This is a genomic window from Streptomyces sp. NPDC104831 (genome assembly GCF_055583025.1).
Map to the genome: position 1 here is coordinate 1 of NZ_JBVJOT010000058.1, position 47,343 is coordinate 47,343.

Annotated in this window: 45 protein-coding genes and 1 pseudogene; 19 read left to right on the forward strand and 27 right to left on the reverse strand. The window is 73.4% G+C overall.

Features of this window, described 5'->3' with window-relative positions:
- Positions 1-734: 734 nt before the first annotated feature.
- Entirely contained in the window at positions 735-1,766 is a 1,032-nt protein-coding gene (locus ACZ63H_RS31090) for a medium chain dehydrogenase/reductase family protein (RefSeq protein ID WP_469870789.1), read from the forward strand.
- A gap of 311 nt (positions 1,767-2,077) precedes the next feature.
- Here ACZ63H_RS31090 and ACZ63H_RS31095 read toward each other — a convergent pair whose 3' ends face one another.
- Positions 2,078-2,575 (reverse strand): tautomerase family protein, encoded by a 498-nt coding sequence (locus ACZ63H_RS31095; RefSeq protein WP_469870791.1) that lies wholly within the window; start codon positions 2,573-2,575, stop codon positions 2,078-2,080.
- A gap of 93 nt (positions 2,576-2,668) precedes the next feature.
- On the opposite strand from ACZ63H_RS31095, the gene ACZ63H_RS31100 reads away from it, so the two are divergent.
- The 3 genes from ACZ63H_RS31100 to ACZ63H_RS31110 all read left to right on the forward strand — a co-directional run bounded on the left by ACZ63H_RS31100 (position 2,669) and on the right by ACZ63H_RS31110 (position 4,648).
- Positions 2,669-3,160 carry a winged helix-turn-helix transcriptional regulator gene (locus ACZ63H_RS31100; protein WP_469870793.1) on the forward strand — a complete coding sequence of 164 codons (492 nt, stop codon included), beginning with the start codon at positions 2,669-2,671 and terminating at the stop codon, positions 3,158-3,160.
- Positions 3,161-3,299: 139 nt separating this feature from the next.
- The gene (locus ACZ63H_RS31105; RefSeq protein WP_469870795.1) at positions 3,300-3,953 is read left to right on the forward strand and encodes a TetR/AcrR family transcriptional regulator; all 654 of its coding nucleotides are present in this window, start codon (positions 3,300-3,302) and stop codon (positions 3,951-3,953) included.
- A 41-nt stretch (positions 3,954-3,994) separates the two neighbouring features.
- Positions 3,995-4,648 (forward strand): HD domain-containing protein, encoded by a 654-nt coding sequence (locus ACZ63H_RS31110; protein ID WP_469870797.1) that lies wholly within the window; start codon positions 3,995-3,997, stop codon positions 4,646-4,648.
- A 46-nt stretch (positions 4,649-4,694) separates the two neighbouring features.
- On the opposite strand, the gene ACZ63H_RS31115 is transcribed toward ACZ63H_RS31110, so the two are convergent.
- Positions 4,695-5,285: a TetR/AcrR family transcriptional regulator gene (locus ACZ63H_RS31115; RefSeq protein WP_469870799.1), complete on the reverse strand. Its 591-nt coding sequence runs from the start codon at positions 5,283-5,285 to the stop codon at positions 4,695-4,697.
- A 197-nt stretch (positions 5,286-5,482) separates the two neighbouring features.
- Here ACZ63H_RS31115 and ACZ63H_RS31120 point away from each other — a divergent pair, with 197 nt between their 5' ends.
- Complete coding sequence (locus ACZ63H_RS31120; RefSeq protein ID WP_469870801.1) at positions 5,483-6,505, forward strand: aldo/keto reductase; 1,023 nt, start codon at positions 5,483-5,485, stop codon at positions 6,503-6,505.
- Between the two features lie 136 nt (positions 6,506-6,641).
- Here the strand turns inward: ACZ63H_RS31120 and ACZ63H_RS31125 are convergent, their stop codons facing one another.
- Entirely contained in the window at positions 6,642-6,893 is a 252-nt protein-coding gene (locus tag ACZ63H_RS31125) for a hypothetical protein (RefSeq protein ID WP_469870803.1), read from the reverse strand.
- A gap of 86 nt (positions 6,894-6,979) precedes the next feature.
- Between ACZ63H_RS31125 and ACZ63H_RS31130 the strand changes: the two are divergent.
- Both ACZ63H_RS31130 and ACZ63H_RS31135 read left to right on the forward strand, forming a co-directional pair.
- Positions 6,980-7,174: pseudogene (locus tag ACZ63H_RS31130) on the forward strand (NUDIX domain-containing protein); the annotation flags it as partial.
- A 127-nt stretch (positions 7,175-7,301) separates the two neighbouring features.
- Positions 7,302-8,108, forward strand: a complete 807-nt coding sequence (locus ACZ63H_RS31135) for a nucleotidyltransferase domain-containing protein (RefSeq protein ID WP_469870869.1) — start codon at positions 7,302-7,304, stop codon at positions 8,106-8,108.
- 35 nt (positions 8,109-8,143) lie between these two features.
- Here ACZ63H_RS31135 and ACZ63H_RS31140 read toward each other — a convergent pair whose 3' ends face one another.
- Together ACZ63H_RS31140 and ACZ63H_RS31145 are read right to left on the reverse strand one after the other, a co-directional pair.
- The gene (locus ACZ63H_RS31140) at positions 8,144-8,773 is read right to left on the reverse strand and encodes an antibiotic biosynthesis monooxygenase family protein (RefSeq protein ID WP_469870805.1); all 630 of its coding nucleotides are present in this window, start codon (positions 8,771-8,773) and stop codon (positions 8,144-8,146) included.
- A gap of 61 nt (positions 8,774-8,834) precedes the next feature.
- Positions 8,835-10,784: a BTAD domain-containing putative transcriptional regulator gene (locus ACZ63H_RS31145; protein WP_469870807.1), complete on the reverse strand. Its 1,950-nt coding sequence runs from the start codon at positions 10,782-10,784 to the stop codon at positions 8,835-8,837.
- A 111-nt stretch (positions 10,785-10,895) separates the two neighbouring features.
- Here ACZ63H_RS31145 and ACZ63H_RS31150 point away from each other — a divergent pair, with 111 nt between their 5' ends.
- Positions 10,896-11,774 (forward strand): alpha/beta fold hydrolase, encoded by an 879-nt coding sequence (locus ACZ63H_RS31150; RefSeq protein ID WP_469870809.1) that lies wholly within the window; start codon positions 10,896-10,898, stop codon positions 11,772-11,774.
- 81 nt (positions 11,775-11,855) lie between these two features.
- Here the strand turns inward: ACZ63H_RS31150 and ACZ63H_RS31155 are convergent, their stop codons facing one another.
- The 4 genes from ACZ63H_RS31155 to ACZ63H_RS31170 form a co-directional block, all read right to left on the reverse strand.
- Positions 11,856-12,683 (reverse strand): DUF1963 domain-containing protein, encoded by an 828-nt coding sequence (locus tag ACZ63H_RS31155; RefSeq protein WP_469870811.1) that lies wholly within the window; start codon positions 12,681-12,683, stop codon positions 11,856-11,858.
- Positions 12,684-12,826: 143 nt separating this feature from the next.
- On the reverse strand, positions 12,827-13,000 hold the full coding sequence (locus ACZ63H_RS31160; protein WP_469870813.1) for a hypothetical protein: 174 nt from the start codon (positions 12,998-13,000) through the stop codon (positions 12,827-12,829).
- A 90-nt stretch (positions 13,001-13,090) separates the two neighbouring features.
- Positions 13,091-13,786 carry a hypothetical protein gene (locus ACZ63H_RS31165; protein ID WP_469870815.1) on the reverse strand — a complete coding sequence of 232 codons (696 nt, stop codon included), beginning with the start codon at positions 13,784-13,786 and terminating at the stop codon, positions 13,091-13,093.
- Positions 13,783-14,307 carry an RNA polymerase sigma factor gene (locus ACZ63H_RS31170; protein ID WP_469870817.1) on the reverse strand — a complete coding sequence of 175 codons (525 nt, stop codon included), beginning with the start codon at positions 14,305-14,307 and terminating at the stop codon, positions 13,783-13,785. Before ACZ63H_RS31170 ends, ACZ63H_RS31165 begins: the two co-directional genes overlap by 4 nt.
- 679 nt (positions 14,308-14,986) lie before the next feature.
- On the opposite strand from ACZ63H_RS31170, the gene ACZ63H_RS31175 reads away from it, so the two are divergent.
- Positions 14,987-17,116 carry a cellulose binding domain-containing protein gene (locus ACZ63H_RS31175; protein ID WP_469870818.1) on the forward strand — a complete coding sequence of 710 codons (2,130 nt, stop codon included), beginning with the start codon at positions 14,987-14,989 and terminating at the stop codon, positions 17,114-17,116.
- A gap of 470 nt (positions 17,117-17,586) precedes the next feature.
- On the opposite strand, the gene ACZ63H_RS31180 is transcribed toward ACZ63H_RS31175, so the two are convergent.
- From ACZ63H_RS31180 to ACZ63H_RS31210, 7 genes are all read right to left on the reverse strand, one after another.
- Positions 17,587-18,861 (reverse strand): NAD(P)/FAD-dependent oxidoreductase, encoded by a 1,275-nt coding sequence (locus ACZ63H_RS31180; protein ID WP_469870820.1) that lies wholly within the window; start codon positions 18,859-18,861, stop codon positions 17,587-17,589.
- A complete protein-coding gene (locus ACZ63H_RS31185; protein WP_469870822.1) occupies positions 18,858-19,052 on the reverse strand; it encodes a ferredoxin in 195 nt (64 codons plus the stop codon). The genes ACZ63H_RS31180 and ACZ63H_RS31185 overlap by 4 nt, the downstream gene beginning before the upstream one ends.
- Before the next feature lie 41 nt (positions 19,053-19,093).
- A complete protein-coding gene (locus ACZ63H_RS31190; RefSeq protein ID WP_469870824.1) occupies positions 19,094-20,317 on the reverse strand; it encodes a cytochrome P450 in 1,224 nt (407 codons plus the stop codon).
- Positions 20,318-20,513: 196 nt separating this feature from the next.
- Positions 20,514-21,173, reverse strand: coding sequence for a TetR/AcrR family transcriptional regulator (locus tag ACZ63H_RS31195; RefSeq protein ID WP_469870826.1), 660 nt, complete (start codon positions 21,171-21,173; stop codon positions 20,514-20,516).
- Between the two features lie 295 nt (positions 21,174-21,468).
- Positions 21,469-22,596 carry a hypothetical protein gene (locus tag ACZ63H_RS31200; RefSeq protein ID WP_469870827.1) on the reverse strand — a complete coding sequence of 376 codons (1,128 nt, stop codon included), beginning with the start codon at positions 22,594-22,596 and terminating at the stop codon, positions 21,469-21,471.
- A gap of 232 nt (positions 22,597-22,828) precedes the next feature.
- Positions 22,829-23,554: a cysteine hydrolase family protein gene (locus tag ACZ63H_RS31205; protein WP_469870829.1), complete on the reverse strand. Its 726-nt coding sequence runs from the start codon at positions 23,552-23,554 to the stop codon at positions 22,829-22,831.
- The gene (locus ACZ63H_RS31210) at positions 23,554-24,144 is read right to left on the reverse strand and encodes a cysteine hydrolase family protein (protein WP_469870830.1); all 591 of its coding nucleotides are present in this window, start codon (positions 24,142-24,144) and stop codon (positions 23,554-23,556) included. The genes ACZ63H_RS31205 and ACZ63H_RS31210 overlap by 1 nt, the downstream gene beginning before the upstream one ends.
- Before the next feature lie 147 nt (positions 24,145-24,291).
- Between ACZ63H_RS31210 and ACZ63H_RS31215 the strand changes: the two genes are divergently transcribed.
- Positions 24,292-25,284 carry a GlxA family transcriptional regulator gene (locus ACZ63H_RS31215; protein WP_469870832.1) on the forward strand — a complete coding sequence of 331 codons (993 nt, stop codon included), beginning with the start codon at positions 24,292-24,294 and terminating at the stop codon, positions 25,282-25,284.
- A gap of 40 nt (positions 25,285-25,324) precedes the next feature.
- On the opposite strand, the gene ACZ63H_RS31220 is transcribed toward ACZ63H_RS31215, so the two are convergent.
- The 3 genes from ACZ63H_RS31220 to ACZ63H_RS31230 form a co-directional block, all read right to left on the reverse strand.
- Positions 25,325-26,941 (reverse strand): MDR family MFS transporter, encoded by a 1,617-nt coding sequence (locus ACZ63H_RS31220; protein WP_469870834.1) that lies wholly within the window; start codon positions 26,939-26,941, stop codon positions 25,325-25,327.
- A gap of 85 nt (positions 26,942-27,026) precedes the next feature.
- The gene (locus ACZ63H_RS31225) at positions 27,027-28,241 is read right to left on the reverse strand and encodes a glycosyltransferase (protein ID WP_469870836.1); all 1,215 of its coding nucleotides are present in this window, start codon (positions 28,239-28,241) and stop codon (positions 27,027-27,029) included.
- A gap of 318 nt (positions 28,242-28,559) precedes the next feature.
- Entirely contained in the window at positions 28,560-29,882 is a 1,323-nt protein-coding gene (locus ACZ63H_RS31230) for a UDP-glucose dehydrogenase family protein (RefSeq protein WP_469870838.1), read from the reverse strand.
- 284 nt (positions 29,883-30,166) lie between these two features.
- Here ACZ63H_RS31230 and ACZ63H_RS31235 point away from each other — a divergent pair, with 284 nt between their 5' ends.
- Positions 30,167-30,859, forward strand: coding sequence for a TetR/AcrR family transcriptional regulator (locus ACZ63H_RS31235; RefSeq protein WP_469870840.1), 693 nt, complete (start codon positions 30,167-30,169; stop codon positions 30,857-30,859).
- A gap of 243 nt (positions 30,860-31,102) precedes the next feature.
- Here ACZ63H_RS31235 and ACZ63H_RS31240 read toward each other — a convergent pair whose 3' ends face one another.
- Positions 31,103-31,261 (reverse strand): hypothetical protein, encoded by a 159-nt coding sequence (locus tag ACZ63H_RS31240; protein WP_469870842.1) that lies wholly within the window; start codon positions 31,259-31,261, stop codon positions 31,103-31,105.
- A gap of 268 nt (positions 31,262-31,529) precedes the next feature.
- Positions 31,530-31,826 carry an ArsR/SmtB family transcription factor gene (locus ACZ63H_RS31245; RefSeq protein ID WP_469870844.1) on the reverse strand — a complete coding sequence of 99 codons (297 nt, stop codon included), beginning with the start codon at positions 31,824-31,826 and terminating at the stop codon, positions 31,530-31,532.
- An 83-nt stretch (positions 31,827-31,909) separates the two neighbouring features.
- On the opposite strand from ACZ63H_RS31245, the gene ACZ63H_RS31250 reads away from it, so the two are divergent.
- Complete coding sequence (locus tag ACZ63H_RS31250) at positions 31,910-32,287, forward strand: VOC family protein (protein ID WP_469870846.1); 378 nt, start codon at positions 31,910-31,912, stop codon at positions 32,285-32,287.
- 67 nt (positions 32,288-32,354) lie between these two features.
- Here the strand turns inward: ACZ63H_RS31250 and ACZ63H_RS31255 are convergent, their stop codons facing one another.
- The 4 genes from ACZ63H_RS31255 to ACZ63H_RS31270 all read right to left on the reverse strand — a co-directional run bounded on the left by ACZ63H_RS31255 (position 32,355) and on the right by ACZ63H_RS31270 (position 35,930).
- Positions 32,355-33,257: an EamA family transporter gene (locus tag ACZ63H_RS31255; RefSeq protein ID WP_469870871.1), complete on the reverse strand. Its 903-nt coding sequence runs from the start codon at positions 33,255-33,257 to the stop codon at positions 32,355-32,357.
- A gap of 127 nt (positions 33,258-33,384) precedes the next feature.
- The gene (locus tag ACZ63H_RS31260; RefSeq protein WP_469870848.1) at positions 33,385-33,750 is read right to left on the reverse strand and encodes a MazG-like family protein; all 366 of its coding nucleotides are present in this window, start codon (positions 33,748-33,750) and stop codon (positions 33,385-33,387) included.
- A 157-nt stretch (positions 33,751-33,907) separates the two neighbouring features.
- Positions 33,908-34,471: a CGNR zinc finger domain-containing protein gene (locus ACZ63H_RS31265; protein ID WP_469870850.1), complete on the reverse strand. Its 564-nt coding sequence runs from the start codon at positions 34,469-34,471 to the stop codon at positions 33,908-33,910.
- Between the two features lie 298 nt (positions 34,472-34,769).
- Entirely contained in the window at positions 34,770-35,930 is a 1,161-nt protein-coding gene (locus ACZ63H_RS31270) for an alpha-hydroxy-acid oxidizing protein (RefSeq protein ID WP_469870852.1), read from the reverse strand.
- Positions 35,931-36,048: 118 nt separating this feature from the next.
- On the opposite strand from ACZ63H_RS31270, the gene ACZ63H_RS31275 reads away from it, so the two are divergent.
- Positions 36,049-37,092: an Lrp/AsnC family transcriptional regulator gene (locus tag ACZ63H_RS31275; protein WP_469870854.1), complete on the forward strand. Its 1,044-nt coding sequence runs from the start codon at positions 36,049-36,051 to the stop codon at positions 37,090-37,092.
- A gap of 120 nt (positions 37,093-37,212) precedes the next feature.
- On the opposite strand, the gene ACZ63H_RS31280 is transcribed toward ACZ63H_RS31275, so the two are convergent.
- Positions 37,213-37,686, reverse strand: a complete 474-nt coding sequence (locus tag ACZ63H_RS31280; RefSeq protein ID WP_469870856.1) for a MarR family winged helix-turn-helix transcriptional regulator — start codon at positions 37,684-37,686, stop codon at positions 37,213-37,215.
- Positions 37,687-37,802: 116 nt separating this feature from the next.
- On the opposite strand from ACZ63H_RS31280, the gene ACZ63H_RS31285 reads away from it, so the two are divergent.
- Complete coding sequence (locus ACZ63H_RS31285; RefSeq protein ID WP_469870857.1) at positions 37,803-38,168, forward strand: HGxxPAAW family protein; 366 nt, start codon at positions 37,803-37,805, stop codon at positions 38,166-38,168.
- 212 nt (positions 38,169-38,380) lie between these two features.
- Here ACZ63H_RS31285 and ACZ63H_RS31290 read toward each other — a convergent pair whose 3' ends face one another.
- Entirely contained in the window at positions 38,381-38,995 is a 615-nt protein-coding gene (locus ACZ63H_RS31290; protein ID WP_469870859.1) for an acyl-CoA-like ligand-binding transcription factor, read from the reverse strand.
- An 82-nt stretch (positions 38,996-39,077) separates the two neighbouring features.
- Here ACZ63H_RS31290 and ACZ63H_RS31295 point away from each other — a divergent pair, with 82 nt between their 5' ends.
- The 5 genes from ACZ63H_RS31295 to ACZ63H_RS31315 all read left to right on the forward strand — a co-directional run.
- Positions 39,078-40,013, forward strand: a complete 936-nt coding sequence (locus ACZ63H_RS31295) for an oxidoreductase (protein ID WP_469870860.1) — start codon at positions 39,078-39,080, stop codon at positions 40,011-40,013.
- A gap of 437 nt (positions 40,014-40,450) precedes the next feature.
- A complete protein-coding gene (locus tag ACZ63H_RS31300) occupies positions 40,451-41,593 on the forward strand; it encodes a cytochrome P450 (RefSeq protein ID WP_469870861.1) in 1,143 nt (380 codons plus the stop codon).
- Between the two features lie 5 nt (positions 41,594-41,598).
- Positions 41,599-41,808, forward strand: a complete 210-nt coding sequence (locus tag ACZ63H_RS31305) for a ferredoxin (RefSeq protein ID WP_469870863.1) — start codon at positions 41,599-41,601, stop codon at positions 41,806-41,808.
- 350 nt (positions 41,809-42,158) lie between these two features.
- Entirely contained in the window at positions 42,159-42,734 is a 576-nt protein-coding gene (locus ACZ63H_RS31310) for a response regulator transcription factor (RefSeq protein WP_469870865.1), read from the forward strand.
- A gap of 215 nt (positions 42,735-42,949) precedes the next feature.
- Positions 42,950-47,343 (forward strand): beta-ketoacyl synthase N-terminal-like domain-containing protein (locus ACZ63H_RS31315; protein ID WP_469870867.1); only part of this gene is annotated, 4,394 nt, incomplete at its 3' end.

Consider the following 47,343-nt stretch of genomic DNA (forward strand, 5'->3'; position numbering starts at 1 on the left):
CTCTTCGCCGCGGCCGACTCTTACGGCCAGCTCGGCTCGCCCCCCCCCCCCCCCCCCCCCCCCCCCCCCCCCCCCCCCCGCTTCGTTTTCCTGCGGGCGGCACGCATCCCGGTGCCGGGGCGGGCGCCGGTGGCCGGCGACGGCGCCACCCCCGTGAGCCGCCGCCGAGGTCTGCCCGGCGTCCGTGACGCCAGGCGGTCCTGCCGCCTGTTCCGGGACGCCCGGCGGCACCCCCCCGCCCCTGCCGGAACCTGCCGACGTCTGTGCGGCCTGCCCTTGGCCCCGGCGCTCGGAGTGCGGGCGCGCTCGCCTCCTCGCTGCCGGAGACGTCCCAGCTCACGTAACTCATCCAGTTCCGGAGCCAGTTGGACGACGCGTCGCCCCGGTACCGGACCACGTCTGCCGGCCGGCCCCGGGGTGCGCAGGCTCCCTGCGCGGGGCTGTGGGGACGGCTTCGGCGCCGGCCCGGCAGGGTGCGGAATCGACTACGTGCCGGCCGTCCGCGCGGACGTCATTCGCCCCCACCTCCTCCACGTGAAGCCCGTGACCCCCGACCGCAGGGGCCCGCCTGCCGCGGAAGCAGCGCCGGGGACCGCCGGCGCCCGGGCGCGCCCTCGGCACAGGCTCGTGGTTAGTCCCTATTACGAACGTTCTTGACTGTCGCTCGCGATGAGCGTTATAACTTCTAACGAAAGCGGCAGCCGCTAACGGAGCTGCTCGTCGAGGGAGGTCTCATGAACGCCGAAACGATGGTCGAGGTCGTGCTGCCGGGCAGGGTCGAGCCGGAGGGGCTCGAAGTGCGGCACGGGGCCGTTCCGACCGCCGGTCCGGGCCAGGTCGTGGTCCGCATGGAAGCCACCGGGGTCTCCTTCGCGGAGCAGCAGATGCGCCGCGGTCGCTATTACGACCAGCCGCCCTTCCCGTTCGTCCCCGGCTACGACCTGGTCGGCACCGTGGCGGCGACCGGTGAGGGCGTCGACGCCGGCCTGGTCGGCACACGGGTGGCCGCGCTCCTGAAGGTCGGCGGATGGGCCAGCCACGTGGTCCTCGACGCCGCCGATCTCGTGCCCGTCCCGGACGGGATAGGCGCCGCGGAGGCGGAGACCCTGGTGATCAACGGCATCACGGCCTGGCAGATGCTCCACCGCAAGGCCCGGGTGCGCGCCGGCCAGACCGTTGTGGTGCACGGCGCCAACGGGGGCGTGGGGTCCGTCCTGGTCCAGCTCGCCCGGGCCGCGGGCGCGCAGGTGATCGGGACCGCCTCCGCACGGCACCACGCCGCCCTGCGGGAACAGGGGGTGACCCCGATCGACTACCGCACCGAGGACATCCCCACCCGTGTCCGGGAACTCGCCCCACGCGGCGTGGACGCCGTCTTCGACCACGTCGGCGGCCGCGGCGTCATCGACTCCTGGAGACTGCTCGCCCCCGGCGGGACGCTCGTCTCCTACGGCAGCGCCTCCACCCGCGACGACGAGGGCTCCAAGCAGTGGCCCGTTCTCAAGCTGCTGGCCCGGGTCTGGGTGTGGAACGCGCTGCCCAACCGCCGCCACGCCTACTTCTTCAACGTCTGGGCAGGCCGCGCCCTGAATCGCGACCGCTTCCGGGCCCGGCTGCGCAACGACCTCACCGAGGTCTTCGAAGCCCTGCGCCGGGGTGAGATCACGGCCCGGATCGCCGCCGAGCTGCCCCTCACCGAGGTGGCCGAAGCGATGCGGCTGGCCGAGTCCGGTACCGTCGCCGGAAAGGTCGTCCTGCACGCCTGACGCATCAAGCCCTGCACGCCTGACGCATCAAGCGCCGGCGCACACGCAGCGCCCCTGACGGGATTGCACACCCCCCTTTGCGCCCGCCGCGTCGTTCCCGCGTATCCGCGCTTCGTCGCGGCGCGAACACCTCGGGCGAGCCCCGCCCCAGAGCGGGGCGGCATGATCCGCCGTCGCGTCGTCCGGCGGAACCGGCACGCCGCCGGGGAGCGCCTCCGCGAGGTCGTGGCCGAGGCCGACGGCGCCCGGATCGGGCCGGCCCCGACGACTGTGTCACCGGTCGCGTCGATCCCCGGTCCGTTCGCCGCTCATCAGGGCAGGCGGGCGTGTTCGGCCCGGCTGGCGGCGATCCGCTCACGCGCGAGCGTACGGGCCCGCTTGGTGTCGTCGCCGGTGAGTCGGGCGAGGATCGCGGCGAGCGGCCTGATCCGGCCCGAGCCTCCCCAGTGGCCCTCGGGGATCTCGGTGGGGAACACCCAGACCCGGCCGGCGTCACGCGGCCAGGCGCCGTTCTCCGCGTCGAGGATCGCCTCGGTGACCTCGGCGATGACGCTCGCACGCTTCTGCTCGTCGAGCTGGCCCTCGGGGACGGACGGGACGACCTTGTAGCGAGGTGCGTCCGCGGGTGCTCCGCCGACGTAGATGCCGGCCGGCCGGTGCAGCCAGAGCCAGGAGACGGAACGGCTCACCGGGTCGGCGGGGTCGAATCCCTCGTTGCGGACGAGGATCTCGGTGATGCGGTTCAGCAGTACCGCCTCGGCGTCCGGCTGGAGCGCGCCTTCGGGAATGTACACGTCGAGCATGGGCATGGTCGGCCTCCTCGTGAGTTTATTTTTTCAACTCAGCCCGGAGCCTACGGGGGCTAAGTCCAACTTGTAAACCCAGAGGGGTACACTCGTCCCATGGAGACGCGGCGGATCGACCCGGTGAACTGCTCGGTGGCGCGTGCCCTCTCGGTGGTGGGGGAGCGCTGGTCGCTGCTGATCGTCCGCGAGGCGCTGGACGGCGCCCGCCGGTTCGGGGAGTTCCACTCCCGCCTCGGGATCGCCAGGAACCTCCTGGCGACCCGGCTCGAGACCTTGGTGACCGCGGGAGTGATGCGCCGCGTGCCCTATCAGGAGCCCGGGGACCGGCAGCGCTTCGCCTACGAACTCACCGAGCAGGGCCGGGCGTTGCGGCCCACGCTCGTGGCGCTGCTGGAATGGGGTGACACGTATCTCGCCGACCCGCAGGGCCCGTCGGTCATCGTCCGGCACCGGCCCGTCGGCGACGCGGTCTCCTGCGACGAGCCGGTCAAGGTCGTCCTCGAATGCGCTGCGGGGCACAGCCACCTCGCCCCGGAGGACGTCTGCCGCACACCCGGGCCGGGCGCGCGCTTCGTGGAAAGCTCCTGAGGCCAGGACGTACCCGGCACCTCGCACCGCGAGAAGCATGATCCAAGCACTGCGGCCGGCGCCCGGGCGTAAGTGATGGCCAATAGCTCTCGTGATAGCTTCTAACCATCGATCGCCGGGACAGGGAGAGAGGCGGACCGTGGGCAAGCCGGATGCGAGCACCACTCCCAGGGAGCGCTACCGCGCCCAGGTGCGGGAGGAGATCAAGAAGCACGCCTGGGAGCAGATCGCGACCGCCGGCGCGTCCGCGCTCTCCCTCAACGCCATCGCCAAGCGGATGGGCATGAGCGGACCGGCCCTGTACCGCTACTTCGCCGGCCGCGACGAGCTGATCACCGCGCTCATCACGGACGCCTACCGCAGCCTGGCCGACACCTTCCGCGCCCGCGCCGAGGCCGGCACCGACCTGCGCGACCTCGCGCACGCCCTGCGCGAGTGGGCCCTGGCCGACCCCCAGCGCTACTTCCTCGTCTTCGGCACCCCCGTGCCCGGCTACCGCGCCCCCGACGACACCACCCGGATCGTCTCGGAGGTCATGGCCGTCATCCTCGACGCCTGCACCGCCGAGGACCTCCCCGACGTGCCGTCGTCACCGCTGGAGACGCATCTGGACGAACACCGTGCCTGGGCCGGAGAACACCCGGCCCAGCCCCGGGCCCTGCGCCGCGCCCTCGCCTTCTGGACCCGTCTGCACGGCGCCCTGTCCCTCGAACTCGCGGGCCACTTCACCGGCATGCGCTTCGACCCGGCCCGGCTGTACGACGCCGAGGCGGACTCCGTCGCGGACCACTGACGGGAGCGGCGCGGCCGTGTCCCGCGTGCCACGATGGGCCCATGAGTGATGAACGCCGCTTGCTCGCGGAGAAGACCCCCTTCCCCGACGGCCTCGACGAACGACTGCGCGCCCAACTCACCTTCCTCGTGGAGGTGGACCAGCTCAAGACCATCCTGCGACAGTCGCCTCTGGCCGCCGCGGACCGCCGTGAGAACGACGCGGAGCACTCGTGGCACCTGGCGATGATGGTGGTGATCCTCGCCGAACACTCCGACGAGCCCATCGACGTCGGGCACACGGTTCAGCTCGTGCTGCTGCACGACCTGGTGGAGATCTACGCCGGGGACACTCCGCTCTACGACAGTGCCGCGGGTGTCGATCAGCACGAGCGGGAAGTCGCCGCGGCCGAGAGGCTGTTCGGCCTGCTTCCGGACGACCAGGCGCGGCGGATGCGCTCCCTGTGGGACGAGTTCGAGGAACGCCGCACCCCCGAGGCCAGGTTCGCCAAGGCGATGGACCGGCTGCAGCCGCTGCTGCTCAACTGGATGGCGCGTGGCGGCACTTGGCGTACCCCGGGGATCACCGCGGACGATGTCCGCGCCCGCAAGGCCGTGATCGGGGAGGCGTCCTCCTCGCTGTGGAAGGCCGGGCGGCACCTCATCGACGAGGGCGAGGCGCGCGGCTGGTCGAGGAGTGCCCCGCCCCGCCCCTGACCGTGTCCGTGGCCGGGGCGGCGGGGCCGGCCGCCCCGGCCGGTGGTCAGCGGGTCGGGGCCAGGCCGGCGACGAGGAGATCGACCAGGCGTCGTGCGTCGTAGCGGTCGTCGCTCTCCGCCCCGACGCAGAGGTTCCCGACGCCGCGCATGAGCGTGTACGCCTCGATGCCGGAGCGGATCTCGCCGGCCCCGGCCGCGGCGTCGAGCAGCTCCGTGCAGACCGGCAGCAGGCGGTCCAGGAAGTAGGAGTGCAGGGTGTCGAAGCCGGCGTTGTCCGACCGCAGCACGCCGGCGAGCCCGTGCTTGGTGACCAGGAAGTCGACGAAGAGGCCGATCCACTGGCGTAGCGCGGCGTAAGGCGTCGCGCTCGTCGCCAGCAGGGCGGGACCGGCGTCCGCGCAGGCGTCGACCTGGTGCCGGTAGACGGCGACGATGAGGTCCGCCCGGGTCGGGAAGTGGCGGTAGATGGTGCCGACCCCGACACCGGCCTTGGCCGCGATGTCCCGTACCGGTGCCTCCACGCCCGCCGTGACGAAGACCGCGGCGGCCGCGTCCAGCAGGGCCTCCTTGTTGCGCCGGGCGTCCTTCCGCCGGGACGGGCCCGTGCGCCCGGCACCCTCGTCGCTCTCGTTCACGGCGCCGCTCCTTCCGTTCACCGCTTGTAGAAACGGAACCGTGTTCCGTATCGTTCTTCCGGAACGATGTTCCGCTTGTCCATGATGGCAGAGCGGACACCCGGCGACCAAGCCTGCCCCCGTGCCCCGGCTGTCCGGACCGTCCACGGCTCCGTGCCGGCACGCTCGCTCTTCCTTCCGATCGAGGAGACACGCTCATGCAATACCGCACCCTGGGCCGCACCGGAGTACAGGTCGGCACACTCGCGCTCGGCGCGATGAACTTCGGCAGGATCGGGCGCACCACCCAGGACGAGGCCACCGCCATCGTCGACGCGGCCCTGGCGGCGGGCGTCAATCTCATCGACACCGCGGACATGTACGGCGACGGCGAGTCGGAGGAGATGGTCGGCAAGGCCATCGCCGGCCGCCGCGACGACATCGTGCTGGCCACGAAGGCGGCCATGCCGATGGGCGACGACCCCAACCGCCGGGGCGGCTCGCGTCGCTGGCTGGTCACCGCGCTCGACGACAGCCTGCGCCGCCTCGGCGTCGACCACGTCGACCTCTACCAGATCCACCGGTGGGACCCGAGCACCGGCGACCAGGAGACGCTGTCGGCCCTGACCGACCTGCAACGCGCCGGGAAGATCCGTTACTTCGGCTCCTCCACCTTCCCCGCCCACCGGATCGTCCAGGCGCAGTGGGCCGCCCGCGAGCACCACCTGGGCCGCTACGTCACCGAGCAGCCCAGCTACTCGATCCTGCAGCGGGGGATCGAGGCCCACGTGCTGCCCGTGGCCGAGGAGTACGGGCTCGGCGTGCTGGCCTGGAGCCCGCTGGCCTCCGGCTGGCTGTCGGGCGCGGTCCGCCGGGGCCGGGACGTCACCACCCACCGCGCGACGTTCATGCCGGAACGCTTCGACACCCGCGTCCCCGCGAACCGGGCCAGGCTGGACGCCGTGGAGCGGCTCGCCCGGATCGCCGACGAGGCGGGCCTGACGATGATCCAGCTCGCCCTCGGCTTCGTCACCGCGCACCCGGGCGTGACCAGCGCCCTCATCGGCCCCCGCACGCTCGACCACCTGCACGCGCAGCTCGCCGCCGCCGGCACCGTACTGTCCGCCGACGTGCTCGACGCGGTCGACGCCGTCGTCGCCCCCGGCACCGACCTCGCCCCCCAGGAGAAGTTCGACACCCCGCCCGCGCTGCTCGACCCGTCACTGCGGCGCCGTCGCTGAGCCGGGAGCCGGGAGCCGGGAGCCGGGAGCCGGGAGCCGGGGCGCCGGGAGTCGGGGCGCCGGTGCCTCGGCCGGCCTGCCCGCGGCTGTGATCGGACGCCGGTGCAGGCGCTTCGCGTACCCGGAGCCGCCCGGTTCACCGCGGCGTCCCGCCGACGGGCCGTACCGCCCAAGTGGCGGGCCGGAACGCCGCCCACACCCCGGCGGCACGGCCGGACACGGACCGGACCGCGTTCCTCGACGCCACGGCGACCGCGCCGGCGACCGCGTGGGCGGAACCGGACCCCGACCGGTCCCGTTCACCCGCGACGTGGCCGGAGGACTGCGCGAGCACGACGACCGGGAGGAGTTCCTCGCCGGTGTCGACCTCGTCCTCGCGGAGAATCACCGACCGCGGGACCGGGGGCCGGGCACGGCCCTGCGCCACGGACGTGCCGGACGACCGGCACCACGTGACGGCGGCCGACGACACCGGTGTGCCCGTGGCCGCCGCCCGGCGAACCACGGACGGCCGTCCCGGTCGTCCCCGGCCGGGACGGCCGGGCCCCCGCCCGGAAACGCGGTCCCGGCCGGCGGCTCTTCCCCGGCCGCCGGGACGTCGCCGGCGGACGTGTCGACCCCGGCGAGTGGTCGCCGGACGCCCTCGCCCGCGAGATCGAGGAGGAACCCGGCCGGCGCCCGCGCCCGGCACCACCGCACGGACCGACGGCCACGGCGAGGGAACACGCCGTTTCGGTGCCGGGTAATCCGGTCGCGGACGGTGATCGGCCCCGGCAGACTGAGGGGCGTGGAGCGCTTGGCGGAGATCGCGGGTCGGCTGGCCGGTGTCGGCGGGATCGTCGGGGTGTGCCTGGGGGGCAGCAGGGCGAGCGGAACGCACGGTCCCGGCTCCGACTTCGACCTGGGCCTGTACTACCGGCCGCCGCTCGACACCGCCGCCCTGCGGGTGCTCGCCGCCGAACTGACCGGTGAGGCGGTGGAGGTGACCGAGCCGGGCGGCTGGGGGCCGTGGGTGGACGGTGGTGCCTGGCTGACCGTCGACGGCCACCGGGTCGACTGGATCTACCGGGACCTGGACCGGGTGCACCGCGTCTGGGAGCAGTGCCGCGCCGGGCGGTTCGAGATCGGCACCCAGCCCGGCCACCCCCTGGGCGTGTACTCCCACGCCTACGTCGGCGAGGTGGCCCTGGGGCGCGTCCTCGCCGACCCCACCGGTGAACTGCGCGGTCTGCGGGAGCGGACGCGCCGCTACCCCGAGCCGCTGCGCGAAGCGCTCATCGCCAACGCGCGCTGGGAGGCGCCGTTCATCCTGGCCGGCGCCCGCAAGGGGGCGGCTCGCGGTGACGCCTTCTTCGTCGCCGGCTGCCTCTTCCGCGCGGTCGGGCTCCTCGTCCACGCCCTCCACGCCCACGCCCGGTGCTGGGTCCTCAACGAAAAGGGCGCGGTGCGGGCCGCCGGAGAACTCCCCGGTGCCCCGGCGGACTTCGCCGGCCGGGCCCACGGGCTGTTCTCCGCCCTCGGCACGACCCCGCAGACGCTCGGCGCCGCGCTCGACGCCGCCGACCGGCTGACCGCCGAGGTGTGCGGTGAGCCGGCGCGGTGACCCCCGGCCGCGCCCCTGGGGCCCGGCCGCCGCGCTCAGAACGCGGCGACGACCCGGAAGAGCCCGGGGGTGGCGGTGGCGTAGTCGGGGGAGGCGGACGGGTCCTGCCGGTAGCGAGGGTCGTCGTCCGCCGCGTGCCATGCGTCGGGGCCGTCCCAGTGCGCGACGCCGACCAACTGGAAGCGAGTGTCCGGGTCGACCGCACGGTGCAGGCGGCTGCCCCGGAAGCCGGGCGCCTTGCTCATCGGTTCCGCCCGGCCGAGCCAGTACGGCAGGAAGTCGTCGATCCGCCCGGCGGGCAGCTCGAAGGCTTCGATGAAGGCGATGCCCGGCCCTTCGCCCGCGGCACCGCCCGCCGCGCGGGATTCGGCCGCCACCTCGTACCAGCCGCCGTGCACGGTGGCATAGCCGGTCGCGGTGGCCGCCGACGCGGTGAAGCCGGGATGCGCCAGTGCCTCGTCCCGGGCTTCGACGCTGTCCCAGTGCGCCACGTTGACCAGACCGAGCCGGGACCGCGGGACCAGTCCGCGGTGCAGCCGCGCACCCCGGAAACCGGGGGCGTCGCGTATGAGCCCGACGCGCTCCCTCCAGCGCGCCGTCGACTCGTCGATCCGGTCCTCGGGCAGTTCCCAGGCGTCGATCAGAATGATTCCGTCGTCAGTCACCGCACCATCGTGAAACCTCAACCAGGCTTCAGGTCAAGGGGGTTGTTGCCTCCCGCAGCGGTCACCGCCGGGACCCTCGCGGCCGTCGGCATGCCTCCGCCTCCGCCAGGTACCGCGACACCGGGCCCAGTGTGAGCATTCCGCTCGCGGCGCCGGCGTGTTCGGTGCGGGCGGGACGCAGGGCCGTCGCGGCGCGGGCGGCGATCGCCGGTTCGCCGAGACGGGCGGCGGCGTGCGCGGTCAGGCACCAGAGGGCCTCCTGCATGTGGTCCGGCGGAGGTGCGGGCGCCGTGCGCAGCGCCGCACGGGCCTCCTCGGCCCGGTCCCGGGCGAGCAGGACCAAGGGCCGGGTCCAGGGGGAGTACGGGCCCCAGTCGAGACGGGGGTCGGTGGGTGCGGGGCGGTCGTGCAGGAGGCGTAGGCCCAGGAGGGCCAGGGGGAACAGACCGCGGTGCAGTCCGGGCATGCCGGCCGTGGCGGCGAGGGCCTCCTCGGCGGTGCGGTAGTGCGCCGCGGCCCTGGCGGCGCTCGGGCCGCCGGGTTCGCCGCTGCGGGCGGCCGTGGCCCGCGCCCGGAACCAGCTCGTGAGCACGGGGACCAGGGGTGCCTCGGTGAGGACGGCGAGTTCCTCGGCGGCCCGCGCGTGCGCGGTCGCGGCGTCGAGGTCGCCGAGCGCGGAGGCGGACTGCAGGCGGATGAGCCGGCCGAGAACGGCGAAGTCCGGCAGGTCGTGCCGGGTGGCCAGGTCCAGGATCTCGGCGCCGGTCGCGTCCCGGACCGCCGCGAGCCCGGGGCGGGTGAAGGACTGGAGGAACACGCCGTTGAGGGCGAACACCAGCAGCGCGGGGTCACCCAGTTCCCGGGCCAGCGCCTCGGCCGCGCCCGCCGCCCGCCGCGCGCGCTCGCGCTCGGGGCCGGTCGAATCGGCGCTGCGGCTCTCGACGGCGACCGTGGCCAGGAGGCGCACGCGCAGTCCGGCGGGGCCCCCGGGGCCGAGCGCGGCGAGCGTGCGCTCGGCCGCCGCGACGACGGCGCGGGACTGTCCGGGGTCGTCGGCCCGGCTCCAGAGGGCGGGCACGTCGTAGGCGCCGATGACGCGCGCGGTCAGGGTGACGTCCCCGGTGCGCTCCGCCGCCTGGACGGCGGCGAGGCGGTCGCGCCGCGAGTGCACGAGGGCGTCGCCGCCCGCCATGGCGAGGGTACGGGCCAGGTCCACGGTGGTGCGCGGGCCGAGCGGTACGCCGCCCGCCCACACGGTGGGCGCGGGCCGGAGCGTCGCGGCCCCGCCGAGGATGTCGGTCTCCAGGCGCCGGAGGTCGGCCCCGGGGTCGAGTCCGAGCTGGTCCGCGAGCATCGTGCGGGCGCGGCGCAGGGTGGCCAGCGCGTCCGCCTGGCGGCCCGCCTGGTGCAGCGCGCGGGCGAGCAGCCCCCACGCCGGTTCGCGCCACGGATGCTCGGCGACATGGGCACCCAGGTCCGCGACGAGGCCGGCGCCCGCACCGGAGTCGAGGAGGAGGCGGGCGCGCAGTTCCACCGCCTCCAGCCGCAGTTCCTCCAGCCGGGCCCGCTCGCGCCGCGCCCAGGCCGAGCCGGTCACGTCGGCGTAGGCCGGGCCGCGCCAGGCGGCGAGGGCCGCGTCGAGGTCGGTCACCGCGGCGGGGGTGCGCCGGGCGCGGGCCAGGGCGTCCTCGAACCGGTGGGCGTCCACGTGCTCGCGCGGCAGGCGCAGCGCGTAGCCGGAACCCTCGGTGACGAGGACGCGCGGCGGGGTACGGGGCGGCCGGTCCGGTTCGAGGGCACGGCGCAGCGCGGCGACGAACGTGCGCAACGCGCCCACGGCACGGGCCGGCGGTTCGGCCCACAGGTCGTCGACGAGCGTGTCGGTGGCGACCATCCGTCCCCCGGCGGCGACAAGCCTGCCGAGTACCTCACGGTGCCGGGGCCCGCCCAGGTCAACCGGGGTGCCGTCGGAACGGAGGGCCCGCACGGAGCCGAGTACGTCGATTCGCATGGCCCCATCTTCCGTGCCACCCGGCCGTCGCGCCCGAGCGTACTGATCGGCTGCTGATCGCCGTCGCCCACGCTGGCCCCGTCGACCACACGACCCAGGAAAGGGCCCTTCATGACGCTCACCATCCCCGGCTTCGACCACGTCCGCCTGCCCGGCGCGGACGGAGTCCAACTGGCCGCCGCCATCGGCGGCGGCGGCAGCCCGGTCGTGCTGCTGCACGGCTTCCCCCAGACCCACCTGATGTGGCGGCACGTCGCCGAGCGGCTCGCCGGCGAGCACACGGTGATCTGTCCCGACCTGCGCGGCTACGGCGCCAGCGACAAGCCGGCGGCCACCGGCCCCGAGGTGTACGCCAAGCGCGCCATGGCCGCCGACGTGGTCACCCTGGCGGCGGCGCTCGGCCACGAGCGTTTCGCCCTCGTGGGTCACGACCGGGGCGCCCTGGTCGCGTTCCGGGCGGGACTGGACCACCCGGAGACGGTCACCCACCTGGGCATCCTCGACATCGTGCCGACGCTGGACATGTGGAACGTGCTGCACGGCGCCCCGGCGGCGGTCGGCTACCACCTCTTCCTCATGGCGCAGCCGCCCGGCCTGCCGGAAACGATGATCGCCAACAGCGCGGACGCCTACTTCGGCTCGTTCCTCGACACCTGGGCGAACGACCCGGCCGCCATGCCGGCGCCGGTGCGTGCCGCGTACCTGCGGGCGAGTGCCGCGGCGGTGCCGTCGATCGTCGCCGACTACCGCGCCTCGGCGGGCATCGACATCACCCACGACCAGGCGGACCACGACGCCGGGTCCCAGCTGGCCATGCCGGTGACGGTCGTCCAGCAGGACTGGGGCGCCCGGCTGGGCTACGACGCCGCCGGGGTGTGGCGGGCCTGGGCGCCGGACCTGGACCACCGGCTGACCCGGGCGGGGCACTTCATGGCCGAGGAGGCACCGGACGAGATCGCGGAAGCGATCCGGGACCTGCTGCGCCGCTGACCCGGCCGGCCGGCGGACGGGCGGCGGGGGAGGACCCCTCGCGTCCGGGGCGATCACCGACGCCGTACCGGCCCGGCACCGTCAGGCCATCTCGACGCAGCGGTACACGCGGTCGAAGCGCAGGGCCGCCAGGTCCCGGCGCCGGATCACCCAGTGGGCCACGCCAGAGTCCAGTTCCGTGACGTCGTCGCCGCACCTCCAGGTGGCGAGGAGAGCCCAGTCACCGTCGCTCACGGGGCCGTTCCCCGCCGTGCCACCCTCCCCCGAGCCGCTGTCCGCCTCCGGATCGCGGGCGTAGTGGACGGGGTCGTTCTGGGGCGAGACCGGGTGGCCGCCGATCTGAAGGGCCCAAGGAGGCCGGTAGCCGCCCACGTGCCCCCAGGCGTCGGCGAGTTCGTCGGCGAGTTCGAAGTGCTCGTCGTCGGGGAGGTCGCCCCAGGTGTCCAGGGCGAAGCTCTCCGGCATCTGGGGGCTGAACTGACTCCAGACTGTGCGGAGTTCTCGTGACCGGTACGGCTTGCGCCGGCCGTGCGCGAGCGGGGCCGGGACCGTCGGGGTCCCGGCGGGGACGTACAGCACCGCGTCGGGCACCTGCCCCCCGACCCCGTGCACATCGGGGCCGGCGAAGAAGAGGAGGTGGCCGTCGCGGGGGAGCGGGAGGCCGGTGGCGCCCGGTGGGAGGGCGGCGAGATCCACTGCGGCGACGAAGGGATCGGACGGCTCCGGCACGCCGTACGGCAGCAGGGGGTCGCCGCCGATCCGGGCCACCAGGGGACCGTCGCCGCCCTCGGCCAGATACACCGCCGGCAGGGCGACGCGGATCCACTCCTCCACCTGCTCCGCCGGCAGGCCGCAGGACGCCGCCTCGGCCCGGAAGCGGTCCAGCATGTCCACGCTCTCGTCGGTCACCGGGACACCCTAACGGGCGGCGGCCGACGCGAACTCGCCGACCCGGCAAGGGAGTCAGGGGTGCCCGCGGTGCTCGGCACGGCTCACCTCACGGAGGCGGACGGGTGCCGCGTCCGGCCCGCCGCCCGTCGGAGGCGGTGCGGTCACAGCAGGTGGCGGATTCCGTAGCCGAGCAGCCCGGCGAGCGTCACCCCGGTGCCGTGGGCGAGCCAGCGGACGAAGTGTGCGGCGGCGGCACGGCGTTGCCCTCGGGCGAGCGCGCCGTACCGGCGGAACCGGGACGGCCGGTCGTCCGGCGGGGCGGGGGCGGTGGTCATGGGACGGTCCTTTTGCGGGAGCGGGAAGGGAGCGATGAGGGAGCCCTGCCGGGGGCGTCCGGCGGGCGGAATCCCCTCAGGGACGGGCGATCAGTGGCTGGTGAGGTCTCGCAGGCGGTCCGCGAGGCGGCGGTCGGGACGGCACAGCAGGCCGCCGTCGTCGTGCAGGTCGGCCAGCCGGTCCACCTCCGCCTTCAGGCCGCCGATGGGGACGGCCCGCCGCGCGCGGGTGGAGGGGCTGTGACCGGCGAAGTACTCCCACACCTCGATCAGCCTCACCAGCTCCCCGGCGTCCAGGTCCGCCCCGCCGCCCGGGCCGGCCAGGATGGCGCCGACCTGCTCCCACCAGTGCGCCGCCTCCCCCAGCTCCCCGCTGATGAGGTGCTGCAGATACAGGCAGTACGCCGCCACGCCGTGGCCCGCGCCCGCGGCGAACTGCCACCAGAACCGGGCGCTCTCGGGGTGGTCGGCGAGATGGAGGGAGCAGGCGAAGACGTGGATCCCGACGATGTCGAGGTCGTCGGTCCACCCTTCGAAGGTGGTGCCGGGAGCGTCGATGACGTCGGTGAGGCCCTTCATGTGCGCCGCCGCGTCGGCTTCGGTGACCCCCCGCACGGTGACGGCCTCCAGCCGCTGCCGGGCCGCCGCGCTCTCCGGCCGTTCCGCTGCGGGGGGCGGGAGGTACCCGGCGTCCTGGGCCAGGCGGCGCAGTCCGGCGGCCACGTCGAAGGGGCGGCGCGGCTCGCACGTGGAGGCGCCGGCCAGGCGGTCTTCCCATGTGTTCACGCGTTGTCCTCCCGTTGCGACTTCAGGAGCCGGTAGTAGATCGGGGCGAGCCGCTCCCGTGCCTTGCGGCAGTGGTAGTCGACGGTGCTCTGGGTGACGCCCATGTACCAGCTGATCCGCTTGGTGTCGTGGCCGCCGATGTACCGCAGGACCATGACGTCGAACTGGCGCGGAGGCAGGGAGCCGAGCGCCGCGTACAGGCCGCTGCCGCTGTCCAGGGCCGCCATCTGCTCGCGGAGGGACAGCAGCTCCTCGGATATGACGGTGCGCCGTACGATCGCCCAGACCTCCTGCTGAAGGTCCTCGCTCTCCGAGCGGAGCCGGTCCCAGTGGCGCAGGATCTCCAGGAAGGCGCGGTGGATGGCCCGCTCGGCCGCGTCGTTCGTGCCCAGCGCGGCCAGGGCGAAGTCGTGGAACGCCTCCTGGTGCAGGATGTAGAGCGCCTCGAACTCCACGGGCAGCGGGAGAGGGGCTTCGGCCACGGGGATCCGGCCGTCGTCCTCGCCGACTTCTTCGGTCATCGGTCCTCTTCGTTGAGGGTTCCAGGGGCCGACGCGGAGGTGCGCCGGCGAGAACTACTCAACCGGTCGAAAGCCCCGAACACGCATACGCCAGTGAACGATTTTTACGTTCGGAGACCACTCAGGTGCCCACGGTGACGATCGCTGGCCTTGGTGAGGTGGCCTGATCAGGCGTTTTGCATCACGGTGCGTGACATGAAACTGACAGACAGCTGTTTGCGTGTGATGAAGAACACATGGGTTCATCGTTTAATCGCATGTCGGGTAACAGCACGTACGAGTGAAGTGCGTCGAAAACTTTGCGGCTCGGATGTAGAAGTGCTAGACGGTCGTGCCGGCTGGCCCGGCACGCCGACCGGGCCGGCGTGGAAGGCCCCGCGCACCCGCGCGGGCCGCGGAGTTCCGGCCCCGGTCGCGTTTCCGTGTGCCCCGGCCGTCCGAGCCCGGCCCCCGATTTCCACTCCCGCCCAGGCGTTGACACGGCGTCACACCCCTCTCATCATGGGAGCGCTCCCACAGGTGGGTTCCGGCCGTCCCGCCCGCATGCGCACGCTCGCCCCGCCCGCTCCTTTTCCTGTGTCACGGCGTGGAACGCCCTGCTGCCGCGTCGGCGACCTAGCCTGTCCGGCGGTGCCGTCCGGCACCCCGCCGCGCCGCCGGACCCATGAGGGAGGACCCCATGCCACCACTGCACAGACCCGGCCGTCCGGCCGGTGCCGGGGGCCCTCGCGCCCTCGCGCGCGCCGCGATCGTGCTGGCCGCCACGGCCGCCCTGCTGCCCCCGCTGGCCGGCGTCGCGCCCGCCGCACCCGGAACGGCGGCCGCCGCGGATGCCGGTGTCCGCGTCAACGCCCAGGCGGCGCTGGGCCGGCTGACCGACACCGCGCGCGGCGTCAACACCGCCATCTGGGACTCGCACATGAACGACCCCGAGGTCGCCGGCCTGATGAAGGCGGCCGACGTCGGGATGATGCGCTACCCCGGCGGTTCCTACGCGGACATCTACCACTGGGAGACGCACACGGCGCCGGGAGGATACGTCGCCCCCGGCACCGGCTTCGACGCCTTCATGGGCACCGTCCGCGCCACCGGCGCGCAGCCGATCCTCATCGCCAACTACGGCTCGGGAACGCCCGAGGAGGCGGCCGGCTGGGTCAGGTACGCGAACGTCACCAAGGACTACGGCGCGAAGTACTGGGAGATCGGCAACGAGATCTACGGCAACGGCCATTACGGCAGCGGCTGGGAGCACGACGACCACGCGGACAAGAGCCCGCAGGAGTACGCCCGCCAGGTCCGCGCGTACGCCAAGGCGATGAAGGCCGTCGATCCGACGGTCAGGATCGGCGCGGTCCTCACCGCGCCGGGCGAGTGGCCCGACGGCGTGGTCGGCGGGGGCGATCCCGGCGACTGGAACAACACCGTGCTCTCCCAGGTGACCGACGTGATCGACTTCGTCAGCGTCCACTGGTACGGGGGCGGGTCGGACACCACCGCCCAGGACGCCATGACCCGGCTGACCCGGCTGCCCGGCGAACTGCGGGAGGTGCGCGCCCAGCTCGACCGGTACGCGGGCGCGGACTCACCGCGCATCGGCATCGCCCTCACCGAGATCAACACCAACACCGGCGGGGCCCGGCTCACCGCCCGCCCCAACGGCCTGTTCGCCGCCGACGCCTTCATGACGGCCCTGGAGAACGGGGTGTTCAACGTCGACTGGTGGGACACGCACAACGGCGCGGGCCAGATCACCACCGTCGACGGCGAGACCGACTACGGCGACATGGGGATGCTCTCCAGCGGCGCCTGCACCGGTGATGTCTGCGAACCGGCGCCGAACACGCCGTTCCACCCGTACTACGGCATGAAGATGACCGGCGAACTGGGCACCGCGGGCGACACCATGGTCGCCGCCGAGTCCTCCGCGCAGGACGTCTCGGCACACGCCGTACTGCGGCGCGACGGACGCCTGAGCGTCCTGCTCGTCAACAAGAACCCGGACGCCGCGCGGACCGTCGACCTGGACTACGCGGGCTTCACCCCGTCCACGACCGCGCCCGAGGTGCACCGCTACGCACGCGGCGACAGCGACGTCACCGAGGTCGCCGCCGGGACGGAGTCCGCCTCCCGGGTCACCGTGCCGCCGTACGCGCTGCTCACCGTCACACTGCGACCGCGGGCCGGCACCGGGCCCGGTGCGTCGGCCGCCGGAACGCCGGGCACGCCGAGGCTGGAGGCGGTGACCGACACCACCGCGCGCCTGTCCTGGGCGGGCGCGACCGGCGCCGCCCGCTACGTCGTCCAGGAACGCGACGGCACGTACACCCGTGTGGTCGGCGAGTCCACCGGCACCATCGTGACCCTGCGCAACCTGCCCGCGGGCAGCACCCACACGGTCAACGTGCTGGCGGCCGACGCCTCCGGACGCCTCTCCGCCCCGTCCTCGCCGCTGACCTTCACCACCGGCACCCCGGCGGACGCCACCTGCGCGGTGACCTACCACCGCGACAGCGGCTGGGGGAACGGCTTCGTCGCCACGATCACCGTCCGCAACCTCTCGGCCACCCCGATCACCGGCTGGACCATGGACTGGGACTGGCCGACCAACGGCCAGTCGGTGTCCTCCGGCTGGAACGCCACGTTCCACCAGACCGGCTCACATGTGCGGGTGACCGCCCCCGACGGCGCCGGACCGCTGGCCCCTGACGGCGCCTCGACGGCCTCTTTCGGCTTCGTCGGCGCCAACGACGGCCCGAACCCGGACCCGACGGTCTTCCGCCTCAACGGCACCGTCTGCTCCGGCGGTTGACGCCCGGGCCCGCTCGGGGCGGGGCGCTGGACGCCCTTGCTCCCGGGCGGGCCGTGGGCCTGTCGGCGCCGGACGGCCGTCGTCCACGGCGTGTACCCGGACCAAGGGGCGACGGATACGACGGCCGTCCGGTCGTGGTGCACGCCGCCGCGCCGCCACCGACCTCCCGACCCCGCGCACAGCTCCGACCGGCACCGGCACGAGGACACCGACCGTGCCGGACGGCGGAGCGATCCCATGTCCTGCTCGGCGGCACACTCGCGGACAGGACCCGTCCATGACCGCCGAGCAGACCCCCGCCACCCCCGGCACCCGGCACACCCACCGCCCTTGGACCGGCCGGAGGGGTGATACCCCTCGTCGGCGCGGTCCTCGTGTGCAGCCGGCGCGCCCGCCGGACCTCCCCGGAAGGACACCGCGGCGGCGGGCCCCGCAGCCGGAGTGCGGGCCCGCCGCCGCGGTCCGGCGGGTCAGGCGTCCACCGCCTCCGCCAGCCCGGTGAGGGCCTGCGGCCAGGGGGCGGGCGTGGTGACCAGGGCGCGCAGCGCTCGGGTCGGGCGCGGCGGCAGGCCGAGCGCCAGGATGCCGGTGGCCCGGTCGCCGGTGCCGTAGAGGGCGGCCAGCCGCAGCGGGTCCTTGCCGAGGACGCGGACCTCGATCCGGTCGGCGCCGGCCAGTACACCGTGGGCCTGGAGCTTCATGTCGTACTGGTCGGACCAGAAGTACGGCACCGGGGTGAACGGGAGCCGCTCGCCGAAGCGTTCCGGGTCCAGTTCGGCCAGGAGGTTGCGGGCCGCGGCGAGGCCCTGCTCGCCGGCGTTCATGCGGTGCTCGATCCGCACCTCGCGCCCCAGCACCGGGTGGTACCAGCGGGCGACGTCACCGGCGCCGTAGAGCCCGGGGGCCGCGGCGCAGAACTCGTCGCAGCGCAGCCCGTCCGACAGGTCCAGGCCCGCCGTCTCGGCGCCGGGGCCGCGCAGCCAGTCGACGGCCGGGACGGAGCCGACGGCCAGCAGGACGTCGTCGGCCTCGACCACGGCGCCGTCGGCGAGCACGACACCGGTCGCCCGGTGAGCCTCCCGGCGGATTCCGGTGACCGCCTGTCCCGTGCGCAGGGTGACGCCGTGGGCGCGGTGGACGTCGGCGAGGAGCCGGCCGACCTCCGGGCCCAGCACCCGCCCCATCACCGTGTCCTCGGTGCCGATCAGCGTGACGTGGTGGCCGAGCGCACGCGCCACGGCGGCGGCCTCGGCACCGAGCACGCCGGCGCCGACGACGGCCAGCCGCCGGCCCGGCGTGGCGAGGCGCCGGCGCAGGGCGAGGGCGTCGTCCAGGGTGCGCAGGACGTGCACCCCCTCGGCCGCGTCACAGCCGGGCAGGGTGCGCGGCACCACCCCGGTGGCGACGATGACACCGGCGCAGCGCAGCACGGTCCGCGCGGCGTCGCCGAGGGTGAGCGCGCGGTGTGCGGGATCGTAGGCGACGGCGCGGGTGCCCAGCCTGAGGTCCAGGCCGAGCGCCGCGAGCCGGCCGGTGTCCCGCAGCGCGGTGCGCTCCGGCTCCCAGGCGCCGGACAGCACCTGTTTGGACAGCGGAGGGCGGTCGTAGGGCGGGTGGGGTTCTTCGCCGACCAGGGAGATCTCCCCGTCCCAGCCCAGCCGGCGCAGCCCCTCGGCGGCGGCCAGCCCGGCCGCCGCCGCGCCGACGACGGCGATCCGGGGGCGCGGGGCGCCGGGGGCGCTCATTCGCGCACCTCGATGGCCGCGGCGGGGCAGATGGTGGCGGCCTCGCGCACGGCGGCGTGCCGGGCGGCGTCCGGGGCGGCGTCCAGGAGGACGACGATGCCGTCCTCGTCACGCTGGTCGAAGACCTCGGGGGCGACCAGCACGCACTGGCCGGCGCCGCAGCACTTCGCCTCGTCGATGGTGATCTGCATCAGGTTTTCCTTCGGTGGTGGGAGAGGGGCGGGGGCGGAGGTCACCAGGTGACCGGCAGGGCATGGCAGCCGTAGATGACCATGTCGGTGCGGAAGGGGATCTCCTCGACCGGCACGGCCGGACGCATGCCGGGGAAGCGGCGCAGCAGGGTGGTGATCACCACCTGGAGCTCGGCGCGGGCCAGCGCCTGGCCGAGGCACTGGTGGATGCCGTAGCCGAAGGCGACGTGGTGCTGGGCGTTCGCCCGGGTGATGTCGAGCCGGCCGGCGTCGGGGAAGGTGTCCTCGTCGCGGTTGGCGGAGGGCACGGCGACGATGACGCCCTCCCCGCGGCGGATGAGCCGGCCGCCGACCTCCACGTCCTCCAGGGCCGCGCGCCGGGGGCCGTTGCGGATGATGCTGTGGAATCGCAGCAGTTCCTCCACGGCACCGCGGACCAGGGTGGGGTCCTCGCGCAGCCGGCCGGCGGTCTCCTGGTCGAGCATCAGGGACAGGGCGCTCAGGCCGATCATGTTGGCCGTCGTCTCGTGGCCGGCGACCAGCAGCAGCACGGCGAACGCCACGAGGTCCTCGTGGGTCAGCTCGCCCCGCGCGTACTGCTCGGCGACGAGCCGGCTGATGATGTCGTCGCCCGGGCCGGCCTTCTTGGCGTTCACCAACCGGTCGATGTAGGCGAGGAGTTCACGGCGGGCGGGTTCGCGCTGCTCTTCGGTGAGGTCACGGGAGAGCAGGGTACCGGTCAGCCGCTGGAAGGTGTCGTGGTCCTCGTAGGGCACGCCCAGCAGCAGGCTGATGGCGAGCGAGGGCAGCGGCAGCGCGAGGGCCTGGACCAGGTCGACGGGATGCTCGCGGCGGTCGGTCCGCTCCATCGCGTCGCACAGCTCGTCGGTGAGCCGTTGCAGGGTCGGGCGCAGCGCCTCCACCCGCTTGACCATGAAGTCCCGGGTGACCATGCGGCGCAGCCGGGTGTGCTCCGGCGGGTCCATGCGGATGAAGCCCCGCGTGGCGCCGGGACGCGGGCTGCCGCCGGTCATCCCGCTGACCGGGTAGCCCGGGGCGGAGGTGTCGGAGCTGAACCGCGCGTCGCCGAGGATCGCCCGGACGTCCGTGTACCGCGTGGCGAGCCATGCCCAGCCGCCGTCGTCCAGCGCGACCTTGGACAGGGGCTCTTCCAGGCGCAGTCGCGCGAGACCCTCGGGTGGATCGAAGGGGCAGCCGGCCGGCGGCCGGGAAGGCAGCGGCGGAAGCGGTGCGGTGGTGGTCATGCCACTCCTTGTGGGGGAGGACCTTCGACTAACACCCGTTAGCTTACGACCGTTTCCTTAGGGTGTGGCGCGGTGGAGGCGGCAGGAGGAGTGAAGGAAACAGGGTGATGTGGTGCAGACATGACGTGACGTCAGGCGACTGCGGCGGCCGGCGGGCGGCCGGCCGCGGGGATGCCCGAAGAGGACCCGGGACGGGTCAGCGTTCCAGCAGCAGGCCGAGCAGCTCGTCGACGAACCGGTCCAGCCGCGCGGTGTCCTTGCGGCGCGGCATGACCTGCCAGAGCGTGACCCGGCCGTGCAGCGCGCACCACAGCAGGTACGGGGCTTCCGCGCGGGTGCCCCGTACCCGCCAGCCGGCCTGCTCGCAGTGGGTGAGTGCCTGGCTCAGCCCGCGCAGGAGCAGCCCCGCCGGGTGGCCGTGCAGCCGGTCCTCGTCCACCGGGGTCTGCCAGATCTCGCACATCAGGCGGTACTTGGCCGGGTTGGCCACCGCGAAGCGGCAGTACGCGCGCAGCTGGTGCCGCAGCCGTTCCAGCGGTTCGCCGGCGGGCGCGGAGGCGTCGGCCTCGGCCATCAGCGCGGCCAGCCGTTCGTAGTGCTCCGCCAGTACGGCCCACACCAGCTCGGTCTTGTCGGCGAAGTGCCGGTAGATGCTCGGGGTGGCGATGCCGACCTCCCGGGCCACCGCCCGCAGGGAGAGGGCGTCCTCGCTGCCGACCTGCTCCAGCAGCCCCCCGGCGGCCCGCAGGATCTCCTCACGCAGCCGTTCGCCCTGCCCGCGCGGGTTGCGCACCCGCGCCGCCCGCTCCGGAGGGGCCCCGGCGGAGCCGTGCCCGTCCCGCTTCGTCCCGTCCACCGCCGTCCACCTCCCTCTCCTCGGAACACCGGCGCCGCACTGCCGCGCGCGACGGACCATTCTCGCCGGTCACCGCAGGACAGTCGCCCCGAACCGTACACGACACCGGCCACCGCACCGGCACCCGCGAACGCCGCGAGGCCCGGCTCTGCGGCCCCGGGGACGCACGCGCGGACATGCCGAAGATCCGTGCCGGTCCTCGCGGGCGGTGGCCCGTCGCGGGGAGGAGCGGCACGGATCGTTCAGCGGTCGGTCTCTTCCGGGGCCCGGCTCGTCACGGCCGGGGTCCCGGGGGTCACACCGTCGCGGTGCGTCCGGTGATGGGGCAGGCTCCGGCCGCGGCCGCGCCGAACGCGGCGGTCTTGGCGGCGGGCGCCGTCCCGCCGACCTGCTGGAGGATCTCGTCCGACAGCAGGTCCTCCTTGCCCTTGAGGGCGTCGGCGACCTTCAGGTCGGTGTTGAAGACCATCTCGGCCGCGACGTTGTCCTGGACGATGCGCGCGAGGTTGTCCAGGGCCACGGCGATCGGGTCCGAGGGGTTCTCCACGGTGGGCAGGTCGATCAGGTGGGTGTCCACCTTCGCCTGGTTCATGGTGCGGCGGATGATGATGGACGCCTGGTTCAGCTCGGACGTCGTCCAGATGGACAGCACCGTGACGTACAGGTCGCTCCACGCGGCCTCACCGAGCTGCGTGCGCCACCGCTTCATCAGGCTCTCGATGCCGGTGATCTGCGCCGTGGCGGCGAAGGTCATGTTGACGCGGATCGAGGGGTAGACGGTCGCGGCGAACCGGTTGTAGGCGACCATGTCGAAGGACTGCGCCTTGACGATGGTGTCGATGAACTTGACGGCCTCCGACAGGATCTTGGTGCAGGAGTTCTCCAGGTCCAGCGGGAGGTTCGCGGTGGGCAGCTTGGTGAGCGCCGAACTCAGCGTGGTCCGGAAGCTGTTCAGCGGGGTGATCCAGCCCTTGTCGCCCGGGGTCTTGAACGCGACCATGTCCAGGTCGTGCGGGTCGATGCGGTTCGCGTTGGGGATGTTCGGCACCTGGTCGCTCAGGTAGGCGGCGATCACCGAGTAGATGCCCAGCGGAACGTGGGCGATGGACTTGGCCAGTTCGAAGTACTCCGGAACCGGGTCGACGGTCTCGACCTGCACTCCGTTGTTGATCAGGGTGAAGCGTCCGCCGACTGCGTTGTTCTGGACGACGACGACCGGGCTGAGGTGCTTGATCAGCTCGGCCTTGAGGGACGCGTAGTTGGCGCGCATCCCGGCGTTGACGTTGCGTATCGCGTCCCGTGCCGCCTTCTCGTCGGTCGCCGCCGGTGCGGCCGACGCGCTGGTGGCTGTCTGTGTCTGGGTGAGGAAGGTGGCCGCCCCTGCTGCCGAAACGGTACCCAGAAATCCTCTACGAGTTGCCATGCCCCGTCTTTCCGTGGTCGGTGTCGATGTTCCGTGGGGTGGGGGGGAAAGGCGTGGGGGGAGTTCAAGGTGGGGGGCGCGGGGGGAGTTTTCCGTGGGGGTCAGGCGTGGGGGGAAGTCCAGGGGTGGGGGAGTGCGGGGTGCGGGGGAAGAGCGTGGGAGGAGCGGCCCGGCGCGCGGACCGGCCCGCCGGCGCCGGGGGCGCCGGTGGGCCGGACCGCGTCCGCCGGACTCAGGTCAGCGACTTCTGCGACGGCACCACGACGCCGTAGAGGTCCTGGACCGTGGCGAGCGCGGACTCGTGGAGCTGCCGCGCGGGAATGCCGTTCGGGTTGCCCTTCAGCGGCAGCGGCCGGGTGGCCGAGGCGTCGGCGACCACGGTCGGCTGGTAGCCGTTGAGGAAGGCGCCCTGCGTGGTGAACAGGACACACATGTTGGTCATGAACCCGGCGACGATCACCTTCTTCTTGCCGGTCTTCTCGACCTTCTCGGCGAGATCGGTCTTGTGGAAGCCGTTGGGGACGCTCTTCACGACGACCGGCTCGCCCTTGGCGGGCTTGAGCGCCGGGATGATCTGACCGGCCTTCGACTTCAGGTCGTAACCCTTGTCCACGATGTGGATGACCGGGGTGCCCGCCTCGCGGGCCCGCTTCAGCAGGGCCTGCGCGTTGTTCACCGCGGGCTGCCACCCGTCGAGTTCCATCACACCCTCGGTGTAGGTGTTCTGGTAGTCGACGAGGATGAGCGCCGCGTCGGACAGCGTGGCCGGGGTCTCGTCGAAGCCGTTGAGCTGCCGCAGCGTCTTCGTGTCCTCGGCGACGTTCGTCCGGGCGGCGGACGCCGGTGCCGACGGCTTGTCCTTGGCGGTGGCGGCCTCGGAATCCCCGCCGCAGGCGGTGACGGTGGCGGCGAGCAGGGCGGCGGCGCCGAGCGCGACGACGATACGCGAAGACTTCATCAGCCGAGGTCCTCCTGGGTCTCCACGACGACCCCGTACAGGTCGGCGATGGTGGCGAGGGCGCTGAGGTGCACCTGGCGGGCGTCGATCTCCGCGCCCGCGACCGGCAGCGCACGGGTGGCGGTGGCGTCGGCCACGACCGTGGGCCGGTTGCCGCGCAGGAAGGCACCCTGAGCGGTGAAGGCCACGCACATGTGGGTCATGAACCCGGCGATCACGAGGTCGCTCTTGCCGGCCTCGTCGACGAGGTCACCCAGGTTCGTGCCGTGGAAGGCGTTGGGGGCCTGCTTGACGACCACGGCCTCGCCGTCGGCCGGCGCGACGCTCGGGTGGATCTGGCCGATCTCGGCACGGATGTCGTACGGCGTGCCCTCACCGCCGTCGTTGACGACGTGGATGACCTTGGCGCCCTCGCGGCGGGCGCGCTCCAGCAAGCGGGCGGCGGCGTCGAGGGCGGGCTGCCAGCCGTCCAGCTCCATGACGCCGGTCGTGTAGGTGTTCTGATAGTCGATCAGAACCACGGTTGAGTCGGCGAGCTTCGCCGGCGTCTCGTCGAAGCCGTTGAGCTGACGCAGCGTCGTTCTGGGCATGGAGTACCACCTGAGGAAAGGGAGTTGAGAAAGCAGTGCATTCGGTGCGTTGACCTGCACCTAAGACGCTACGGCCCGCCCCACGCGTCGGCAATGTCGTCTAGCATGCAGAAACCGACATCACCGTCGCCGGCCAGGGGGAGGCTCGTGCACACCGTGGAACGACTCATCGTCATCGTCCTTTTCGAAGGCGTCGACCTGCTCGACGTCACCGGACCCCCGGAGGTGTTCTCCCTCGCCCGGCGCGAGACGGAGGAGGCGGCGGGCTATCACGTGGTCCTCGCCGCCGAGACCATGGCCCCCACCGTCACCGCCGCCGGCGTCCGTGTCCTGCCCGACATCACCTTCGACGAGCTGACCACCCGGAGCATCGACACGCTCGTGGTGCCGGGCGCGGTCGAGGTCGACGGCCAGCGCCGGGTGCACGCGCTCGTCGACCCGGCCGTGGTGGAACGCGTCCGACAGCTCGCCCCCCGGACCCGGAGGGTCACCTCGGTGTGCGTCGGGGCGCACATCCTCGCCGCCTCCGGACTGCTCGACGGCAAACGCGCCACCACCCACTGGTCGACCGCCCAGCAACTGGCCGCCGACCATCCCGCGATCGAGGTCGACTCCGATCCGATCTTCATCCGCGAGGGCAACGTGTGGACCGGCGCCGGCATCAGCGCCTGCCTGGACCTGTCGCTCGCGCTCATCGCCGACGACCTCGGCGAAGCCGTCGCGCTGCGCGTCGCCCGGCAGCTCGTGATGTACCTGAAGCGGCCGAGCGGACAGAGCCAGTTCAGCGTGCCGCTGGAACAGGTCGCCGCGACCCGGCGCATCGAGGAACTCCGCCACCACATCCTGCGCCACATCGCCGAACCGCTCACCGTCGCGCACCTCGCCGAACACGCCCACGTCAGCGACCGGCAGCTCACCCGGATCTTCAAGAACGAGCTGGGCACGACCCCGCACGCCTACATCGAATCCGTCCGCGTCGAACGGGCCCGCCACGAGCTGGAGACCACCGACGCGACCCTCGAACGCATCGCGACCGGCTGCGGGTTCGGCACCGTCGACACCCTGGTCAGGGCGTTCCGCCGCCGGATCGACACGACCCCCACCGAGTACCGGCGCCGCTTCAGGACCAGCGCCGGCTGAGCACCGCGCACCCGGGGCAAAGGCGGCCCGGCGGCGGGGATCACTCGTCGGCGAGCGTCAGGTTCGGGACCCGCCAGGCCGCGATCAGGAAGGCGACCAGGGACACCGCCGCACCGGTGAGGAAGACGAGCCGCATCGAGGCGACGTACCCCTCCAGGAACGGCAGCGCCGCACTCCGGTCGAGCGCCCGCAGGAACGCCGAGTCCTCCAGGTCGACACCGCCGCCCGGGCGCAGGACGCCCGTGAGGGCGTGGGCGTTGTCCGGCTCGGCCAGCAGCCGGCGGTAGGCCGGGTCGTCGCGGGCCTCGGCCAGCCGCCCGGCTATGCGCCCGCCCGCCGTGGAGAACAGAACGGACAGGAAGGCGGCCGTGCCCACCGTGCCGCCGTTGGAGCGGAAGAAGTTGACCGAGGCCGTCGCCGCGCCCATGTCCGCACGGGGCACCTCGGACTGCGCGAGCGTGGTGAGCGTCTGCATCGACGCGCCGAGCCCCGCGCCCATCAGCGCCATGCCGAGGGCCGCCTGCCACAGCGGGCTGTCCACGCGCAGGGTCGCGAAGACGAGCATCGCGGCGGTGAACGAGCCGATACCGGCGACGAGATGCACCTTGAAGCGGCCGGTGCGCGCGATCAGCCGGCCCACCAGCAGCGTCACCGCGAGGTTCGCGGCGACCGTGGGCAGGGTGGCGAGCCCCGCCGCCATCGGGCTCATGCCGCGGACGATCTGGAGGTAGAGCGGCAGGGTCGTCATCGCACCGAACATGCCGATGCCGACGACGAAGTGCAGCCCGACCCCCAGCCGGAAGGCACGGATGCCGAACAGCCGCAGCGGCAGCAGCGCCGCCGCGCCCGTCCGGCGTTCCACCAGCACGAACACGAGGAGTCCCAGCGCGCCCACGGCGTACGTCAGCAGCGCCGGCGGCGAACCCCACCCCCAGGTGCGGCCCTGCTCGGCGACGGTCAGCAGCGGCACGATCCCGACGGCCAGGGCGAGCGCTCCGGGGTAGTCGAGCCGGTGCCGCACCCGCTGGTGCGGGAACCGCAGGACGCGGACGATCGCCACGGCCGCCACGGCGGCGAGCGGCACGTTGAGCAGGAAGATCCAGCGCCAGCCGGCGATGCCCAGCAGCACCTCCCGGTCCGCGAGGGCCCCGCCCGCCAGCGGGCCGACGATGCTGGCGCCGCCGAACACGGCCATGAAGTAGCCCTGGTAGCGACCCCGTTCACGCGGGGTGGTGATGTCGGCGACGATCGTCATCGCCAACGACATCAGCCCGCCGCCGCCGAGCCCCTGCACGGCCCGGAACACTGCCAGTTCGTAGATCGACGTGGCACCCGCGCACAACAGCGAGCCGGCCGTGAACAGACCGATCGCGGCGAGGTACACGGGCCGCCGGCCGTGGATGTCGGAGAGCTTGCCGTACAGCGGGGTCGCGATGGTGGCGGTGATGAGGTACGCGGTGGTCGCCCACGCCTGGGCCGTCAGCCCGTGCAGGTCGTCGGCGATGGTGCGCAGCGCGGAGGCGACCACCGTCTGGTCCAGCGCCCCCAGGAACATGCCCACCACCAGTCCGGACATGACCGTGGTGATCTGCCGGTGGCCGAGCCGCACGGGCGCGTCCCCGGCGGCGTCCTGCTGTCGGGTTTCGGAGGAGCTCACATGCCGTCCTGGTGAGTAGGGGCCGGGGAGGATGCCGGGGCCGCGCCGTGCCGCGGGCACGGCCCCTGTGTGCCGGGACGGGGAGCTACCCGGCGATGCCCTCCAGGTCGGCGACCGCCTGCCCGATGTCCGGCAGCGTCAGCATCGCCAGCTGCGCGGACCGGGCCCGGGCCCGGGGCGCGGGGTCGGCGAGCAGCGTGCGGCACAGGTCGGCGATGCCGTGCGCGTCACGGTCGGCGAGGTGACCGCCGAGGCCCAGCTCGGTCACGCGCCGCGCGTTGGTGTACTGGTCACCGAAGTGCGGCAGCACCGCCAGCGGTGTGCCGGTGCGCAGGGCCTCGCGGACGCTGTTGAAGCCGCCGTGGGTGACGAACAGGTCCACCGACTCCAGCAGCAGCGGCTGCGGCACCCGCTCGGTGACGTGGACGTGCCCGGGCAGCCCCGCGGTGTCCACCGGGACCCCGGACGTCGACACGATCACCGTGCAGTCCTCCAGCTCGGCCGCCGCCCCCAGGATCTCCGTCAGGCTCTCGGCGGGCTCCGGCATCCTCACCGGCAACTGCGGTGCCCCGCCCGCCTTCTGCTCGCGCAGCACCGGCAGGGCGGTGCCGATCGCCGCGTACACCAGGGGCCGGTCCGTGGGCAGGTCGGCGATCCACCCGGGCAGCACCCCGTACCGCTCGACGTCCACCGTCTGCCGGTACGACAACGCGGGCGGCAGGTGCAGGGAGAAGGAGAAGGCGGGCGGTACGTAGTCGACGCGGCCGTGCGGTACGACGGACAGCGGGTCGTCGTGCTCGGGCAGCCCCAGCTCCCGGCGCCGTTCGTTGAGCCGGGGCAGCACCTCGGCGGGCTCCAGGATGTTGGAGAACCCGGAGGGTGTCGGCAGTTGCGGCACCCCCAGGGTCTCGGCGGTGAGCACCGCGCCCATGTCCATGCCGTCCCGCAGGATCAGATCGGGGCGGAAGTCGAGGGCGAGGGGCCGCAGGATGTCCAGGTGGGTCTTGACGCCGGGTCCGGCCAGGGCCCGCATCAGCAGCCGGGACAGCACCGGCGAGGACAGGGACAGCTCACCGCCGCCGCCGTCCTGGAGTTCACCGAGGTCCGGGCCGAGCATGCCGACCGGGTCGAACGCCGGTAACACGGCCCGCACTTCCACGTCGTCGTCGCGGAAGACGGGGGCGAGGTCCTCGGTGGTGACGACCAGCACCTGGTGCCCCGCCTCGGCGAGGGCGCGCAGCAGGGGCAACTGGGCACGCCCGTGCGAGGGACTGCCGAGCGTGGTGCAGAGAACGCGCATGGGGGGGTGGGCCTTTCTCTCGTGGACTTGCGGTGGTGACGTGCGAAACGACGGCCTGCGCGAACCCGGCCGCGGGGGCGGAGGGACGGGTACGGCCCGGTCGTGCGAGGGGAGGGGGCGGGAGGGGCCCGGCCGCACGGGCGGAGCGGCAGGCACGGACCGGTCACAGGCCTGATGGGCACGGACGGGTGCGGCCCGCCCCGCGCCCGGGGTGCGCGGCGGGCGGTGGAGGACGACGGCGTGCGCGGGACAGCGGACACACCGGCAGTGCGTGGCGTCAGGCGCCCGCGGCCCGGATGCCGGTCACCCGGTCCGGCCTCACGCCACCCGCGCCGGGGCGCCCGCGCGTCCGATGCCCTGCCAGCTCAGCCCGGCCCGGGCGAGCCGGTCCGGGTCCAGCAGATTGCGGAAGTCGTGGACCTCGTGGCCGTCCATGCGCGCGGCGATCGCCGCCCAGTCCAGGTCGCGCAGCTGCGGCCACTCGGTGAGGACGACACAGGCCGCGGCCCCCTCCGCCGCCCGCACCGGATCGTCGGCGAGTTCGGCCAGGTCGCTCAGATCGGGCTGCTCGTCGCACAACGCCGGGTCATAGGCGGTGAGTTCGGCGCCCCGCTCGCGCAGCAGGCGGGCGACGGCGAGCGCGGGCGAGTCGCGCAGGTCGGAGGTGCCGGCCTTGAACGTCAGGCCGTACAGGGCGAGCCGTACCCCGTGCAGCGAGCCGTCCGGGCCCCGCCCGCACGCGGCGGCGACCCGCTCCACCAGCCGGCGCTGATGGATGACGTTGGTGTCGATCGTGGCGCGCAGCAACGGGAAGTCGACCCCGGCCTGTTCGCACAGGGTGAGCAGGGCGTGGGTGTCCTTGGGCAGGCAGGAACCGCCCCAGCCGGGCCCGGGCAGCAGGAAGGAGGAGCCGATGCGCGGGTCCCGCCCGATGCCCTCGGTGACATCACCGATGTCGGCGCCGAACCGCTCGCACACGGTGGCCAGGTTGTTGGCGAAGGACAGCTTCATCGCGAGGAAGAAGTTCGCCGCGTACTTGGTGAGTTCCGCGCTCGCCGGGTCGGTGAGCACCAGCGGCGCGTCCAGCGCGGCGTACAGGCCGGCGACCCGCCGGGCGGCGTCCCGTTCGGCGGCGCCGATCACGATCCGGTCCGGGTGCAGGAAGTCGTGGACGGCACGGCCCTCGCGCAGGAACTCGGGGTTGCTCACGACGGCCACGTCGGGCCGGCCGAGCAGGGCGGCGACGCGCTCGCTCGTCCCGACCGGCACCGTCGACTTGTTGACGACGACGCAGCCGGAGGGCAGTGCGTCGCGTATCTGCTCCGCGACGGCCTCCACGGCGGCGAGGTCGGCCGCACCGCCCGCGCCCATGGGGGTGGGCAGGCACAGGAAGACCACCTCGGCGTCGGCGACGGCCGCCGCGGTGTCGCCGGTGAACTCCAGCCGGCCCGCCTCCAGGGCGTCCCGGACGGTCTCGGGCAGGCCGGGTTCCAGGATGTCCACCCGGGCCTCGCGCAGCCGCTCCACCTTGCGGGGGTCGGCGTCCGCGCACACCACCGCATGGCCGAGGGAGGCGAGGCAGGCACCCGTGGTCAGTCCTACGTAGCCGGTTCCGACCACGGCGACGCGTTGAGCAGACACAGAAGATCACCATTTCCGGTCGAGGGGGCCCGCGTCGCGGCGTCCGGGGCACGCGGGGGACGCGTGCCGCCGTGCCGCGCGGGCGACCTGGAACGGGCCGACTCCGTCGTACGGCCCTGGGACAGTGCGCAGTGAAGTCATCCATCGTTGACCCGTTCAGGTATGGCACGCGACGCGAACAGAAGTCAACGATTGATGACAACGATCGGTGACTTTGAGCCAGCCGCCCCAGGCTGGAACATGGGCGGTTGGCGGGCGGACCGCCGGCGATGGAGGTTTGTGACGTGACGGGAGTACACAACGGCGAGGCGTCGAAGGCGGTGGCCGACCGGCCCGCCCGCAGGCGCTCGGCCTCGGCCACGCGTACGGCGCTCAGGAGCGCCGCGGCCTTCCGGTTCGGCAAGTACGGATACGAGGGCACCAGCGTGCGCGACATCGCGGGCGACGTGGGGGTGGACGCGGCGCTCGTCTACCGTTACTTCGGCTCGAAGGAAGCGCTGTTCAACGACGTGACAGGCGCCGGCAAGATCTTCGAGCCGCTGCTCCAGGAGCCGGTGGAGGCGATACCCGACTGGTTCTGCGCGCTGCTTCTGGGGGCGCCGAAGGACGGGGACTTCCCCCACCCGGTGCTCTCGGTGCTGCGGTCCTCCGGCAGGGACGCGGCCTTCGCGCAACTGCGGGCCGATTTCACCGACGTGTTCTCCACGCGCCTGGCCGCCCGCCTCGGCGGGCCCGACGCCGACCTGAGGGCGGAACTCCTGGCGGCGTGGGTGCTCGGCACCAGCCTCGTGCTCACGGAGATCCGGCCCCCCGCCCTGCAGTCGGCGCCGGACGCCAAGCTGGAGCGGTATCTCCGGGCGGTCATCGAGACTCTTCTCGGCCCGGCGGCGCAGCATGACGGGGGCGCGGCGGAGGCCGTGGAGGTGGAGTGCGTCGTGGACGGCCACGGCGTGACCGGGTGCGGCGAGGGCAGATGAACGGGACGGACGCCGTCCCGGCCTGACACGGGAGTTCCTCTCGCGGCGTCGTCCGCCCGAGCTGTCACGGGCCGGGGCGGCGCGCGGGTCTTCGTCCGGGACCGCGCCGCCCACCGGGCCGGTGCCGCCCCGGGAGGCGGAGAGGCCGGGCCCCGGGCTTGCGGCGGCGTAGCGCGAGGCGTATCCGCTGTCCGGGCACCGGCGGACCCGCACCGGCGACCCCGATGTACCGCTCGGTCCGCCTCAGTCGTACGTCGGCGGCCCACCGCGCCGGACGGCCTGGCCGGAGCCTCCCTCCGTCTGCGGCGTGGGCCGGAAGGGCGGAGCCGTTCGCGTGCGGCAGCCGGGCAGGACGATCGCGTCCAGGGCGCGTTCCAGCCCGTCCAGGGCCTCGGACCGCATGTCGTGCCTGCGAGGCGCACTTCGGCGGTGAGCCGGGAGCGCCGTCATCGCACCGACCGTCCCGGCGTGGCCCCGGTACCGGGTCTTCGGCGCCTCGGGGTCCTCCTGGGCGCGGCGTCGGCCGGCGGAGAGCCGGCCGGGGCCCCCTGAGCGGTGCGGCCCCCTCGGTTCCGGCCGGCGCCGTGTTCTGGGCGGAAGAGTGCGGTCGGCCGTGTGCGTGGGCGGCGCCCGGGCGGCCGGGGACCGGTTTCGGCGGGTCGGAGCCGGCTCAGCGCCCGTCCTCGCCCAGCACGGCGGCGAGGAGCCCCGGAAAGCGGGCGTCGAGATCGGTGCGGCGCAGTGTCATCAGGCGGGCCTTTCCCGCCCGGCGGGTCTCGGTGATCCCGGCTTCGCGCAGGATCCGCCAGTGGTTGGACAGCGTCGACCGGGGCACGTCCATGCCGTCCGGACTGCACGCGCTCTCGCCGTCCTCGGCCATCCGGCGGACCAGTGCCAGCCGCACCGGATCGCCCAGGGCATGGAGTACGGCGGCCAAGTCGCCGTCTTCGTCGTGGTGTTGCCGCACCGGCCCTCCGTCGTGTCCGCTCCCTCGAACCCGTAGTATGCCGATCACTTCCACGTTTCGGGAAAGTCGAAATGACCTAGGGGATGACCGTGTCCGTGCTTGCCACCCTCGCCCGCGTCTACGTCGACGACCTGGACGCGGCCCTGCCCACCTTCGTCGAACTGACCGGGGAGCAGCCGGGACTCCGGTTCGCCTACCGCGACCTGGAACTCGCGAGTGTGGGCGGCTATCTGCTCCTGGCGGGCACGGAGGAGGCCCTCGCCCCTTACCGCGGCACCCACGCCACCACGATCGTCGAGTCCATCGACGAGGTCCTGCGCCTCGCCGAGCGGCACGGCGGCGAGATCCTCGACGGCCCCAACGAGGTCCCGACCGGCCGCAACCTCACCGTCCGGCACCCCGGAGGGGCGACCATCGAGTACGTCCAGTTCCACGCGGCGGCGCGGTCGGCGTTCGCCTGAGCCGGCCGGTGACCGACCGGGCGGCGCGGTGGCTGGGCCGCCGCGGGCGGTGCCGGTGCGTCCGGGGTCAGCCGTCGGCGCGGGTGCCGCGGGTGGCGCCCGCCGACGCCGCCACCACGCACAGGACGGCGATCCACTGCGTCCAGTGCAGCGATTCCCGGAGGACGACCAGGCCGATGAGTGCCGCCATCGCCGGTTCGAGGCTCATCAGGATGCCGAACACGTGCGGGGGGACCTTGCGGAGCGCTTCCAGGTCGAGCGAGTAGGGGATCACCGACGACAGCAGCGCCACGCCGAGCCCCGCGAGCAGGACCCACGGCTGGAGCAGCGCCGTCCCGCTGTCGGCCACGCCGAACGGCACGGCGATCAATGCCGCGACGGCCATCCCGAGGGCCAGACCGCCGCCCTCCGAGGTGTGGCGGCCCAGCGCGGCACCGACCAGGATGTACAGGCCCCAGCACGTGCCGGCGGCGAGGGCGAACAGCAGGCCGACCGGATCGAGGGCGCCGCCTCCCTCCATCAGCAGGACCACGCCGCCGGCCGCGAGCACCGCCCACAGGGCGTCCGGCCAGCGCCTCGACCCGGCCAGCGCCACCGCCAGCGGCCCGAGGAACTCGGTGGTCACCGCGATCCCCAGCGGGATCCGGGACAGCGCCAGGTAGAAGCACAGGTTCATCAAGCCGAGCGTCACGCCGTAGCCGAGGACCACCGCCCAGGTGCGGCGGGGCATGCGCGGCGAGGGCCGCCACAGCAGTACGAGCACCGCCGCCGCGAAGAACAGGCGCAGCGCGACGGTCCCGAAGCTGCCCACCGCGTCGAACAGGTGCTTGGCCAGCGCCGAGCCCACCTGAACGCTGACGATGCCGAGCAGGACCAGTGCCGTCGGCGGGATCGCGTCGAAGCCGCGCCGGGCCGACGCGGTCAGCGAGGACGGGAGGGTCGGGCCGTGTTCCGCCCCGTCGACGTTCATGGTGGCCACGCGAGGATTATCAACTACCGTTCGCGCGGAGGCACATGATTTTTCAGGCGGCAGCCTGCCGGGCCGCTCGGGGAGGAGGGCGCCGCGGCCGTCGGCAGCCTTCCCGCGAACCGGGGACTCAGGGAAGGAACTTCGCGGACTTCTCGGAGAGTACGGCGGCGAAGAACGCGGGAGCCTCCTCGCCGAGCATCCGGTACAGCGCCACCAGGCTGGTGATCGCGGTGTCGGCGACCTCCTCCTGCACGTTCCGCCAGGTATGGCTCCGGCCCTTCCTGGGGTTGGTGCCCCAGGCGCCGATCACGGCCTGCGCGGTCTCGCCCGCCTCCTCGGAGATCTTGAGCGCTTGCAGCGTCCACTGCTGCTCCGGGGTCATCCCGCGCGCGGTGTCCAGCGTGGTGAACAGTGCGGCGAGACGGCCGATGTCGGCCCACTGGTGTGCGTGCAAGGGGGTGTCCGCGGAGCCGGCCTGGCCGGGGATGCTCATCGGGGTCGCTCTCCTTCGCGTTCCGCCGGCCGCGAGTCCGCCACGGGTTCCCCCGCCTCGGGGGCCGGTCCGTCCGCGTTCATCATCGCGGGCGACGCCACGCCGGGTGCTCGTATCGCCTGAACCGTCCCTCGTACGGGCGCCCGTGCCCGCCGGATCAGCTTCCGGCCGCGACGGGCGCCGTCTTCTTCCGGGCGCGGTAGGCCGCCGCCTTGATCTTGTTGCCGCAGGACTCCATGCCGCACCACTGGCGGCGCATGCCCCGGGAGCGGTCGATGTAGATGCGCGTGCACTCGGGGTTGCCGCACTCCTTGAGCAGCGGCACGTCCGGGCCGCTGAGCAGTTCCACGGCCTGCCGGGCGACGGTGGCCAGGGCCTGGCCGGGCGTCGCCTCGGTGTGCCGGCCCGCCGGGGTGAGCTGCGGTGTCGCCGGGGTCTGGCGCGCGGCGGCGTTCAGCACCGCGAGCGCCTGCCGGTCGAAGTCCTCGCCGAGGCGGCGGTCGGTGACCAGCAGGTAGACGGCCTCGCGCACCGCGACCGCCTCGCGGACGTCGTCCTCCTCGCAGGGCGTGAGCGCGTCCACGAGCCCGGACTCCAGGTACCAGGCGGTGAGCCGGTCCGGTGTCACGAACATCTCGAAGCGGGCCGAGCGCCGGGCGCGCAGCGTGGCCGCGAAGTCGAGTGCCGGGTGCCCGCACACGAAGACATGATCAAGATTCACATCACCATCTTGACAGGTGACTGCGACGGGGTGCAAGGCATGCCACCGCTCCGGCCGGTGCCACCGTCGTCCGCCCCGGCCACCCCGGCGCCGTGCCCCGTCCCCGGCTCCTGCCGCAAGCGGCGGCCGTCGGCACCGCCGCTCGGCCGGCCACCCGGCCGGGCACCGCCCCCGCCCGACGCCGGGGGAGTGCCGTCGCCTGCCGGCTCCACCGACGGCGCACGGCGGCCCGCGCGCCGGCCGCGCGGCTGGGTCCGGGTGCGTCCGCCGACCGACAGCGCACGGCCGGCGCCGCCGGTCAGCGGACGCGGCGCAGGGCCTCGGGGGTGAGGTCGGCGAGGGCGGGGTAGCCGTCGACGGCCATGAGCAGGTCGGCTTCGGCGAGCAGGGCGCGCAGGACGTGCGTGATGCCGTCGGTGCCGGCGAGAGCCGCGCCGTAGGCGTAGGGGCGGCCGATGCCGACGGCCGTGGCGCCCAGGGCGACGGCCTTGACGACGTCGGCCCCGGTGCGTACGCCGGAGTCGAACAGGACGGGCAGGCCGTCTGCGGCCTCGACCACGCCGGGCAGGGCGTCGAGCGCGGGAAGACCGCCGTTGGCCTGCCGGCCGCCGTGGTTGGAGCAGTAGACGCCGTCCACGCCGCCGTCCTTGGCGCGGCGGACGTCGTCGGGATGGCAGATGCCCTTGAGGATCAGCGGCAGATCGGTCATCGACCGCAGCCAGGGCAGATCGTTCCAGGTGAGAGGGTTGCCGAAGATCTGCGCCCAGTGCAGTACGGCGGCCGCCGGGTCCTCCTCCGGGGACTTGGCGAGCCGGGAGCGGAAGACCGGGTCGGAGAAGTAGTTGGCCAGGCAGTGGCCGCGCAGCTGGGGGAAGTTGCTGTCCCTGAGATCCCGCGGCCGCCAGCCGGGGATCCAGGTGTCGAGGGTGACCACGATGCCCCGGAACCCGGCGCCCTCCGCCCGGCGCACCAGGCTCTCCGCCACCTCCCGGTCGGCGGGGGTGTAGAGCTGGAAGAAGCCGGGTGTGTCGCCGAACTCGGGGACCACGTCCTCCATCGGGTCGACCGTGAGGGTGGAGGCGACCATGGGCACGCCGGTGCGGGCGGCGGCCCGCGCGGCGGCCAGGTCGCCGTGGCCGTCCTGGGTGCACAGCCCGATCACCCCGACCGGTGCCAGGAACAGCGGCGTGGGCAGGCGCAGGCCGAACAGGTCCACGGACAGGTCGCGCCGGGCCGGGCTGACCATCATGCGCGGGACCAGACCCCATCCCTCGAACGCGGTGACGTTCGCCCGCTGGGTGCGTTCGTCGCCGGCGCCCCCGGCCACGTACGAGCGGACCGACGGCGGCATCGCCGCCTGGGCCGGCGGTTCGAGGTCCGCGTAGGTCATCGGCAGGCCGGGCAGCACTCCGCGCAGCCCGTCGAGGTAGATCTCGTACTGGTAGTCGGCATAGGTCATCGATCCGGCTCCCCGGTGCTTCGCTGTCTGCGGTACGGCCCGTCGGGGCGGGCCTTGGGCCCTACAGTGGGAGCGGCAGCCCCACACACCCACGAAACGCAGGATTCTCGCCACACAGATGCCCCGGACGCAGGAATCGGCGAAGCCGCTCAGCGAGGACGACCTGGCGCTGATCCACGCCCTGCAACTTCGGCCCAGGGCGTCGTGGACCGAACTCGGCCGGGTCCTCGGCGTGGACCCGGTCACCGTCGCCCGTCGCTTCCGGCGCCTCGCCGGGCCCGGCACGGTCTGGGTGGGGCTCTCGCCCGGACCGCGGCTGCTGGACCAACTGTGCCTCGCCTTCGTCCGGATCGACTGCGCCCCGGGAGCCACCGCCCGGACGGTCGAGGCGCTCGGCAGGCACCCGCACATGCTGACCATCGAACGCGCCGCCGCGGACCACGACATCCTCGCGACCGTCGCCACCGCCGGCCTGCCCGCGCTGTCGCGCTACGTCCTCGACCTGCTCCCGGAGGTCCCTGGCGTCACCGCGGTGCGCGCCAGGATCGTCACCCACATGTTCACCGAGGGCGGCCGCTGGCGCATCGCCGCCCTCGACGCCGCCCAGCGCACCCGGCTGACCGCACCGCCCGCCGTCCGGGCGCCCCGCCAAGGACACCGCGAGATCACCCCGTTCGACCGGGCCGTGCTCGGCCGGCTGGTGCTCGACGGCCGTGCCTCCTACCAGAGCCTCGCCGCCCACCTGGGGGTCAGCCTGTCCACCGTCAAACGCCGGGTGGAGCAGCTCGTCCGCCTCGACGTCCTGCGCTTCCGCTGCGACTTCGCCCGCCCCCTCGGCGGCTGGCCGGTCGCCGTCACCTTCTGGGCCAAGGTCCCGCCGTCCGACCTCCCCGAGGTCGGCCACGCGCTCGTCCGCCGGCCCGAGACCCGCAACTGCGCCGCGGTCAGCGGCCCGCACAACCTCGTCCTCCAGGCCGGACTGCACCGCGTGGACGACGTCCTGCGCCTGGAGACCCGGCTGGCCGACGCCCACCCGGGCCTGGACATCGTCGACCGCGTCATCACCCTGCGCCACGACAAGCTCCTCGGCCACCTCCTCGACCCGCACGGCCGCTCCACCGGGATCGTCCCGCCCGACGTCTGGGCCGAGCCGCGCCTGTGAACGCCCTTGTCGCCGGGGGGATTCGGGGGGAGGCGCGCGGTTCGGCGTCCCGGGGCCGCAACCGCCCGGCTGTTCACGGTGTGCGGCACGGCAGGTCCGTGCCGCGTCAGCGCTCTCGGGCTACGGCTCGCAGGACTCCTCCAGATACGTGCGTGTCACCGTCGCCGCGCGGGTGAACCAGTCGGTGACGATCGAGATCTCGGCCGGGGTGTACTGCGCGCACAGTTCGGTGAGCCGTGCGTAGTAGGGGCCGTAGGCGGTGCGGACCCGGTCCGCGGCGGCCGGGACTGCGGCGACGAGGACGCGGCGGCGGTCGGCGGGATCGGGCTCGCGGGTGACGAAACCGCCGCGCTCCAGGCGGTTGAGGATGCCGGTCACCGCGCCCGTGGTCACGTGGGCGCGGGCGGCCAGGTCGCCGGCGGTGACGGGACAGTCCCCGGCCGCGAGGACGTGGGCGAGGCAGATCAGGTCCATCATGCTCAGCCCCAGGCTCCGGGCGAACTCCTGCTGCCCGACGACGCTGGCCGCGACGAGGTCGCCGAGTGCGCGGATCGTCTCTGAGGGAACGTCAGATCTCCGCTGCGGGGCCTCCATTGCGACTCCCTTGGCCCCTGGGATAGATTCCTTACTCGCTAAGTTATTTTAGGTCGAGTGCCGCAGTCCGGCCATGACGCGAACAGGCCGATTCCGGCGGCGCGAGGAGGGGGCACGTGAGCGCACACGACGAAGGCCACACGGTGGCAGGATGGACCGGTTGCACCGTGGCGACCATAGGCACCGCGGTGATCGGTGTCGGCGTCTGCGGCTGGCGCCCGGGGATCTGGCTGGGCCTGGCCCTCACGGTGGCGGCAGTGGTCGTCACATGGGTCCTCCACCTCGCCGGCTGGGGCAAGCCGCCGGGGGTACGGCCCGCCGAGCAGCACCCCCTGGGCGTGCGCGACCAGTCCGCGCGGCAGGGTCACCCCGGCTGTGTCGCCTGCCGGCTGGCCGGGCGGCGCGCGGCCTGGGCCCGCGAGGCCACGGCGACCGTGCCCGCCCGCGAGACGGCGGGCGCCGGGGCGGACGCGTCGTCCTGAGCGCCTGGTGAGCACCCGCGCCAGGCCCGGTCCGGGCGCCGGACGAGGCGGCCGGCCGGGACCTGGCGTCTCAGGCGTGTCCGTCGCCTGAGCGCGCGCGGCACCCGCGCCCGCAAGCCGTTCGGCACCCGTGCCCGCAAGCCGTGCGACGTCCGCGCCCGTACGTACGCCGTTCGGCGCGCGGGCCGTCCGGTCCTGACGCCCCCGACGGCCTACTCGCCCGGCACCGCGTCCAGCGCCGGCGCGATGACCGCGAAACACCGGTCGGTCAGTGCGGCGGGATCCTCCGTGCCGTCGCTCTCGCTCCACCGTTGCAGCACCGTGTGGAAGGCGGTCAGCGCCATCCCCGCGGCCAGCCGCGGGTACAGCTCCGTCACCGGGTCGAGGCCGAGGCGTCCGGCCACCTCCGCCGCCAGCTCCTCGCGCCACTGGGCCTGCCGCTCCAGGAAACGGGCGAGCAGGGCCGGGGTCCCGAGGATCAACTGCACCACGCTCAGGGTCCGTTCGGTCTCGCCCGCGCAGGCGTCGATGGAACGCCACACCGTGTGCCGCAGGGCCGTGGACGGCGGCTCCGGCGCCGGACGGCCCGCCAGCTCCTCCCGCATGGCCGCGCCCAGCCCGGTCAGGAACTGCACGACCACGTCCTCCTTGGACGCGAAGTACCGGAAGAACGTCCGCTTCGACACCCCCGCGGCGGCGGCGATCTCGTCCACCGTGACCGCGTCGAATCCGCCGCGCGCCAGCAGACCCAGCGCCGCCTGGGTCAACTCGTCCGCGACGAGCTGCCGCTTGCGCTGGGCCAGGGTTCCTACAGGGCGGGAAGTCATCCACCCATCGTATCCGCCGTGCCGCTGCTGGCCCAGAGTGTCACACTTGACACTTGGTGACAGGTAAGGCACGGTGAGCCGTATGACGAGTCAGAAGCGCTGGACCGCCGATCAGATCCCGGACCAGAAGGGACGGGTGTTCGTCGTCACCGGAGCGAACAGCGGCCTCGGTCTGGCGACCACCCGGGCGCTCGTGCGCAAGGGCGGCCATGTGATCCTCGCCGTGCGGGACGAGGCCAAGGGGCGGCGGGCGGTCGCGGAGGTGACGGCCGGCGTGTCCGGGGCCCGGGCGGAGGTGCGGCGGCTGGACCTGTCCGACCCGGACTCGGTCCGCGCGTTCGCCGACCGGCTGCGTGCCGACGGTGTGCGCCCCGACGTGCTCGTCAACAACGCCGGCGTGATGGCGCCGCCCAGGACGCTCACCGCGCAGGGCCAGGAAGTGCAGTTCGCCGCCAACCACCTCGGTCACTTCGCCCTCACCGGGCTGCTGCTCGACCGGCTGGCGCAGGGCGAGGACCCCCGCGTGGTCACGGTGACCTCCACCAACCACCGCCAGGCCAAGCTGTTCTTCGACGATCCGACCGGTGAGCGCTCGTACTCGCCCATGGGCTACTACAACCAGTCCAAGCTGGCCAACGCCGTCTTCGGCTGGGAGCTGCACCGGCGGCTGAGCGCGGCCGGCAGCCCGGTCCGCAGCGTGCTGGCCCACCCCGGGTACACGGCCACCAACCTGCAGACGGCCGCCCCCGTCGGCATGGTGAAATTCCTCTTCGGCCGCCTGCTGCTGCCGCTCGCCCAGGCCCCGGACCAGGGCGCCCTGCCGCAGCTGTACGCGGCCACCGCCGACGGTGTGCGCGGCGGCGAGCTGTTCGGGCCGGACGGCGTGGCCGAACTGCGGGGCGCGCCCAAGCAGGTGCAGCTGGCCCCCCGCGCGACCGACCCGGCGACCGGCAACCGGCTGTGGGAGCTGTCGGAGGGGCTGACCGGCGTGCGCTTCGCCCTTCCGGCCGCCGCCTGACCGGATCCGGAGGCCGGTGACCACACCTTCGCCACCGGCCTCCGGATCCCGCGCTCGCCTACGGCCCCCGCGCCCCGGGGAGACGGCGTCCGCTCGCGGCGGGACCGGTCGGGACGGCTTTGAGCTGCGCATTTTTTCCGGCGGGCCATTTTTATCCCACGCACCGGATGCACCAAGCCCCCGCCGAAGTTTTCCGGATGTTGACGCCCGTTTTACCGAAAGGGGACGCATCCCCCGGATGGCGCCTACACCGGAGCGTACTCAACGGTCTGTGACCCAGGTCACAGCCAATATTTGGCCGGTTTCTTGCTAGGGTTAATCCGTCATTTCAACGCAGTTCTACGGGGGTCGAATTGACGGAATTGTCGAGCGTTGATGTCACAGAGCTACCAGCTTTCCCCTTCATCGGTCCGGACAGCAATCCCTTCATTCCCGTCATGCCGGACGACGAGGCCCGGCTGGGCGGACCGACGGGCAGGGTCAGGCTTCCGTTCGGGGGCTGGGCGTGGCTGGTCACCCGGCACGAGGACGTCCGCCAGCTGCTGCGCCATCCGGGCTTCAGCTCGGACCAGTACCGTCCCGGCTTTCCGGTACTGAACCCGATCCCGCCGAAGCAGGAGGACGCCTCCGGCCTGTTCATCTTCATGGACGGCGAGGCGCACAGCCGCTTCCGGCGCATGCTCACCGCCGAGTTCATGATCAAGAACATCCGGCGGATCGAGCCGCTGATCGAGGAGACGGTGGTCGAGGCGCTGGAGCGCATGCGGGCCGCAGGTCCGCCCGCGGACCTGATGAACGACTTCGCGTTGCCGGTGCCGTCCATGACGATCTGCCACCTGCTCGGGGTCCCCTACTCCGACCACGACTTCTTCCAGCTCCACAGCCGCGCGATCATGGACCGCAACTCCGGTCCCGAGGAGGTCGAGGCCGCCCTCGGCGCGCTCAGCGGCTTCCTCGGCGAACTGATCAAGTTCAAGCGGACGACACCCGGCGACGACCTGCTCAGCAGGCTGGTGGCCGAGCGCGTGGTCCCCGGCGAACTGCGCGAGGACGAGCTGCTCAGCATGGCGATGCTGCTGCTCGTCGCCGGCCACGAGACCACCGCGAACATGATCGGGCTGTCCGCCCTCGCCCTCCTGGAGCATCCCGAGAGCCTCCAGGCCGTGCGCGACGACCCCGCCGTGGCCCCGGGCATGGTCGAGGAACTGCTGCGCTACATCACCGTCGTCCGCACCGGCCTGCCCCGGCTGGCCCTGGAGGACGCCGAGATAGGCGGCCGGACCATCCGGGCCGGCGAGGGGGTCGTCGCCATGCTTTCCATGGCCAACCGCGACCCCTCCGTCTTCCACGACCCCGGCCTGTTCGACCCGGCACGGCCCGAGGCCCACCGCCACATGGCGTTCGGTTTCGGCCTGCACCAGTGCATCGGCCAGCCGCTGGCCCGCGCCGAACTGCGCATCGCCCTGGTCGAACTGGCCCGGCGGTTCCCCACGCTGCGCTCCGAGACCACCCTCGCGGACGTGCCCAAGCGACCCATGGCCGTCACCTTCGGTGTGGCCGAGCTGCCGGTGACCTGGTGAGGGCCATGCGGATCACAGTCGACAGGGAGCTGTGCTGCGGCTCCGGCAACTGCGTGGTGACCGCGCCCGACGTCTTCGACCAGGACGACGCGGACGGACTGGTGACGCTGCGCGACGCACAGCCGCCGGAGCACCTGCGCGCGTCGGTGGAGACGGCCGCCCAGCTGTGTCCGGTCGGCGCGATCGGCGTCACGGACCAGGTCGCCTCGCACTGACGAGGCCGTAGACGGGGGTCGAGTACGCCGTGCACCGCGGGCCGTGCCTCCCGCCGGCCCGACGCATTCCCGTCGGCCGCCGGTGCGAAGCGGCGGCCGACGGCCCGGACACGGTATTCACCGCACACACGGAACGGACCACCGCGCCTTTCCGCGGGAGCATTCCGGCATTTCCTTTCCCATGCCGCCGTCCGGAAAAGCCGTGCCCAAAAACTCCCGGAACCGGTATTCCGGGACGCGTTCTCACCCCTGCGTGAATTCCACTTCAAGCAGGAAAGCGGAAAAACTTGGAAAGTCGACCCCAGACACGGATCGTTGTATGTGATCGACATCCCTACGCGCGCCTGGGTATGCGTGCGGCACTGGAGCAGGACCCGGGACTGATCGTGGTCGGCGAGGCAGGAGACCTCGGCGAACTCGTCTCGGTCGCCGCACGGTGCGCACCCGACGTCGTCGTCCTCGTCGACAGCCCGGCGCGGTCGCACGAAGACACCCACGACCTGGTCCGCCTCCACGCCGGCGTGGTGGTCGTCGTGGCCGACGCGGACACCGCCGCGGACTGGATCCGCAGCGCCCACGCCGACGTGACCGCACTCGTCCACTCCGACGACCCGGAGGAGGAACTCGTCACGGCGGTCCGCCGAACCCAGGACGGCAGCGGCTACGTCTCACCCGGCCTCAGCGGCTCACTGCTGCGCTGCGTCCGCGCCACCCCGCCCCGCCGTCTGTCCCTCGTGCCCACCCACACGCCCCTGACCTCACGCGAGTCCGAGGTGCTCGCCCTCGTACGGCGCGGCCTGGCCAACAAGGAGATCGCCCGCCAGCTCGGGCTCAGCGAGAAGACCATCAAGTTCCACGTGTCCAACGTGCTCGCCAAGGCACACATGGCGTCCCGGGCGCAGCTCATCGCGTCCGCCGCCGGCTGAGGCACGCCCCAGCGCCGGCACCGGGGGGCCTGTCCGCGGACAGGCCCCCCCTCGGCGTGCCCGCATACCAACGGGCGCGCCCGGCACGGTGGTTGGCCGAAAGCCGACCTGACCGAAAGTCCTGGACCGGCCGCCGCGACCTGTACCGAAGCCCTGGCGCCGGGCCCGTTCCTCTGGCAGAAGCCGCGCCCCGGCCGCACACGGATACTTCCGCCATGAAGCCATCCATGTCTGGTGACCAGGTGATCGACGGCTCCCGTGACACGGCCATCGCGGTGATCGGCATCTCCTGCCGCGTCCCCGCGGCAGCGGACCCGGCCGCGTTCTGGCGCCTGCTCACCGAGGGAACCGACGCCGTCACCTCCTGGCCGGCGGACCGGGGCCCGGGTCGCGCGTCCTGGCGGGGTGGCTTCCTCGACGACGTCGGCTCCTTCGACGCCGCCTTCTTCGGCGTACACCCCGACGAGGCCGCCGCCATGGACCCGCAGCAGCGGCTCGCCCTCGAACTCGTCTGGGAGGCGATGGAGGACGCCGGCCTGCGCGACGACCGCCTCCAAGGCTCCCGCACCGGTGTGTTCGTCGGCGTCTCCTCCGACGACTACGCCACCCTCGCCTCCCGGGAGCGGACCGGCCGCGGCGAAGCGCACGACTTCACCGGCCGGCACCGCGCCATCATCGCCAACCGCGTCTCCTGGACCCTCGGCCTGCGAGGCCCCAGCCTCGCCGTCGACGCGGCACAGGCCTCCTCGCTCGTCGCCGTCCACCTGGCCTGCGAGAGCATCCGCCGCGGCGAGTCCGACCTGGCCTTCGCCGGTGGCGTCAACCTGATCCTCGCACCGGACGGCATGGTCGCCACCGCCGGACTGGGCGCCCTGTCCGTGCGGGGCAGGTGCGCACTGTTCGACGCGAGCGCCGACGGGTTCGTACGCGGCGAGGGCGGAGGCGTCGTCCTGCTCAAGCCGCTGGAGCGCGCGATCGCGGACGGCGACCCCGTCCACTGCGTCATCCAGGGCAGCGCCGTCAACAACGACGGCGGCGGCGACCGGCTCACCGACCCCGACGTCCGGGGCCAGCAGGACGTCCTGCGCCGCGCCTACGCGAACGCGGGGATCAGCCCGGAGGCGGTGCAGTACGTCGAACTGCACGGCACCGGCACCCCCGTCGGCGACCCCGTCGAGGCCGCCGCCGTCTCCGCCGTCCTCGGCCGCGGCACGGACCGCCGTCCGCTGCGCGTCGGCTCGGTCAAGACCAACATCGGCCACCTGGAAGCCGCCGCCGGCATCGTGGGCCTGCTCAAGGCCGCCCTCGCCGTACGCCACCGGCAGCTTCCGCCCACCCTCCACTTCCACACCCCCCACCCGGCGATCCCGCTGGACGAACTCAACCTGAGGGTGCAGACCGAACTCGGCGCCTGGCCCGACTCCGACGCCCCCCTCGTCGCGGGCGTCAGCTCCTTCGGCGTCGGCGGCACCAACTGCCACGTCGTCCTCACCGAGGGCCCCTACACCGGCCGGCCCCACACCCCCACGGCACCCCCCAGCACCACCGGCCGCCCCGTGCCCTGGGTCCTGTCCGCCCGCACCGGCCGCGCCCTGGACGCCCAGGCCGCACGACTCCTCGGCCACCTCCAGGACGACCACGAAGCCGAAGCCGCCGACATCGCCCTGTCGCTCGCCGTCACCCGCTCCGCCCTCGAACACCGCGCCGTCGTCGTCGGCACCGACCGGACCGACCTCACCACGCGCCTCACCCGGCTCCACGACGAGGCCGTCACCGGCGTGGCCGCGACCCCGGGCAAGACCGCCTTCCTCTTCGCCGGCGGCGGCGCTCACCACATCGGCATGGGGCGCGAACTGTACGACGCCCACCCCGTCTTCGCCCGCGCCCTTGACGAGGTGCTCGACCACTTCGACCCCGCGCTCGGACTGCGCGAGGTCCTCTTCGGCGAACGCGAGGACGCCGCGACGGCCCTCGACGGCATGCGGTACATGCAGCCCGCCCTCTTCGCCTTCCAGGTCGCCCTGTACCGCCTGGTCACCTCCTGGGGCGTCCGACCGGACCTCCTCGTCGGCCACTCCTTCGGCGAGATCGTCGCCGCGCACGTCTCCGGCTCCCTCTCCCTGGCCGACGCCGCCGCCCTCGCCGCCGCCCGCGGCGCCCTGATGGAGGACCTGCCGCCCGGCGGCGCGATGATCGCCGTGGAGGCCACCGAGGACGAGGCCACCGCCGCCCTCCAGGGCATCGACGACGTCTCCATCGGCGTCATCAACGGCCCCCGGGCCGTCGTCCTGTCCGGCGCCGAGGACACCGTCACCCGGATCGCCGACCGGTTCCGGGCCGACGGCCGGCGCACCACCCGGCTCCGGGTGCGCAACGCTGCCCACTCACCGCTCACCGCACCCATGCTGGACGAGTTCGCCCGCCGCATCCACGGCCTGACCGTCGCCGAACCGGACGTCCCGATCGTCTCCACCGTCACCGGCCGCACCGGCACCGCCATGACCGAGGAGTACTGGCTCGGACACGTCGGCGCCACCGTCCGCTTCCACGACGCGATCACCGCCTGCCGGGAGCAGGGCGTGACCCGGTTCGTGGAACTCGCCCCCGACTCCGTCCTCACCCCGCTCGTCCACCCCACCGACACCGAGATCGCGGTGGCCCTCCAGCACCGCGACACCCCCGAACCGCACACCCTGCTGACCTCCCTCGCCGAGGCGTGGACCGCCGGCGTCCACGTCGACTGGGCCGAGACCATCGGCGCCGCCCGCATCGTCGGCCTGCCCACCTACGCCTTCCAGCGCGAACGCCACTGGCTCGACGAACGCCCCGCCACCACCGTCGCCGAACAGCACCTCAGCTCCGCCACGCTCGCCCTGCGCGACCGGATCCGCACCGAACCGGACGGCTTCCTCCTGCGCTGGCTCGCCGGCCACCTCACCGAAACCCTCGGCGACACCCCCGCCGACCCCGACGCCACCTTCCGCGACCTCGGCTTCGACTCCGCCCGCTCCGTGCAGCTGCGCAACCGGCTCGTCTCCGCCACCGGACTGCGCCTGCCCACCAGCGTCCTCTTCGACCACCCCACCCCCCAGGCCCTCGCCGCGCACCTGCACGAGCGGATCACCGGCGTCCTCGACACCCCGCGGCACGAGCACGACGTCCGCCCCACCACGACCACCGCCACCGACGACGACCCGATCGTCATCGTGGGCATGGCCTGCCGGCTGCCGGGTGGCATCGACTCGCCCCGGCACCTGTGGCAGGCCGTGATCGGCGAGACGGACGCCATCTCCGAGTTCCCCGCCGACCGGGGCTGGGACCTCGCCGGCCTCTACGACCCCGACCCCGACCACCCCGGCACCACCTACGCCCGCCACGGCGGATTCCTCACCGGGGCCGGTGACTTCGACGCCGAGTTCTTCGGGATCAGTCCGCGTGAGGCGGCGGCGATGGACCCGCAGCAGCGGCTGCTGCTGGAGACGTCCTGGGAGGCGCTGGAGCGGGCCGCCATCGACCCGTCCTCCCTGCGCGGCAGCCGGACCGGCGTCTTCGTCGGCGCCATGAACATGGAGTACGGCCCGCGCCTGCACGCCCCGCTCGACGGCACCGAGGGCTTCCGCCTCACCGGCAACACCACCAGCGTGGCCTCGGGCCGGATCTCGTACCTGCTGGGCCTGGAGGGTCCGGCGATGACGGTGGACACGGCGTGCTCGTCATCGCTGGTGGCACTGCACCTCGCGGTCCAGGCCCTGCGCAACGGCGAATGCTCCCTGGCCCTGGCCGGCGGCGTGACCGTCCTGTCCACGCCGGGCATGTTCGTCGAGTTCTCCCGCCAGCGCGGCCTCGCCCCCGACGGCCGCTGCAAGGCCTTCTCCGACGACGCCGACGGCACCGGCTGGGCCGAGGGAGTCGGTCTCCTCGTGGTCGAGCGCCTCTCGGACGCCGAACGCCTTGGGCACCGGGTGCTGGCGGTGGTGCGGGGTTCGGCGGTGAACCAGGACGGTGGCAGCAATGGTCTGACGGCGCCGAACGGTCCGTCCCAGCAGCGGGTTATCCGGGCGGCGTTGTCGAGTGCGCGGTTGTCGCCCGCGGACGTGGACGTGGTCGAGGCGCACGGCACGGGGACGGCCCTCGGTGATCCGATCGAGGCGCAGGCGCTGCTGGCGACCTACGGCCAGGACCGGGAGCGGCCCCTGTGGCTGGGCTCGCTGAAGTCGAACATCGGGCACACGCAGGCCGCGGCGGGCGTCGCGGGTGTGATCAAGATGGTGGAGGCGATGCGTCACGGCGTACTCCCGCGCACCCTGCACGTCGACGAGCCGTCGCACCACGTCGACTGGGAGTCCGGCGCGGTACGGCTGCTGACCGCGCCGCAGGAGTGGCCGGAACTGGACCGGCCGCGCCGCTCGGCGGTGTCCTCCTTCGGCATCAGCGGCACCAACGCGCACGTCATCCTGGAGCAGCCCCCGACGCGGACCCTTCCGGAACCGCAGGCCACACCGGGCCCCGTGCCCTGGGTGTTGTCGGCGCGTAGTGGTGGGGCGTTGGGGGAGCAGGCGGCGCGGTTGCTGGAGCGGGTGGCGGAGGGCGCGGGGCTGGACGCGCGGGA

Excerpts from the sequence above, each read along its gene's own strand:
- ACZ63H_RS31305 (WP_469870863.1), top strand. The coding sequence starts at position 41,599 with ATGCGGATCACAGTCGACAGGGAGCTGTGCTGCGGCTCCGGCAACTGC.
- ACZ63H_RS31310 (WP_469870865.1), top strand. The coding sequence starts at position 42,159 with ATGCGTGCGGCACTGGAGCAGGACCCGGGACTGATCGTGGTCGGCGAG.
- ACZ63H_RS31295 (WP_469870860.1), top strand. The coding sequence starts at position 39,078 with ATGACGAGTCAGAAGCGCTGGACCGCCGATCAGATCCCGGACCAGAAG.
- ACZ63H_RS31175 (WP_469870818.1), top strand. The coding sequence starts at position 14,987 with ATGCCACCACTGCACAGACCCGGCCGTCCGGCCGGTGCCGGGGGCCCT.
- ACZ63H_RS31180 (WP_469870820.1), bottom strand. The coding sequence starts at position 18,861 with ATGAGCGCCCCCGGCGCCCCGCGCCCCCGGATCGCCGTCGTCGGCGCG.
- ACZ63H_RS31170 (WP_469870817.1), bottom strand. The coding sequence starts at position 14,307 with ATGACCGAAGAAGTCGGCGAGGACGACGGCCGGATCCCCGTGGCCGAA.
- ACZ63H_RS31190 (WP_469870824.1), bottom strand. The coding sequence starts at position 20,317 with ATGACCACCACCGCACCGCTTCCGCCGCTGCCTTCCCGGCCGCCGGCC.
- ACZ63H_RS31270 (WP_469870852.1), bottom strand. The coding sequence starts at position 35,930 with ATGACCTATGCCGACTACCAGTACGAGATCTACCTCGACGGGCTGCGC.
- ACZ63H_RS31300 (WP_469870861.1), top strand. The coding sequence starts at position 40,451 with ATGCCGGACGACGAGGCCCGGCTGGGCGGACCGACGGGCAGGGTCAGG.
- ACZ63H_RS31145 (WP_469870807.1), bottom strand. The coding sequence starts at position 10,784 with ATGCGAATCGACGTACTCGGCTCCGTGCGGGCCCTCCGTTCCGACGGC.
- ACZ63H_RS31255 (WP_469870871.1), bottom strand. The coding sequence starts at position 33,257 with ATGAACGTCGACGGGGCGGAACACGGCCCGACCCTCCCGTCCTCGCTG.
- ACZ63H_RS31280 (WP_469870856.1), bottom strand. The coding sequence starts at position 37,686 with ATGGAGGCCCCGCAGCGGAGATCTGACGTTCCCTCAGAGACGATCCGC.
- ACZ63H_RS31240 (WP_469870842.1), bottom strand. The coding sequence starts at position 31,261 with ATGCGGTCCGAGGCCCTGGACGGGCTGGAACGCGCCCTGGACGCGATC.
- ACZ63H_RS31120 (WP_469870801.1), top strand. The coding sequence starts at position 5,483 with ATGCAATACCGCACCCTGGGCCGCACCGGAGTACAGGTCGGCACACTC.
- ACZ63H_RS31275 (WP_469870854.1), top strand. The coding sequence starts at position 36,049 with ATGCCCCGGACGCAGGAATCGGCGAAGCCGCTCAGCGAGGACGACCTG.
- ACZ63H_RS31160 (WP_469870813.1), bottom strand. The coding sequence starts at position 13,000 with ATGACCACCGCCCCCGCCCCGCCGGACGACCGGCCGTCCCGGTTCCGC.
- ACZ63H_RS31100 (WP_469870793.1), top strand. The coding sequence starts at position 2,669 with ATGGAGACGCGGCGGATCGACCCGGTGAACTGCTCGGTGGCGCGTGCC.
- ACZ63H_RS31225 (WP_469870836.1), bottom strand. The coding sequence starts at position 28,241 with ATGCGCGTTCTCTGCACCACGCTCGGCAGTCCCTCGCACGGGCGTGCC.
- ACZ63H_RS31110 (WP_469870797.1), top strand. The coding sequence starts at position 3,995 with ATGAGTGATGAACGCCGCTTGCTCGCGGAGAAGACCCCCTTCCCCGAC.
- ACZ63H_RS31290 (WP_469870859.1), bottom strand. The coding sequence starts at position 38,995 with ATGACTTCCCGCCCTGTAGGAACCCTGGCCCAGCGCAAGCGGCAGCTC.
- ACZ63H_RS31210 (WP_469870830.1), bottom strand. The coding sequence starts at position 24,144 with ATGCCCAGAACGACGCTGCGTCAGCTCAACGGCTTCGACGAGACGCCG.
- ACZ63H_RS31095 (WP_469870791.1), bottom strand. The coding sequence starts at position 2,575 with ATGCCCATGCTCGACGTGTACATTCCCGAAGGCGCGCTCCAGCCGGAC.
- ACZ63H_RS31200 (WP_469870827.1), bottom strand. The coding sequence starts at position 22,596 with ATGGCAACTCGTAGAGGATTTCTGGGTACCGTTTCGGCAGCAGGGGCG.
- ACZ63H_RS31260 (WP_469870848.1), bottom strand. The coding sequence starts at position 33,750 with ATGAGCATCCCCGGCCAGGCCGGCTCCGCGGACACCCCCTTGCACGCA.
- ACZ63H_RS31150 (WP_469870809.1), top strand. The coding sequence starts at position 10,896 with ATGACGCTCACCATCCCCGGCTTCGACCACGTCCGCCTGCCCGGCGCG.
- ACZ63H_RS31090 (WP_469870789.1), top strand. The coding sequence starts at position 735 with ATGAACGCCGAAACGATGGTCGAGGTCGTGCTGCCGGGCAGGGTCGAG.
- ACZ63H_RS31205 (WP_469870829.1), bottom strand. The coding sequence starts at position 23,554 with ATGAAGTCTTCGCGTATCGTCGTCGCGCTCGGCGCCGCCGCCCTGCTC.
- ACZ63H_RS31250 (WP_469870846.1), top strand. The coding sequence starts at position 31,910 with ATGACCGTGTCCGTGCTTGCCACCCTCGCCCGCGTCTACGTCGACGAC.
- ACZ63H_RS31185 (WP_469870822.1), bottom strand. The coding sequence starts at position 19,052 with ATGCAGATCACCATCGACGAGGCGAAGTGCTGCGGCGCCGGCCAGTGC.